We start from the raw sequence: 57,671 nt of genomic DNA, 5'->3' as shown, positions 1-57,671 counted from the left end.
GCTATTAAGATAAAATAAAAATTGTTGACAATAATGCCAAAAAATTCAGCCTGAATCCTCCAATTTAAGATAAAATACGCTCCGACAATCTACCCATACCCGAATAAGGAAATCCAATGAGCACTTCTTTGAGCTATCGTGACGCAGGCGTGGATATCGACGCAGGCGATCAACTGGTCGAAAACATCAAACCTTTTGCCAAGCGTACTATGCGCCCTGAAGTGTTGGGTGATTTGGGCGGTTTCGGCGCTTTGGTCGAAATCGGCAAAAAATACAAAAATCCGGTATTGGTTTCCGGTACGGACGGCGTCGGCACCAAGCTGAAACTGGCATTCGACTGGGACAAACACGATACCGTCGGCATCGATTTGGTTGCCATGAGCGTCAACGACATTTTGGTTCAAGGTGCAGAACCTTTGTTCTTCTTGGACTATTTCGCTTGCGGCAAGCTGGATGTTGCCCGCGCGACTGATGTGATTAAAGGTATTGCTCAAGGTTGCGAAGAATCCGGTTGCGCTTTGATTGGCGGTGAAACTGCCGAAATGCCGGGCATGTATCCCGAAGGCGAATACGACTTGGCCGGTTTTGCCGTCGGCGTGGTTGAAAAAGAACGCGTGATTAACGGCCGCAGCATTCAGGCCGGAGATGTTGTTTTGGGCTTGGCTTCCAACGGCGCACACTCCAACGGCTACTCCTTGGTACGCAAAATCATCGAGCGCGACAATCCTGATTTGGACGCGGAATTCGACAACGGCAAAACCTTGCGCGAAGCCATCATCGCTCCTACCCGCCTGTATGTGAAACCTATTCTTGCCGCTTTGGAAAAATTTACCATTAAAGGCATGGCCCACATTACCGGCGGCGGCATTACCGAAAACGTACCTCGCATTTTGCCTGAAAATACCGTTGCGCAAATCGATGCCAAAGCGTGGGAATTGCCTAAATTGTTCCAATGGCTGCAAAAAGCGGGCAATGTGGAAACCCAAGAAATGTACCGTACGTTCAACTGCGGTATCGGCATGGTCGTTATCATTGCCAAAGAAGATGCCGATGCGGTACAGGCATTCTTGAGCGAACAAGGCGAAACCGTTTATCGTTTGGGCGTTATTCGTGAACGCAACGGCGACGAGCATCAAACCCAAGTGGCTTGATTTGAGATGCAATGAAAAAGTGCGGATGATGAATCCGCACTTTTTTATTTACACTACCCTAGCCTACTTCTTCCAAAAATCCTGCCAACTGTGCCGTATCGTGGGCAATCATCAGCTCTTCATTGGTTGGCACAACCAAAACAGCCGGAGAAGAACCTGTCGGGCTGATAATGCCTGAATTGCCGTAGCGTTTTTCCATATTGGCTTTGGTGTCGATGTGCAGACCCAAGAAATCAAGATAAGAAACGGTTTTGGCACGGATGTTACGTGAGTTTTCGCCGATACCGCCGGTGAATACGAGTGCGTCAACGCCGCCACAAGCCACAGCCATCGAAGCAATATATTTGGCAAGGCGGTAAGTCATTACTTCCAAAGCCAAACGAGCGCCTTCATGGCCTTCGTCCGCCGCGATTTCCAAAGAACGGCAGTCGTTGGAAAGTTCGGAAATACCGAGCAATCCTGATTTTTTGTTCAACATTTCATCAACTTGGGCAACATCCAAACCGGCATGGGAAGTCAGATAGCTGTATACGCCCGGATCGATGTCGCCGCAACGGGTACCCATCACCAAGCCTTCAATCGGCGTGAAGCCCATACTGGTGTCAACGGATTTGCCGTTTTTAATGGCGGTAATGGATGCGCCGTTGCCTAAGTGGGCAATAATCATGCGGATGTCTTCCAGCGGTTTGCCCAAGATGCGTGCGGCTTCAGGGGCAACGTAACGCATACTGGTGCCGTGGAAACCGTAGCGGCGGAAAGCGTATTTTTTGCGCAATTCACGCGGCACGGCGTAAGTGTAGGCACGCTCCGGCATGGTTTGGTGGAACGAAGTATCCATCACGCCGACATTGGGCAGGCCCGGGAAGTGCTCTTGCGCGGCCAAAATACCGTTGATATTGGCAGGGTTGTGCAGCGGAGCGAGCGGAATGCAGGCATTGAGTTCATCCATTACCGCTTGGTCGATCAAAACAGATTCATTATATTTCTCGCCACCGTGTGCGATGCGGTGGCCGATGGCTTTAATGCGGTCGTGCAAGCCGTGTTTTTCAAGCTCTTTCAACAGCATACCTACGGCACCGGCATGGTCGTTACGGCCGATCAAAGCTGTTTGGCATTTTTTGCCGTCTTTGCTGAACGTAATAACTGCTTCGGGCGTACCCAAACGTTCGCCGAGACAGCTTAAGAGAACTTTGCCGTTTTTACGGTCGATAACGGCACCTTTGAGTGAAGAGCTGCCGCAGTTCAGAACAAGAATGAGTTGGTTGGACATGGTGTTTCTCCTTTGAATTTTTGATTGTTTTTTTGGCTTCAGGCCGTCTGAAAAGAGCAAAAACATTTGAGAGCTTTCCAGATTGCCTTTGGTTTGGTGTTTAGTCAGGCTTCATGCCCAACCCTAATCTCCATTGCAGGTATCGCTACCTGACTAAAATTTGCTTATTTGGTTTTCAGACGGCCTTGTTTAATGGCGTGGCCGTCTGAAAACTTAAAAGCAATCTTCCGGCACTCGGACTTGTCCTTCCATAATCACGCGTGCGCTACGGCTCATGACTGCTTTGGTGGCCGTCCATTGTCCATCCTGACATTCGGCGGCTGCACCGACACGCAGTGTGCCTGACGGATGGCCGAAACGGACTTCTTTACGCGCTCCGCCTCCGGCTGCAAGGTTGACCAGCGTTCCGGGCACAGCGGCGGCGGTAGCGATGGCGACTGAAGCGGTACCCATCATGGCGTGGTGCAATTTACCCATGCTCAGCGCGCGTACCAACAAGTCGATGTCTGCCGCTTTGACGGTTTTGCCGCTTGAAGCGGTGTAATCGGCCGCAGGGGCGACAAAAGCGACTTTCGGAGTATGGGCGCGGGTGGCGGCTTCGGATACATCGCTGATCAAGCCCATTTTCAGCGCGCCATACGCGCGGATGGTTTCAAATTTTTCCAAAGCCGCAGTATCGTTGTTGATGTCGTCTTGCAACTCTTTGCCTGTATAGCCCAAATCTGCAGCGTTGAGGAAAATGCTTGGAATACCGGCATTGATAAGCGTGGCTTTCAGACGGCCTATATTCGGCACATCAATTTCATCAACCAAATTGCCGGTTGGGAACATACTGCCTTCGCCGTCGGCTGGATCTAAAAATTCGATTTGTACTTCGGCTGCCGGGAACGTTACGCCGTCAAGCTCAAAATCGCCCGTTTCCAAGACTTCGCCGTTTTGCATCGGCACATGGGCAATAATGGTTTTGCCGATGTTTTTCTGCCAGATTTTGACGGTACACAGGCCGTCTGAAGGGATTTTGGATTTATCGACCAAACCTTGTTCGATGGCAAATGCGCCCACGGCGGCGGTCAGATTGCCGCAGTTGCCGCTCCAATCGACAAAAGGTTTGTCGATGGAAACTTGTCCGAACAAATAATCGACATCGTGATCGGAACGTTCGGATTTGTCCAAAATTACGGCTTTGCTGGTGGACGAACTGGCATTGCCCAAACCGTCAATCTGTTTGCCGTAAGGGTCGGGACTGCCGAGTACGCGCAAGAGGATTTTGTCGCGAGCCTCGCCTGCTTCCTGCGCCGCGGCCGGCAGATCAGTGCGTTTGAAGAAAATGCCTTTAGATGTACCGCCGCGGTAGTAAACGGCTGGAATTTTAATTTGCGGCATTTCGAGTTCTCCTTTGTATTTCTAGTATGGTTTTTTCAAACGGCCTCTCAAACATTCGAGGCCGTCTGAAAACCTTTTTGAGCATAGCCCGGGCATTTTGACGATGCCCGATTTACCTTACGCTGCATTCCCTTCCAAAAAATCCTGTGCAAACCGTTGCAGCACGCCGCCGGCTTCGTACACCAGCACTTCCTCTGCGGTATCGAGGCGGCAGGTCACGGGGACTTCGACGGTTTCGCCGTTTTTGCGGTGAATGACTAAGGTCAGGTCGCCTCGCGGTTTGCGTTCGCCGACCACGTCGTAGGTTTCCGTGCCGTCCAGTTGCAGGGTGTGGCGGTTGGTGCCGGATTTGAATTGCAGCGGCAAGACACCCATGCCGATGAGGTTGGTGCGGTGGATGCGCTCGAAGCCTTCGGCGGCGATGGCTTCCACGCCCGCCAGCCGCACGCCCTTCGCCGCCCAGTCGCGGCTGGAGCCTTGTCCGTAGTCCGCGCCGGCAATGATGATGAGCGGCTGTTTGCGGTTCATATAGGTTTCGATGGCTTCCCACATGCGCATGGTTTCGCCTTCGGGTTCGACGCGGGCGAGCGAGCCTTGGCGCACGCTGCCGTCTTCGTTTTTCACCATTTCGTTAAACAATTTGGGATTGGCGAAGGTGGCGCGTTGGGCGGTGAGGTGGTCGCCGCGGTGGGTGGCGTAGGAATTGAAGTCTTCTTCGGGCAAACCCATTTTTGCCAAATATTCGCCTGCGGCACTGCTGGCCAAAATCGCATTGGACGGCGAAATGTGGTCGGTGGTGATGTTGTCGGGCAAAATCGCCAGCGGACGCATACCTCTTAATGTGCGTTCCCCTGCCAATGCGCCTTCCCAGTAAGGTGGGCGGCGGATGTAGGTGGACATCGGACGCCAGTCGTACAGCGGACTCGGGGCCTTTTGCGCTTTGCCGGTGTCGAACATCGGTACATACACGTCGCGGAACTGCTGCGGTTTCACATATTCGGCAACGACGGCATCGATTTCTTCGTCGGTCGGCCAAATGTCTTTCAGGCGGATTTCGCGGCCGTCTGAAACGCCGAGTACGTCGTTTTCAATATCGAAACGGATGCTGCCTGCCAGCGCGTAGGCAACGACCAACGGGGGCGAAGCGAGGAAAGCTTGTTTCGCATACGGATGGATACGGCCGTCGAAGTTGCGGTTGCCCGACAGTACGGCGGTGGCGTACAAATCACGGTCGATGATTTCTTTTTGGATTTTCGGATCCAGCGCGCCGCTCATGCCGTTGCAGGTGGTGCAAGCGAAGGCGACGATACCGAAGCCGAGTTTTTCCATTTCAGGCAACAAGCCTGCTTCTTTCAAATAGATTTCAGCCACTTTCGAGCCGGGGGCGAACGAAGATTTCACCCAAGGTTTGCGTTTCAAGCCGAGGCGGTTGGCATTGCGTGCCAAGAGCGCGGCGGCGACAACGTTGCGCGGATTGGAAGTATTGGTACAGGAAGTAATCGCGGCAATAATCACTGCGCCGTCAGGCATTTGGCCGTCTGAAGGCTCTTCGTAAGGTTTAGCCAAGCCTTTGCTGGCCAAATCGGTGGTCGCAAAACGGGCATGCGGGTTGCTCGGGCCTGCCATATTGCGCGTTACGCTGCTCAAATCAAACTTCAACACGCGCGGATAAACGGCGGTTTTCAAGGCATCTGCCCACAAACCTGCGGTTTTGGCATAGGTTTCCACCAATTTCACCTGTGCGTCGTCGCGTCCGGTCAGTTTCAAATAATCAATGGTTTGCTCGTCGATGGCGAACATTGCGGCAGTCGCGCCGAACTCAGGGGTCATGTTGGAAATGGTTGCGCGGTCGCCGATCGACAGGCTTCTTGCACCTTCACCGAAAAACTCGACAAATGCACCAACCACGCGCTCTTTACGCAAGAATTCGGTCAGTGCCAACACGATGTCGGTGGCAGTAATGCCCGGCTGGCGTTTGCCGGTCAGCTCAACGCCGACGATATCGGGTAGGCGCATCATGGACGCGCGACCCAACATCACGGTTTCGGCTTCCAAACCACCCACGCCTACGGAAATAACGCCCAATGAATCGACGTGCGGCGTATGTGAGTCAGTACCGACGCAGGTGTCGGGGAATGCCACGCCGTTTTTGACTTGAATAACCGGAGACATTTTTTCCAAGTTGATTTGGTGCATAATGCCGTTGCCTGCTGGAATCACGTCCACATTTTCAAAGGCGGTTTTTGTCCAGTTGATAAAGTGGAAACGGTCTTCGTTGCGCCGGTCTTCGATTTCGCGGTTTTTGCGGAAGGCATCGGGGTCGTAGCCTCCGCATTCAACGGCCAGAGAGTGGTCGACGATAAGCTGGGTTTGCACCACCGGATTCACTTTGGCAGGATCGCCGCCTTTTTCGGCAATTGCATCGCGCAGACCTGCCAAATCCACCAACGCTGTCTGACCCAGAATATCGTGACACACCACGCGCGCCGGATACCAAGGGAAGTCGATTTCCTGTTTTCCCTCAATCAGCTGGCCCAGCCAGCTTTGCAGCGTAGGCAGGTCGACTTTGTCTGCGCGGTTGACCAAGTTCTCAGCTAAGATGCGGCTTGTATAAGGCAGCTTGTCGTAAGAGCCTGGTTTGATGTCTTCACACGCCTGACGCGCGTCGTAATATTCCAAATCCGTACCGGGCAAAGCTTTACGGTAGCGTTGGTTGGCAGTCATGTCGGTTCTCCTAAATCTATTCTTTTTTTGGTTTTGGGGTTTCAGACGGCCTGTTGATTCGGACCTTCAGGCCGTCTGAAACCATAAATTCGGTTTTATTGCTTGTGATTTGAAATCTATTCGCGGTATGAAAAAAAATTGCCGCTCTGCTACCATCATTCCCGTATAGACGGAAATCCAAACTTAAATCTTTCAGCACTCTTTACAGCAGAACATTTCAACTTTTGAATTTCTGCCTGTATGGGAATGACGACAGCAGAGCAGCATGTTTTCCAAACGGCCGGCTCTCTCTCTCGCATACTGCACTAGGCCGTCGAAAAACGAAAACTTAATTTATTCATTGTTTTCAAACGGCATTTCGAGATGGGGCGGGCTGGCGGCCCACCCTGCTGTTACGCGTATCAGCGGTTTTCAATCTCCACGAATGCCAAATCTTCAGGGCCTGTGTAGTTTGCGCTCGGACGGATGATTTTGCCGTCTTTGCGTTGCTCGAGAACGTGTGCGCTCCAACCGGTTGTACGGGAAATCACGAACAGCGGTGTGAACATAGCGGTCGGTACGCCCAATTTTTGGTAGGAAACGGCGGAGAACCAGTCCAGATTCGGGAACATTTTTTTCTCTTCCCACATCACGCTTTCCAAACGTTCGGCAATGTCAAAGAGGCGCATATCGCCGGTTTCTTTGCTCAAACCGCGTGCCACTTCTTTAATGACAACGTTGCGAGGGTCGGAAATGGTGTACACCGGATGACCAAAACCGATCACGATTTCCTTGCGGCCGATGCGTTCGCGGATGTCGGCTTCGGCTTCATCGGCATTGCGGTAGCGTTTTTGGATGTCGTAGGCAACCTCGTTCGCGCCGCCGTGTTTCGGACCTTTCAACGCGCCGATTGCACCGGTAATGCTGGAGTACATATCAGAGCCTGTACCGGCAATCACGCGGGCGGTAAAGGTGGAGGCGTTGAACTCATGCTCCGCATACAGAATCAGTGAAACGTGCATGGCTTTAATGTGTGATTCGCTTGGACGTTTGCCGTGCAACAGGTGCAGGAAATGGCCGCCGATGGTGTCTTCGTCGCTTTCGACTTCAATGCGTCTGCCGTTGTGCGAATATTGATACCAATACAACAAGATGCTGCCGAGGCTGGCGATCAGTTTATCAGCGATGTCGCGCGCTTCACTTTCCGGATGGCTTTCGCGTTCGGGATGAACGCAGCCCAGCATGGATACGCCGGTACGCATCACATCCATCGGATGGGTATGTGCAGGCAGGCTTTCCAACACTTTAATCACACGGATAGGCAGGCCGCGCATGGATTTGAGCTTGGTTTTATAAGCGGCCAACTCGAATTTGTTGGGCAGATGGCCGTGAATCAGCAGGTGGGCGACTTCTTCAAACTCGCATTTTTGTGCCAAGTCCAAGATGTCGTAACCGCGATAGCTCAAATCGTTGCCGGTACGGCCGACGGTACACAATTCGGTATTGCCCGCCGCAACGCCGGAAAGCGCAACGGATTTTTTCGGTTTGAAAGTCGGGGTTTGAGTAGTTTCAGTCATGGTATTTCTCCTTTGTATTTTTATGGGTTTTATTTTTCAGACGGCCGATGCGGATTTATTGAAAGGCCGTCTGAAAGCGGTTACTTATTTTTGAAACAATTTATCCAGTTTTTGCTCGAAGGCATGATAGTTCAGATGCTCGTACAGCTCGGCACGGGTTTGCATACTGTCAACCACCGCCGCCTGAGTGCCATCGCGCATAATCGCTTCATAAACATTCAAAGCAGCTTTGCTCGCGGCGCGGAACGATGACAGCGGATACAACACCAGCGATACGCCGTTTTCAGCCAGCTCGCTTTGGGTATAAAGCGGCGTTGCACCAAATTCGGTAATGTTCGCCAACACAGGGACTTTCACCGCGTCCGCAAATTGGCGGTACATGTTCAAATCGGTCATGGCCTCAGGGAAAATCATGTCCGCACCGGCTTCCACGCAAGCTTGGGCGCGTTCGATGGCGGCATCCAAACCTTCCACCGCCAGCGCATCGGTACGCGCCATAATCACGAAGTTCTCATCAACGCGGGCATCGACGGCAGCTTTGATACGGTCGACCATTTCATCTTTAGAAACAATGGCTTTGTTCGGACGGTGGCCGCAGCGTTTTTGCGCTACCTGATCTTCGATATGAACTGCTGCAACACCGGCGCGTTCAAAGTTGCGAATCGTACGAGCGATATTGAACGCTCCGCCCCAACCCACATCGATGTCCACCAGCAAAGGCGTATCCACATTGTCCGTAATCCGCCGCGCATCAATCAGCACATCTTCCATTGTAGTAATACCCAAATCAGGAATGCCGCAAGAACAGGCTGCTACGCCGCCGCCAGACAGATAAATCGCCTTGAAACCGCTTTGGGTGGCCAATCGCGCAAAATAAGCATTGACGCAACCGACGACGGCAAGAGGATTCGATTCTTTCACGGCTTGACGGAAACGCGCTCCGGCAGAGTGTTGGCTCATCATATTTCTCCTTTATAGACTTTTATCAGTATCAATCGGCCGGTTCGGTTTTCTCCAAACCAGAAACGAACCGTTTAAAAAGAAACAATCGTTTCAAAAACTGTTTTCAGACGGCCTGTAAAATTTCCATTATCAACCATCTAAAAATTTAAAATCAATAAAAACAAATAGTTATTAAAAATATTGAATACAATAAGGCTGAAGCGGAGGTATTTGTTTTTTAAATATTATTAATCAGTATATGAATGCAACAGGGGAAAGAAGTTTTAAAACCCGAAGTGTTTGTGGGAATGCGGAAACTGGATTCGGGTTGAGAGCCTTCAGACCGCCGCGACTGGCAATAAGCAGACGACGACGGGATCGGCGGAGAGGGGAGAAAATCTATAACAAGAGAGAGTGGTTTGATACAGATTCATGATGATGTTCCTTTGTAGTGCGATGTAGTTTTTATTTATGGAAACAAATTTAAAAAATAAAACCGGTCTTGTCAAACACTTTTTTCAAAAAAATTATAAAAAATTCAGTTATTAATAAACGATTTTTTTGCAACAAACATAAAAAACGGACAGTCCCTGCCACATCAAACCCTGATGTAGCCTGGCTTCTGTCCGTTTTGTATTTTGGGTTTATAGTCAGAATGATTGTAAACAATCCATCAAAAAATAATTTATAATTGATTCATTTATAAGGAATTTTTAAATACGTTATCAAAAAAATTAGATTTTTTTAGCCTATGGCCGTTCAGACGGCCTCTATCGGATGGCTACTTCGCGCTAAATGCCGTCTGAAAAGTCTGTTTGCCGACGGTAATATCGGCAGTGTAATCATGGCGGCCTTCGACGCAAAACGGCAAGCGGATTTGCAAAGCCTGCCAGCTTTGCGGAGATCGTTGCGCCAGATTATAGCGGTTGAAGCCCATGTCCATGTTTTTCATACTGAAACTGATACTGACCGCCCCTGTATTTTGCGGAACATTCTCTATCACGATATCAAACGGCTCGTGCGTATTGATGGATGTCGCACGCACTTTTGAACCGTCAGGCAGGACGCAGCCTTGTATTAAATTACATTCGACTACTTTCGTTTTTGATTGCTGTTGCTGCCACCAATCTAAGAGCAGCAGTTTGGCTGCCGCAAACACAATCAGTAAAACAGCGGCAATCAAAAGCTTTTGATTTTTACTCATTTCAGACGGCCTCAATGTCATTATCGGTCAAAACGGCATGCGCACCCATACTCTGCCACTGTTCGCGATAAATGGAAACCAGACTTTCCGGAGCTGCCACAATCAGCGGCATCGCCACGCCTTGCGCCAAAATATCCGCAACTTGCCCGGCGGCCGCTTCGTCAGCCACTTTCCAAACAACGGCATCCGCATTTTGCACCTGCCGCCATTGTTCGGCATTTTCAATGATTGGCCACACACTGGACGCTTCTTGCGGCTTGCCTTGTTGCCAATCGGCAAATTCCAGCAATACGGCAGATGCGGTTTGATGAGCCAATCCATATGGCGCAACATGATATTCGCCCATGCTGTTTTGACCGCTGAAGCCGCTTTTCAGACGGCCTTGAAGCCGGCGCGGAATGGATAGGGAGCGTAACAATGCGCTATTGGCTGGCAGCATCGGCGCAACGGTAAAATCCCCTGCTTTTTGCCATGCCCATTTCTGCCCTTCCCTCGATTGGATTTCGCCCGCCCATTGGTCGGCTTCCACCCATAAAAAATGCAGGCGTACATGTGCGTGTTCGTAGGAATGGACTTTGGTCAGCCACGGCGTAGCGGCAAGGATACGGATGCCGAGTTCTTCTTCAAATTCGCGTTGCAAAGCTTGAAAATCGCTTTCGCCGGCTTCCACCTTGCCGCCGGCAAATTCCCAATAGCCGGCATACGGCTTGCCCTCCGGGCGGGAACTGAGCAGGTAGCGGCCGTTTTGGTCGAGCAAAATTCCGGCAACCACTTGCACCAAGGGACGTGTGTCTTCAGTCATCATGAGATTATTCTTAATATGCGGCAGGCGGCGACACCTGCCGATTTATGCGTAAAAAAAACGATGTCGGGCCTATGCGCCCGACTTTTAACAAATATCCAATCCTTCAGGCCGTCTGAAAAGGATGTTCTATTCCAGAATACTTAAATCCGGCCTTATTTTTCCGCAATGACAAAAGCCATGACGGTATCTTCTTCATCGCTCATGCTCAGATGACAGCCGCGGATGCCCTGCTCTTCCAGCCATTTGCTCAAAGCCGGTGCAAAAAACAATTCAGGCTTGCCCAATGCGTCATGCCCGACACCGATATTGCGGAAGGACACCACGCCGCGTATGCCCGTCCCGACGGCTTTGGCAAAAGCCTCCTTGGCGGCAAAGCGTTTGGCAAGATAGTTGACCGGTTTGCCTGCCTGCGGAAACTCCAACAGCTCTTCCGGACTAAGAATGCGTTGCGCAAATGCCAGTCCGAATTTTTTGTTCAGGCGGATAATGCGTTTGAGGGAAACAATATCCGTGCCTATTCCGTAAATCATGGGTCTGCTCCTTGTTTAAATAGTCAGGCCGTCTGAAAATGCGGCTACCGGCCAAAGCAAACCGCTTTAGCCGGTATGGCTGATGCCCTTAAGGCAGCATTCTTGCCCTGAACATGACTTCCTTCATTTGGCGGACCGCTTCAGGCAGGCCGAGGAAGAGTGCTTGGGAAATCAGAGAGTGGCCGATGTTCAGCTCGCGGATGGCGAGAATTTGGGCAATCGGCGTTACGTTGTGAATGGTCAGGCCGTGTCCGGCGTTGACGATCAAGCCCAAATCGCTGGCGTAATGCGCACCGTTTTGAATGCGCTCGAATTGTTTCATCTGCTCGGCATGGCCGTGTGCATCGGCATACGCACCTGTGTGCAACTCGATAACGGGTGCGCCGACATCATGGGCGGCTTGGATTTGCGCGTTGTCGGCATCGATAAACAAGGACACGCGGATGCCAGCGTCGGTCAGGATTTTGGTGAACTCGGCCACTTTATCCTGTTGCGCCAATACGTCCAAACCGCCCTCGGTGGTTACTTCTTGGCGTTTTTCAGGCACGATGCACACATCTTCCGGCATGACGTTGAGCGCGTTTTCCAGCATTTCTTCGGTCAGCGCCATTTCCAAATTCAGGCGCGTGCGGATGGCGTTTTTAACGGCAAACACGTCCGCATCTTTAATATGGCGGCGGTCTTCACGCAAGTGCATGGTAATCAAATCTGCGCCGTGGGTTTCCGCAATCAGCGCCGCTTCGACAGGGCTGGGATAAATCGTACCGCGCGCATTGCGGACGGTGGCAATATGGTCGATGTTTACGCCTAACAACATAATAATGTCCTTTCTTTAAAGTTTCAGACGGCCTGAGCCTGCTCATATCAAAGGCCGTCTGAAAAATTCAACTGCCCAAACCAAACTGCTGCAACTGCTGCAAAACCTGCCGAGACTTGATGCCCTCGGGCAGAAGGTTGTCAATCAAAAGCCGTGTTACTTTCAAAGCCTGCCTCAGACTTTCCTGATGAACAAAGCTGCCTTCCCTCAAATCGATTAACGTCGCGCCCGATACGGCAACGCCTTTATTGAGCGCGTGAAAGCGGTCGGCCTCTGCCAAGGTTACCACAGCCTCCTCCGGCGTGAGCCAATACGTTTCTTCGCCGTTGATTTCATTACCGTTGCCATCATGGAATAAATCGGGGGCAAAGCCCAAGCGTGTCAGCAGCATCCATTCAAAACGGCGCAATGCGGCAATGTGGTTGGCCTCGCAACAAATGGTTTTCATGGTTTCCGCCAAAACATCGTAAAGCTCGGGCAACGGGTCTTCGCGGACGGTCAACTTCAGCATCAACTCGTTCACATACAATCCGCTGAACAAAGCCCTGCCCTGCGGCTGCGGCCAACCGCCTATCCATTCGGCGCGATGCAGGGTCTTCAACTCTTGCGAACCATACCAAGACGCGCTCACCGGCACAAACGGCACCAACACGCCGCGCAACTCGCTCTGCCGTTTGCGTGCGCTTCTGGCCAACAAAGCCACACGTCCATAACGGCGGCTGAAGGCCTCCACCCACAAGCTGCTCTCGCGCCAAGGGGCGGAAGCAAGCAGAAAGACGGGTTCGTGGTTGATGCGGTTCGGTTGCGCCATAAGGATTTGGAAAGATAAAGATTGTGTCGATTATAACGGAAAATTGACACAAAAGGCCGTCTGAAAGGTCTGCTTCTGTAAACAACGCCTGAAAACCTTTATAATCCGTTTTCAATAATTTTCCGATTTTGTTGACTTTATGCCGAAATTCCAGCTCAAATCCACGCTTTCCATACTTTCTCTAGCCCTGTTATCCGCCTGCTCCTTGGTGAAATACCAACCCATTGCCGGTATTGATGCAGTCGATTTGAAGCAAGGCTACCGCTTTGAAACCAGCAAACTCCAGCGTGAAGACGATGACGATACCTTAATTGTCGTCATGTTTTCAGGCGGCGGAACGCGTGCGGCGGCGTTGGGTTACGGTGTTTTGGAACAGCTCAACCAGCAGCAGGTAACCATCGGCGGCAAAAGAAAATCCTTGCTGGCCAACGTCGATGTTGTTGTCGGCGTATCCGGCGGATCGGTTTTAGCCGCCTATTTCGCATTAAAAGGCGAAGAAACCATCCCATTGTTTTACAAACGTTTCCTGCACCAAAACTTCCAACGCCAAGTCATCAAACAGGCATTTTCCATGTCCAATCTGCCCCGCCTCGCCTCCCCCGAGTACGGGCGCGGAGATTTGTTGCAGGAGCAGTTTGAAAACTATCTTTTCGGCAAAGCCACTTTCCGCGATTTGGAAAAACACGGCAAAGGCCCGTTTGCCATCATTTCCGCCACCGATATGGGCATAGGCGAACGCTTCAACTTCACGCAGGAGATGTGTATCGACTTGGGCAACCTCCGCATCGCCCGCGCCGTCGCCGCATCCAGTTCCGTCCCCATAGTCTTTGCACCGATTACCCTAAACAACAACGGCGGTCGCTGCAACTACACGCCGCCGATTAAAATCGAAGATGTAGACGACAGTGAAACAGGCAGACAACAAAGCCGCACCATAAAAGAATTTTACGAGCGCTTCCAAAAATACGCAGACGGGAAAAACCGACCCTACATCCACCTGATAGACGGCGGCCTGACCGACAATCTGGGCATGCGCAGCCTTTTGGATATGACGGAAATGTATCCGGAAAAAATCCTGACAAACAAAATCCTGCAAAACAACATCCGCCATATCGTCGTCATCAACGTCAATGCGCAAAACCAAGTCAGCAGCAATTTGGACAAAACCGCGGCCGTTCCCGGTTTCCGCGATGTCGTCTCCTCCATCATCAATATCCCCATCGACCAAAACTCGCAAGAATCCCTGCGCCGTTTCCGCGCCTTCGTCGATCAGTGGAATAAAGACAAACAAACCGACGGCATCAGCTTCTCCTTCGTCAGCCTCAACCTCAAAGACCTCCCTCCTTCCGAGTTGAGGGAAAAAGTATTGAACATTCCGACCAGTTTTTATCTGCCGCCGGAAGACGTGGACAATCTGCGTACCGCCGCAGCCGAACTGATGAAGCAATCGCTGGACTACCGCAACCTGCTGACAGAATTTGCAGCACACCACAATCCCGATGCCATCTTTGCCGAACCGCCGCCGGACGCTAAAGATTTCAAACCGTTAAACGAAAAAGAAACACAGAAACAATCTGTTCCATAAAGTATTGCTCTGTTAAAATAGACAAATAGATTTCAACCCCTTCAGACGGCCTCAGAGATAAAGGCCGTCTGAAACAAAATATCAAAAACAGAATACAACCATGACCGAAAAAAACAAGCCTATCGTTACCGATATTGACCGCCCTATCCTTGTTCCGCCCGGCGGCCATAAAAAAGTCCTGCTGCATTCCTGCTGCGCCCCGTGCAGCGGCGAAGTAATGGAAGCCCTGCTTGCCAGCGGCATCGACTACACCATTTATTTTTACAACCCCAATATCCATCCGCACAAAGAATATATGCTGCGCAAAGAAGAAAACATGCGCTTTGCGGACAAATTCGGCATCCCTTTTGTCGATAAAGACGACGACTACGAAAACGACCGCAAAGAATGGTTCGCCAAAGCCAAAGGCATGGAATTTGAACCCGAACGCGGTATCCGCTGCACCATGTGTTTCGATATGCGTTTTGAAAAAGCGGCCCAATACGCCCATGAAAACGGCTTCCATGTTTTCACCAGCTCACTGGGCATTTCACGCTGGAAAGACATGAAACAGATCAACGGCTGCGGCCATCGCGCTGCCGAGCCGTACGATGACTTGGTTTATTGGGATTTCAACTGGCGCAAAGGCGGTGGCAGCGCACGCATGATTGAAATCAGCAAGCGCGAGCATTTCTACCAACAAGAATACTGCGGTTGCGCCTACTCCCTGCGCGACTCCAATGCCCACCGCAAATCGCAAGGCCGCATCCCCATCAAGCTTGGCGTGTTGTATTACGGTGATGAATCCACCCAATACGAGCCTCAAGCCGAAAACAAAATCATTGTTGAGAAATAAATATCAAAGGCCGTCTGAAACATTCAGACGGCCTTTGTTCAAATCAGACGATTAACGGCTGCGGAATTTACCGTGATCAAAATCATCAAATGCCTGATAAGCAGCTTGGCATTGAATTTTTTGCTCGGCATAAGGTAAACCGCGGAACGCTTTTGCCGCTTTTCGGTTTTCCCTCAACTCGGCCTTGTTGCCTTTGTAGCGATACCAAGCGGCACGGCGCTCAAGGTATCTCTTGCAAGCAGGATGCAATTTGTTTTTCTTCGCATGCTGGTGTTTGCTCACATGATGGCCATGCGGTTTGGCCGCCGCTTCGGTAGAATAAGCACCTAAGCTCAATACGGCAACCGCCGCCAGTGCGGAACCTAAATTTTTCAACATTAACATGATTCGCCTCCTAAATAGTTTTTCCATTATATGTTTCGCCAGGGCACCGGCAAAACGCCCATTTTTTACATGACAAAAATGTGGTTAATTACTACATCATACTACTTGCTTTGCAAAATTTAACACTTCTTCCATTTAGACGAAACCTGAATATAAATTTCTTTATTTCATAAGCCTCTAGCCAATGTCTGGCCAAATGTGATGCAAACGCAAAATAATACCAAATCGCCACAAAGCCACATAAAATCTAGTTTAAGCCTCCCATCCCCTAATCCACACCCCGAAAAAAGCGCATTGTCAAGTCTAGTTAAACAAAGAAAAATACATTATATTGTGCCGTTCAAAGCAATCACATACCGTATCTTGTGTTTTTTAATGGGAAGACTGAACAATGAATGCAGCAACGAATATTAAAGTAACCAAACGCGACGGACGCTTGGAAGATATCAATTTAGACAAAATCCACCGCGTTGTTACTTGGGCGGCAGAAGGCTTACAAAACGTCTCCGTATCGCAAGTCGAGCTCAAATCACATATTCAGTTTTACAACGGTATCCGTACCGACGACATCCATGAGACCATCATCAAGGCCGCGGCCGACCTGATCTCACAAGATACGCCCGATTATCAGTATCTGGCCGCCCGCCTCGCCATTTTCCATCTGCGCAAAATCGCTTATGGCGAATTCGAGCCGCCTCACCTCTACGATCACGTTAAAAAACTGACCGAAGCAGGCAAATACGACCGCCACATCATCGCAGATTACAGCCGCGAAGAATTCGACGAGCTGAATGCCTATATCGACCACAGTCGCGATATGACCTTCTCTTATGCTGCGGTAAAACAGCTGGAAGGCAAATATCTGGTTCAAAACCGTGTTACCCGCCAAATTTATGAAACGCCGCAGTTTTTATACATTTTGGTGGCCATGTGTCTCTTTAGCAAATATCCGAAAGAGACCCGTTTGGATTACGTCAAACGCTTTTACGATGCCGTTTCCACATTCAAAGTATCGCTGCCTACACCTATCATGAGCGGCGTGCGTACGCCTACCCGTCAATTCTCAAGCTGCGTATTGATTGAATGCGACGACAGCCTCGACTCCATCAACGCCACCACCAGCGCGATTGTGAAATACGTTTCCCAGCGTGCAGGCATCGGCATCAATGCCGGCCGTATCCGCGGCTTGGGCAGCGAAATCCGTGGCGGTGAAGCGCAACACACCGGCTGTATCCCATTCTTCAAAATGTTCCAGGCGGCCGTTAAATCCTGCTCGCAAGGTGGCGTACGCGGCGGCGCGGCAACCTTGTTCTACCCATTGTGGCACATTGAAGCCGAAAGCCTGTTGGTATTGAAAAACAACCGCGGCGTAGAAGACAACCGTATCCGCCAACTGGACTACGGCGTGCAAATCAACCGCCTGCTGTACACCCGTTTGATTAAAGGCGGTAACATTACCCTGTTCTCGCCGAATGAAGTTCCGGGTTTGTATAATGCCTTCTTCGCCGACCAAGACGAATTCGAGCGCCTCTACACTCAATACGAACAAGATCCAAACATCCGCAAACGTACTTTGCCGGCAACAGAATTGTTTTCCACCCTGATGCAAGAACGCGCCGGTACCGGTCGTATCTACATCCAAAACGTTGACCACTGCAATACGCACAGCCCGTTTGATCCGCGCGTTGCGCCTGTTCATCAGTCCAACTTGTGCATGGAAATCGCTCTGCCGACCAAACCTTTGGACAACATCAACGATCCGAACGGCGAAATCGCCCTATGTACCTTGTCCGCCTTCAACTTAGGCGCATTGAACAACTTGGACGAACTGGAAGAACTCGCCGATTTGACCGTACGCGCACTTGATGCTCTGTTGGATTATCAAGACTATCCGGTTGCAGCCGCACGTACCGCGACCATGAACCGCCGCACGCTCGGCATCGGCGTCATCAACTACGCCTACTATCTGGCGAAAAACGGCGTACGTTACAGCGACGATTCAGCCCTCGGCCTGACCCACCGCACCTTTGAAGCCATGCAGTATTACCTGCTCAAAGCATCGGTAAACCTTGCCAAAGAATACGGCGCATGCCCGCTGTTCAACCAAACCGTTTACTCGCAAGGCAAACTGCCTATCGATACCTACAAAAAAGACTTGGATGCCGTGTGCAGCGAGCCTTTGCACTACGACTGGGAAAGCCTGCGTGCCGACATCGTCAAATACGGCCTACGCAACTCTACCCTGACCGCACTCATGCCGTCTGAAACCAGCTCGCAAATTGCCAATGCTACCAACGGCATTGAGCCTCCACGCGGCCTGGTCAGCGTTAAAGCATCAAAAGACGGTATTTTGAAACAAGTCGTACCGGAATTTGAAACCCTGAAAGATGCCTACGAAACCCTGTGGCAGCTTCCCGGCAACGAAGGCTACCTGAAACTTGTCGGCGTGATGCAGAAATTTGTCGATCAATCGATTTCCGCCAACACCGCCTACGACCCAGGTAAATTCGAAGGCAACAAAGTTTCCATGAAACAAATGCTGAAAGATCTGCTGACCGCCTACAAATACGGTGTCAAAACCCTGTACTACCACAACACCCGCGACGGTGCGGACGATACGCAGACCGATATTCAGGATGACGGCTGCGCAGGTGGGGCTTGTAAGATTTAAAACAGGTTGATTTTTGAAATATATCCAAGGCTTCTAGATAGTAGAAGGCTTTAAGGATTTTCTTAAATTAAAACCTACTACTATATGAAGCTAAGTTGTTATTTTCCAGAAAAGGAAAAATATGGATGCCATTTGGTCATTCTTAGCTGAATATAAACTTTATATTCTTTTAGCCATCACTATTTTAGCATGGCAATTTATTGATAAAATTCAATTTTTTTCATTTGGTCCAGTAACAATCTATAGAAAAGTTGACTAATTTTTAAAAAGAGATGATATATATGTCCTGCGAACACCTGACTATGTCCTATAGCACCTTTTCTAAGACCAAAAACGACGCGCTTAAAGAGCCTATGTTTTTCGGTCAGCCGGTAAATGTCGCCCGTTATGACCAGCAGAAATACGAAGTATTTGAAAAACTGATCGAAAAACAATTATCTTTCTTCTGGCGTCCGGAAGAAATCGACGTATCGCGCGACCGTATCGACTACGCCAATCTGCCCGAACACGAAAAACATATTTTCATCAGCAATCTGAAATACCAAACCTTGCTCGATTCGATCCAAGGCCGCAGTCCGAATGTTGCGTTCTTGCCTTTAGTGTCTATTCCCGAGCTTGAAACTTGGATTGAAACATGGAGCTTCAGCGAAACCATCCACTCGCGCAGCTACACTCATATCATCCGTAATATCGTGAATGATCCGTCAGTCGTGTTCGATGATATTGTGCAAAACAAATACATCATCGCCCGCGCCGAGGACATTGCCTGCTATTACGATGATTTGATTGAATACACCCAATATTACAATCTGTTGGGCGAAGGCACGCACAATGTCGGCGGCAAGCTCGTTACCGTGTCTTTGCGCGAGTTGAAGAAAAAGCTCTATCTCTGCCTGATGTGCGTCAATGTATTGGAAGCCATCCGCTTCTACGTTTCATTCGCCTGCTCGTTCGCCTTTGCCGAGCGTGAATTGATGGAAGGCAACGCTAAAATCATCAAGCTGATTGCCCGCGACGAAGCCCTGCACCTGACCAGCACCCAGCATATGCTCAACCTGATGCGTGCCGGTGCCGATGATCCTGAAATGGCTGAAATTGCGAATGAATTGCAGGACGAGTGTTTCAACCTCTTCAAAAAAGCAGCCGAGCAGGAAAAAGAGTGGGCGGCCTATCTGTTTAAAGACGGTTCGATGATTGGCCTGAATAAAGAGATTCTGGCGCAATACGTTGAATACATCACCAATCTGCGTATGCAGGCGGTCGGTCTGCCTGCCGGATTTGAAGGTGCGACCCAAAACCCGATTCCTTGGATTAACGCATGGCTGTCTTCTGACAATGTACAGGTTGCGCCGCAGGAAGTGGAAATTTCCTCTTACCTGATTGGTCAGATTGATTCGGAAGTCAATGCCGACGATTTAGGCGATTTCGAGCTGTAATCGAACATTCGGTTTTATGATCAAGGCCGTCTGAACGGTGTGGCAGAAATCTTTGATTTCGTCTTTACACCGTTTCAGACGGCCTTTCCAATCCAAACAAATCATATGGCACTCATCAGCACACACGACAAAACCTTCCAACTCCAACAAGGCGAAACCTTATTGGAGGGCTTGGAGCGCACCGGACACGAGATTGAATACCAATGTCGCAGCGGCTATTGCGGTTCATGCCGGGTCAAAATCTTGGATGGGAAAGTCTCTTATGATAATTTTCCGCTCGCTTTTGTCGCGCCCGGAGAAATTTTGCCGTGCTGCTGCCGGGTTACTGAAGACATCAAGCTTGATTGTCGTGAGCGCATCAAAGAGCCGGATTTATTTGATGTCGATTTATTTGAAGACAAATAAAAATGCCGTCTGAACATTGTGGCTGAAATCCTTGATTTCATATCCACCGTTCAGACGGCATTTTGTATGGTCAAGCTTATTTACGTTCGCCAATCGGCAAAACAGTACGGCCGAAAGATTCGTTGATAACCTCTGCCGCTGCCAAGTAGAACGCACCAAGTGCAGTTACCAAACCTAAGCAACCGCCGATATGGACGATGCTATGATTTTCCATGCCATCGCCAATACCCAGTGCAAAGAAAGTCAGTGTCAAGCAAAAGAAGATACCGCTCAATACTTTAGGCTTGGTCAAGGTAGCCACAAACATCATCAGCGAAAACATACCCCATGCGCAAAGATACCAGCCGATAAATGCCGGGGCTGTTTCACCTTTAAAAAAGATGGTAAACAAAGCCCATGTCCACCAGAAGGCGCCATAGCTGATAAAAGCGGTAAAGCCAAACGTATTACCTTTCTTGAACTCAAACATACCGGCAATAACTTGGGCGATACCACCAAAGGCGAGAGCCATGCCCAAAACTAAGCCGACACCCTCTTGAGCAGTAAAAAAGCCGCCGTTAATCAGACTGAGCAACCAAGTTGTCAATGCAAAGCCACACAGGCCTACTGGACCTGGGTTCGCTAGGTTTTCTTTAGTAGTAGTCATTTTATTTCTCCTCTGGTTATTAAAATAGGAAACCCATTGTTACCTATTTTATTTAAAATTAAAAGAAATAAATTTAAAAAAAATCAGGCCGTCTGAAAAATATTTTTCAGACGGCCTTGAATATTAATAATTAAACTATCCCAAAATCGCTAAGATTTTCCTTAATTCTTTGGCATCAATTTGGCCAGGGGCCGACGTTTTTCCTGCAGCACCAAAGGTAACGGCCGAGCCGAAAGTCGAGCCGGCCAAGCGGCTGACGGCTCCGGTTTGACCCATGGACATAGTAATAATCGGGCGGTTGATAATTTGTGAAACATCATATGTCGCCTGCAATAAAGTCAATACATCTTGCGGCGATTGCGGCATCACGGCAATTTTGCAGATATCCGCGCCCCACTCGGCCATTGTTTTCAGACGGCCTGTAATGTCTGCCAAAGACGGCGTGGATTGGAAATCGTGATTACAAAGTAAGGCGACAGTTTGATACTCATGTGCCAAGGCAATGGTTTGTTTGACGCCGCCCTCCTCGGCAAAAAGCTCGATATCGATAATATCGGCTTGTTTGGATAGGATGATTTTTTCCAATAATTCAAAATAATAGTCATCCGAACAAGGCGTATTGCCGCCCTCTTGCGCCCTTCTAAATGTAAACAGCAAAGGCTTGGCAGGAAAAGCCTGTCGGACAATGCCTAATTGCTCGGCAATAAAATCGGCATTAAGCGCTGTTTGGAAAAAATCCGCACGAAATTCAATAATGTCAAAAGCTATCTCTTTCAATACGCGCAAAGCCTGCGCCAATTCCTGCGTATTAGCAGCCACCAGCGGCACGGCAATTTTAGGTAGACCTTTGCCAATCTCGATATTTTTGATGATGACAGGTTTCATATTGTTCCTTTTTGCTGTTCAAGCCAATCAGTGCAGATGTTCGTAAATGGTTTCCGCCAATGCTTTGCTGATGCCTTCCACTTTTTCCAAATCCTCACGGCTGGCTGCAATCACGCCGCGCAGGCCGCCGAATCGGGTGAGCAATGCTTGGCGGCGTTTGCTGCCGATACCGGGGATTTCGCTGAGTGAGGAAGTAACGCGCGCTTTGTCGCGTTTTTTGCGGTGGCCTGTAATGGCAAAGCGGTGCGATTCATCGCGTACGGTTTGCAATAAATGTAAAGCCGGGCTGTTGGGCGGCAGCCGGAAAACTTCTCCGGTAAAAGGCAGTATGAGTTCTTCCATGCCGGCTTTGCGCTCGGGGCCTTTGGCGATACCGACCAAAGGAATGTGCAGCCCGAGTTCTTCCCATACCGATACGGCTACGCCGATTTGCCCTTTGCCGCCGTCAATCAACACGACATCCGGCCATTTGACGGCCTCGCCGTTGGCTTCGGCTTCCTGCATTTTGCCGTAACGGCGCGTCAACACTTCGCGCATGGCGGCGTAGTCGTCGCCGGGTTTGGCGGTCGTGATGTTGTAGCGGCGGTATTGCGAAGGCTGGATGTTTTGTTCATCGTACACAACACAAGACGCAATCGTGGCTTCGCCTTGCGTGTGGCTGATGTCGAAGCATTCGAGGCGATTGAGGCCGTCTGAATCCATGCCGAGGATTTTGGCCAGTTCGTCGATGCGGTGTTGCTGGCTGCTTTGTTGCAGGCGGCGTTGTGCAATCGCCATTTGTGCGTTTTGTTCCGCCATTTTCAACCAGACTTTGCGTTCGCCTATGGTTTTGGTGACAAATTGCATCTGTTTGCCGTGTTCGCCTTCCAAAGCCTCTTTCAGCGCATCGGGAATGGGAAAGTTGCTGATGATGATGTCGGGTTTACTTTTGCCCAGATAATGTTGGGCGACAAAGGCTTCGGCGTAATCTTGTCCGTTTGGTTCGGGATCGTTTTTGGTGTCGGGGAAGAAGCTTTTATCGCCGACGTGCCGCCCGCCGCGTATGCTGACCCAGTGTACGCAGACCAGGCCGTCTGAAACCGCCAGCGCGAGCAAATCGATATCGTTTGGATTGTTCGGATTTTTGCTGTCGATAAACTGATTACTCTGCATGATGCCGAGCGCTTGGATTTGATCGCGGTAACGGGCAGCTTCTTCAAATTGCAGGTTGGCGGCGGCGGTTTGCATTTTGTGTTGCAAGGTGCGCGTCAGCTCGTCGGTTTTGCCATTAAGGAAAGTTGCGGCTTGGCGCACGCTGTCGCGGTAGTCTTCTTCGCTGATGTGGCCGACGCAAGGCGCGGTGCAACGTTTGATTTGGTAAAGCAGACAAGGACGGTCGCGATGCTCGAATACGCTGTCTTCGCAGGTACGCAGCATAAAGACTTTTTGCAACACTTGAATGCTGTCGCGCACGGCGTTGCTGTTGGGATACGGGCCGAAATATTGATTGGGCTTTTTCAGCGTGCCGCGGTAATACGCCATCTGCGGATATTGATGGCCGCTGAGCATCAAATAAGGATAGCTTTTGTCATCGCGGAAAAGAATATTGTATTTCGGCGACAAGGCTTTGATGAAGTTGTTTTCGAGAATCAGCGCTTCGGCTTCGGAACGCGTGATGGTGGTTTCAATATGGTGAACCTGTTTTACCATCAATGCGATGCGCGGCGAATGGTCGTTTTTTTGGAAATAGCTGGAAACGCGCCGCTTGAGATTGACCGCTTTGCCGACATACAAAACATTGTTGTCTTCGTCAAAAAAACGGTACACGCCCGGCAGATTGGGCAGATTTTTCAGAAAAAGAGGTAAATCGAACGGTTCGGTTGCGCTCACGGGATTTTCTTTTGGAATAAGCAGGCCGTCTGAAAACTTTTCAGACGGCCTTTTTCATTGACGTTTAAGATTCTTGAGACGGAGTATCTTCAGCTTCTACTACTTGGTTTTCAGCTGCATCGGTTTCTAAAGCGGCTTCATCTTCAGCCTCTTCGGCCACGCGTTCCAAGCTGACCAAGGTTTCGCCTTCATCCAGATTAATCAGGCGGACACCTGCGGCAGCACGGCCGGTCTCGCGGATTTGCTCAACTTTGGTACGAATCAGGACGCCGCCGCTGGTAATCAGCATCAGGTCGTCGGTTTCGCTGACCAAAGTCGCGGCAACCAAATCGCCGTTGCGTTCGCCGGTATTAATGGCGATATTGCCTTGGCCGCCTTTGTTTTTACGGCTGTAATCGGCAATCGGGGTACGTTTGCCATAGCCGTTGGCCGTAGCGGTCAATACTTGCAAATCACTTTGCTCGGCTTCGGGGGCGAAGGTAATCAGGCTGACAATCTTGCCATCGGCCGGCAGGCGCATACCGCGCAGGCCACCGCTGCCGCGACCGGACGGACGGACACCGTGTTTGCCGCTTGGCAATGCGTTTTCGGCATTTTCATCATCCAGGCCATCTGAATCTTCGTTTTCGGTTTCGATATCGGCATCTTCTGCATCATCGTTACCGGATTTTTCCCAATATTCGTTAAAGCGGATGGCTTTGCCCAAGTTGGAGAACAACATAATATCGTCCGCGCCGCCGGTTTGCGCTGCACCGACCAAGTAATCGCCTTCTTTAAGCGCGATGGCTTTGATGCCTTGGCTGCGGACGTTTTTAAACGCAGACAGCTGGACTTTTTTCACCATGCCTTGTGCGGTAGCGAAGAAGACGTATTGGTCTTCCGGGAACTCGCGGACGGCCAAGATGGCGCTGACTTTTTCGCCTTCTTCCAATTGGATGACGTTGTTAATCGGACGGCCACGGCTGTTACGGCCGCCTTCCGGCAGTTTGTAAACCTTAATCCAGTGGCACTTGCCCAAATTGGTGAAGCACATCAAATAATCATGCGTATTGGCAACAAACAAGGTTTCGATAAAGTCTTCGTCTTTGGTGGCCGCTGCCTGTTTACCGCGGCCGCCGCGACGCTGCGCCTGATAATCGGTTGTCGGCTGGGTTTTGATATAGCCGCCATGAGTCAGGGTAACGACCATTTCGCGTTGCGGAATCAGGTCTTCATCGGCGATATCACCGCCAAACGGATTGATTTCGCTGCGACGCTCGTCGCCGAAGTTGGCTTTAATGTCTGCCAATTCTTCGCGGATGATTTGGGTAACGCGTTCAGGTTTGGAAAGAATATCCACGAAATCAATAATTTTACTCATCAGATTTTTATATTCGCCGACAATTTCTTCCTGATCAAGGCCTGTCAGGTTGCGCAGGCTCATGCGCAGGATGGCATCGGCTTGCAATTCGCTCAGATAATAGCCTTGGCTGTGCAGACCCAAATTTTCAGGCAAGCCTTCAGGACGCATCATGTGCAGGTCCAAATCCGTACGGCTGAGCATATCTTCAACCAAGCTGCTGCGCCATGGGCGGGACAGCAGTTTTTCTTTGGCTTCCGGCGCATTGGCAGATTCTTTGATCAGACGGATGATTTCGTCGATATTGGACAAGGCAACTGCTTTACCTTCGGCAATATGACCTTCATGACGCGCTTTTTTCAGGCGGAATAAAGTACGACGGGTAACGACTTCGCGACGGTGGCGCAGGAATTCGGACAGGATTTGTTTCAGGTTCAACAAACGCGGCTGGCCGTCAACCAAGGCCACCATGTTGATACCGAAGCTGTCTTGCAGCTGGGTCAGTTTGTAGAGTTGGTTCAAAACGACTTCGGCATTTTCATTGCGTTTCAATTCGATTACCACACGCATACCGGATTTGTCGGACTCGTCGCGCAGGTCGGATATGCCTTCCAGCGTTTTTTCGCGTACCAATTCGCCGATTTTCTCAACCAGCTTGGCTTTGTTTACTTGATATGGGATTTCATCAATTACAATGGCTTCGCGCTCGCCGTTTTTGCCGATAGGCTCGATATGGGTTTTACCGCGCATGACCACGCGGCCACGGCCGGTTTTATAGCCTTCGCGCACGCCGCTCAATCCGTAAATAGTTGCGCCGGTCGGGAAATCGGGCGCTTGGATGATGTTGATCAGCTCGTCGATTTCAGTTTCAGGCTCATCCAACAAACGCAGGCAGGCATTGATGGTATCGCCCAAATTGTGCGGCGGGATATTGGTTGCCATACCGACGGCAATACCGGATGAACCGTTTACCAACAATGCAGGGAAACGGGTCGGCAATACCAGCGGCTCATGTTCGCTGCCGTCATAGTTGGGACCGAAATTGACGGTTTCTTCTTCGATATCCGCCAGCATTTCATGGGAAATTTTTTCCATGCGGATTTCGGTATAACGCATGGCTGCCGCGGCCAAGCCATCGATAGAGCCGAAGTTGCCCTGACCGTCGATCAACACATAACGCATGGAGAAATCTTGCGCCATACGGACGATGGTGTCGTAAACGGCCGTATCACCGTGGGGGTGGTATTTACCGATAACGTCACCGACGATACGCGCCGATTTTTTATAGGCGGAATTCCAGTTGTTTTTCAACTCGTGCATCGCGTACAACACGCGGCGGTGTACCGGCTTGAGACCGTCGCGGACATCCGGCAGGGCTCGACCCACAATCACGCTCATGGCGTAATCGAGGTAGCTCTTGCGCATTTCGTCTTCAAGGCTGACAGGCAGGGTTTCAAGTGCAAATTTATGGTCGTTGCGGATGGTTGCGTCGGTCATGATTATCTGTAATTTCGTATGGCAAAAATCTTGTTGATTCTACCACAAAACAAGCAGTTTATGGCTTTTGCGTGAAGGCCGTCTGAAACAGGATTTCAGACGGCCTTCATTATTTAATAAATTCAATTTAGTTGCAGCCAGAATCTTCGTTCGCAGCCTGCAAACTCAACTCTTTACGCTTTTTAGCCCTTTCATAACGGCAACGTTGGCGCGGTGTATTGATTTCCAAAGGCGGTACAGGAACCGGCTTACCGTCTTCAACGGCAACCATGGTGAAGTAGCAGCTGTTGGTATGACGCACTTTGCCGGTGTGGATGTTTTGCGCCTCAACCCGAATACCGACTTCCATAGAAGTGCGGCCTGTGTAGTTGATACTGGCGTAAAAGGTTACCAGTTCGCCGACATGAATAGGCTCTTTAAACAATACTTTATCAACAGACAGAGTAACGCAATAGGTACCGCTGTAACGGCAGGCGCAGGAATATGCCACTTGGTCGAGCAGGCGCAAAAGATCGCCGCCGTGAACATTGCCGCTGAAGTTTGCCGTATAAGGCATCATCAGCTCGGACATGATCAGTTCATGGGAAGGAAGTTGGCGTTCCGGTTTCATCGTTTATTCTCCTTTTGATATTTATTTTTAAATTGTCTGAAAACTTCAGACTGCACGTGTGCAAAATTATTCTACCGTTTTTAATCGTTGAATTTCAACCCATTGCCTTCCTGTTTACAGCCATTTTCTACGTGAGAAGAAAATCAGCAGTCCGATAATGATGCACAGCATCACACCCAAAACCATGAAATAGCCGTAATGCCAATGCAGCTCGGGCATATTGTCAAAGTTCATGCCGTAGATGCCGGTGATGACGGTCAGCGGCATAAAGATGATGGTAATAACCGTCAACACGCGCATTTGCTGGTTCATGCGGTTGGATTGGAAGGAAAGATAAATGTCCATCATGCTCAACACCATATCACGCGAGGCATCAAGCGATTCGATAAGCTGCATATTGTGGTCGTACACGTCGCGCAGATAGACGGTCGATTCGCCTTTGAAAATGGCAAAATCGCCGCGCACGGCCAGTTGGTAAAACACATCACGCAAGGGCAAAAGCGTTCGGCGCAGGCGGACGGCATCGCGCTTGAGGCGGTGAATCTTACTGAGAATATCGCTGTTTTCATTTTTAAACAGGGACTTGTCTATGGTTTCAAAACGGTTGTTGTATGATTCCAAAACGATAAAATAGTCGTCCACAATACGGTCAAGCAGGCAATAAGCAAGAAACGCCGTATTTTTGTTCAAAATATTGTGCGGATTTTCATGCATCTGCCGGCGGAGATGGCTGAACAAGCCCAACGGTTTTTGTTGGAAAGACAACACAAAATCTTTGCCGATAATCACATACACTTGATCAGAATGGAGCTTGCCTGTGGTGGTGTAATGGTAAACCTGTGCAGCAGTAAACACATAGTTGCCGTAGTCTTCGATTTTCGGGCGCTGCTTGCGGCTGAGAATATCCTCAATAACCAGCTCATGGATGCCGTAAGGCTCAAGCGCGTGTTTGAGCAAAGCAGCATCATTGATGCCGACAAAATGCAGCCAGTTGATTTGGCCTTCTTGCGGGCGTGCAATATCGGGCAAAGCCTTTCCGGCAAGATAATCATGCTGAACAAAGGTATCGGCGGAATATAAGGTTTGATGAATGGCAGAACGCGGCGCATTGTCCGTGTTGCTGCGCTGCATGGCCTGCTCTTGCAGATTGTCGTTTGTCTCAACAGGATTGGCTGGTTTATTCATAAAAAGAAATCATGTTTATTGGTTTGAATGGATTGTACAGACATAAAAAGCCGTCTGAAAACTGATTTTCAGACGGCCTGATGACATTGATTAATGTTTTATTAGGCTTGAGGCGCTGTTTGTTCCAACTCTAATGCGGCAGCGAGCAAGGACAAGCGTGCCATTACGCCGTAAACGTAAAGGCGGTTGTGTTCGTTGTCCACGTCGCAGTCTTTCTCGGAGCGCGGCATACCGAGCGAGTCCCATTGTTCGAATACGCGTTTGCAGGCTTCGGGGGCTTCTTGGGAGTTGTCGCCGCTGCCGGTGGGGATGCTGTTGGACAGCGGGACGAATACCATACCGCCGGCGTTGAGATTTTCGTCCGCGCCGCGTCCTTCGTGTACACGAAAGAAGCCGCCGATGACAAAACGGTCCATCATATACACGACAGGTTCGCTGACGGCGCCGTTCATGGTTTCATAGGTATAAATACCTTCTTGGACAATGACTTCGCTGACTTCCAAACCTTCTTTGACTTTCGCCATTTTATTGCGGTTTTTACGGTTCAATCCGCGCACTTCATCGGCTGATTTAACGCTCATCACGCCCATGCCGTAAGTGCCTGCGTCGGCTTTGACAATCACGAAAGGCTGGTCGGCAATACCCAATTCATCGTATTTGGCTTGAATTTTCGCCAATACGCGCTCTACCGCCCCTGCCAACGCGTCCTCGCCTTCGCGCTCTTGGAAATCCAAACCGCTGATTTTTTCAAAATAAGGATTGATTTGCCATTCGTCGATGTCAATCAGCTTGGCAAATTCGGCGGCAACTTGGTTGTATGCACTGAAATGTTCTGTTTTGCGGCGCGTCGTCCAACCGCCGTGCAATGGAGGCAATACGGTTTGGCTGATGCCTTTGAGAATATCGGGAACGCCGGCGGACAAGTCGTTATTCAACAAAACAACGCAAGGCGAAAAACCGTCGGCAAGGTGGACGCGCTCGCGGGTACGCAATAGAGGCTCCAGCAGGATTTTGTCGCCCAAGGCAGTTTCAAACTCAGTCGGCTCGGTTATCTCAGGATTCAGGCTGCCCAAACGGACTTCATACCCTGCCGAACGCAAAATCTCGCTGAGTGCGTAAACGTTTTGAAGATAGAATGTGTTGCGTGTGTGGTTTTCAGGAATAATCAATACGGATTTTGCCGTTTCACAGGCGCGCTGTACCGCATCTTGCACGGCAACCGCCGCCAGCGGGATAAAGTTTGGATTCAAATTATTGAAGCCGCCCGGAAACAAATTCATATCGATAGATGAAATTTTGTAACCGGCATTGCGGATGTCAACCGAACCATAAAACGGCGGACGGTGTTCGTTCCAATGCGAACGAAACCATGCTTCGATTTTGGCATGATTGGCAAGAATTTTTCTCTCGAATTCCTGAAATTGAGTCAGGTACTCAGGAGCCAGAACCGGTAATTTCATTCTCTATACCTCTTGGTAAATGTGGATATTGAGTGAGAATGATAGAACTTTTTAGTGCATTTCGACAAGCATTCTTTCAGATAAAATGCATCTTTTTGTCAACAATTCTACAATTTGTCTAATTTTCAATAAGAATTTTTGAAACTTTACGACAAATTTTAAAAATTGGACAAATTTCTATTGCACAGCCCCTATAAAAAGCCTAAAATCCGCCCATAAACACAAACCATCATTCATACTTACCAATTAGCAAAGAAACTCATCATGAGCGCACAAACCCTTTACGATAAACTTTGGAACAGCCACGTCGTCCGCGAAGAAGAAGACGGCACTGTCCTGCTTTACATCGACCGTCATTTGGTTCACGAAGTTACCAGCCCGCAGGCATTTGAAGGCTTGAAAATGGCCGGCCGCAAACTCTGGCGTATCGACAGCGTAGTCTCCACCGCCGACCACAATACCCCGACCGGCGACTGGGACAAAGGTATCCAAGACCCGATTTCCAAACTGCAAGTCGATACTTTGGACAAAAACATTAAAGAGTTTGGCGCACTCGCCTACTTCCCGTTTATGGATAAAGGCCAAGGCATCGTGCACGTTATGGGCCCGGAACAAGGTGCCACCCTGCCCGGCATGACCGTTGTCTGCGGCGACTCGCACACTTCTACCCACGGCGCATTCGGCGCATTGGCGCACGGTATCGGTACTTCCGAAGTCGAACATACCATGGCAACCCAGTGTATTACCGCGAAAAAATCCAAATCCATGCTGATTTCCGTTGAAGGCCGTCTGAAACCCGGTGTTACCGCTAAAGACGTAGCGCTTTACATCATCGGTCAAATCGGTACGGCCGGTGGTACGGGCTACGCCATTGAGTTTGGCGGCGAAGCCATCCGCAGCCTTTCTATGGAAGGCCGCATGACCCTGTGTAATATGGCGATCGAAGCCGGTGCGCGCTCAGGCATGGTTGCCGTCGACCAAACCACCATCGACTATGTAAAAGGCAAACCTTTCGCACCTAAAGGCGAAGCATGGGACAAAGCCGTCGAATACTGGCGCACGCTGGTGTCTGACGAAGGCGCAGTTTTTGATAAGGAATACCACTTCAAAGCCGAAGACATCGAGCCCCAAGTAACCTGGGGCACATCGCCCGAAATGGTTTTGGACATCAGCGGGAAAGTGCCTAATCCTGCCGAAGAAGCCGATCCGGTCAAACGCAGCGGCATGGAACGCGCCCTCGAATACATGGGCTTGGAAGCGGGTACGCCATTGAACGAAATCCCTGTCGATATCGTCTTTATCGGCTCTTGTACCAACAGCCGTATCGAAGATTTGCGTGAAGCCGCCGCTATCGCCAAAGGCCGCAAAAAAGCGGACAATGTACAACGCGTGTTAATCGTTCCCGGCTCCGGTTTGGTTAAAGAGCAAGCAGAAAAAGAAGGCTTGCACGAAGTATTTATCGAAGCCGGTTTTGAATGGCGCGAGCCGGGCTGCTCTATGTGCCTCGCAATGAATGCCGACCGCCTGACCCCGGGACAACGTTGCGCCTCTACTTCCAACCGTAACTTTGAAGGCCGTCAAGGCAACGGCGGACGCACCCACCTCGTCAGCCCCGCCATGGCAGCCGCAGCCGCGGTTACCGGCCACTTTACCGACATCCGCACTATGGCTTAAAGTATTTTCAGACGGCCTTTATTGATCAGGCCGTCTGAAACAATACCTTGCTCAAGTAAGTTTTCCTATTGTATTGCGAAAAACGTCTGAAAACCTTCTTAATCATTGATAACTTGAAAGGAATCTACTATGAAAAAACTGTTTGCATTGGCTGCCGCAGCCTTCATCCTGACCGCTTGTTCCAGCACTTGGTTCGGCGCAAAAGAAGACACCAACCGCAACTGGGATAAAACCAAAGAAACTGCAGAACGTGTAGCCGACAAAACCAAAGAAACCGCTGAACGCGTAGCCGATAAAACTGAAGAAGCCGTTAAAAAAGGCGGCAATGCAGTAGGCCGCGGCATGAGCCATGTTGGAGAAAAAATCGAAGCCGCTACCGAATAATTCGGTAAATCAGGCCGTCTGAAGCTCCTGACTCCGTTTCAGACGACCTGATACATTATTAATTTTTCAGACATTTTCACGATTCCAATCAAAGGAAGAAACAATGAGTAATCCGTCAAGCTGGTTTGGTATTCACGCTCATGATTTGGATCGCGCCAAAGCCTTTTACGAATCCGTATTCGGCAAGCCCCTGCAAGACGTTGGCGGCAACGGATTCCGTTTCATCATTTTCCCAGCCGATTACACCCAACACGGCACGGCCGGCATGATTTGGCACGACAGCAATGCCCAACCCGGCCACGGTGGAACGACCATTTTCTTCAATTGCCCGGATTGTGCCGAAACCGCAGAAAAAGCCGTTGCAGCAGGCGGCAAACTGTTACAAGAGAAATTCCGCATTGCCAACGGCTTTGCAGCATTTATCGAAGATACAGAAGGCAACCGAATCGGTTTGCACAGCACGCGCTAACCCGAATAGCCATAAAATTTCCCATTATTACTATAAGAATCTGACATGAAAGCCTTTACCAAAATCACCGCCATTGTCGCCCCGCTCGACCGCAGCAATGTCGATACCGACGCCATCATCCCCAAACAATTTCTGAAATCCATCAAACGCAGCGGCTTCGGCCCTAATGCCTTTGACGAATGGCGTTACCTCGACCACGGCGAACCGGGCATGGACAACAGCAAACGCCCGCTGAACCCCGATTTCTCCCTGAACCAACCACGCTATCAAGGCGCGCAAATCCTGTTGACGCGCAAAAACTTCGGCTGCGGCTCTTCACGCGAACACGCCCCTTGGGCATTGGACGACTACGGCTTCCGCGCCGTTATCGCCCCCAGCTTCGCCGACATCTTCTTCAACAACTGCTACAAAAACGGCCTTTTGCCTATCGTTTTGACAGAAGAACAGGTTGACCAGCTTTTCAAAGAAGTTGAAGCCAATGAAGGCTATCAGCTCTCCATCGACCTTGCCGAGCAAACCCTGACCACCCCTAGCGGTGAAACATTTACATTCGATATTACCGAACACCGCAAACACTGCCTCTTAAACGGCTTGGACGAAATCGGCCTAACCCTGCAACACGCTGACGAAATTCACGCCTTCGAAGAAAAACGCCGTCAAAGCCAGCCTTGGCTGTTTAACGGTTGATATACAAAAGGCCGTCTGAAAAATGTAAGTGTTTCAGACGGCCTTTACTGAATGCTTTGGGATAGTCCATGAGATCATTCGACGAATTAATCCAAACCCAAGACCCTGCGTGGCCATTGATTCAAGAGTGGATTGCAGAAGCGACAAACAGTATTGAAGTTCTGCCACGTACGCTTGAAAAGGCAAAGGAAGAACTTGTCAAAACCCAAGTAACGATACGTTCGTTTATGGGTGCTGTCGTTTATGAAACCGGCGGTATCCTTATCGATGACGGCTGGTTGCGGATACTGGGTTCTGGCAGCGCGAAGCTACCCCGTGGTTTGGGAAGTTGGAATCTGGGCCGCACACAATCCGAGCCAGCAGGCCCTGCTCCCTATTATCTGTTTGCCGATGATGCCGCGGGCGGCTATTTTGCGATTAATGGTGGGGGATTGAATGGCAAAGTAGGTAATGTTTTCTACCTGCCGCCGGATACCTTGGAATGGGAAGATTGCGGTAAAGGTTATGGTGACTTCTTAAATTGGGCATTGACCGGCGATTTGCAGTTGTTTTACGAAAACCTGCGTTGGGAAAATTGGCGCGAAGAAATCCGTGATTTGAATGGCGACAGCGTTTATACGTTCTTTCCGTTTTTATGGACTGAAGAAGGCAGCGATATAAACCAAGTCAGCCGTAAGCGTGTTCCCATAGCGGAACATTATGCTTCCACTTTGGATTTGCAAAACACAACTCCATAAAAAGCATTTTCAGACGGCCTTGTTGTTACAATTCAAATAAAGCATCCTTAAAAACGTATTAGTCTGAAGTTTAATTCTACCTAACCACACCATGATTACCGACACCATAAGCAATGCCACCCGCTATGCTGCCCTGCACCCCGACTTTGCTGAAGCCTTCTATCTGTTGCAAAACCTAGATTTTGCCAATCTGCCGGACGGCCAAGTGCCGTGCGAGAATCCCAATATCCGTATTTTTATCGGCAGCGAGCCGATGAGGACTCAAGGCGAAGCTCAGCCTGAAGCGCACTTAAAACACATTGATATTCAAACGCCGATTGATGGCAGCGAAACATATGGCTGGATAGACAGAGGCCGTCTGAAAAACGGTTTGGGCTACAAAGAAAAACGTGATATCGAATTTTTCGACTGCGAGCCGGAAACCTGGCTGACCTTGGAGCCCGGCGAATTTGCGCTATTTTTCCCGAATGATGCGCATGCCCCATTGGTCGGCGACAGAGCAAACATACGCAAAGTTGTTTTTAAAATCCGTGTTGAAACCGAACGCCTATAATCTTTCAGACGGCCTTATTTCCTTATCCAGGACACAATATGTCTTTTTTCAGCAGGTTGTTCCGCTCCAAACCTAAATTAATGACTTGGCAGGAATTTGTCGAATACTTTGCCCGTCGTATCCAAGAAGAATTGGATCTTGAGGCGAAAATCGACTGGGGCGAAAACATTGCTTCTTCGCCTATCATCGTCCAGTTGTCCGAAGATGATGAAGCATCGTTCAGCACATATTTGAGCAACCATTACACAAGTTATCTGCAGAATCCCGAGGCCTTGGAAGCTATTGTTGCTGCCAATTTAGCGGTTATCGATAAGATTCAGGACACTGATGCCAGTGTTTCAGCACAACAAATTCTTCCGACGATTAAAAATACGATTTATCTGGAAAACGTCAGACTGATTACAAATACGGACGAAGACGAGCCTGCCGATTACCTGGTATACAAACCGATTGCAGGCGATATCATGTTGCTTTATATGGTGGATACGGAAGAATCCATGCATACGCTCAATCGTGAGCATATGAAAGAGGCCGGTATTGAAGATGAAGACGCCTTGTATCGTACCGCCATGGATAATTTGCGCCAACGGATGAATGGACGTGTCCAAATTCATCATGCCGAAGGTTGGTCATTGACTCAAATCCATTTGGACAACGATTATGATGCTTCCCTGATTTTGCTTTTGGACGAAGTACTTAAAGACGATCCTATGCTGCCGGCCAACCCCGTTTTTGCAGTCCCGGCGCGCAACGCCCTACTCGTTTGCAGCCCGTCCGATGAAGAAGCTTTGCAGGCGATGGCGAATATTGCCCTGCAGGCATTTGAAGACTCTGCCTACGCAATTTCTACCCAGCTTTACCAGTACCATAATGGTACAATCAGCGTTTTCAGAGCAAATTGATTTAAGGCCGTCTGAAAAACAGACGACCTGCCCTTTACCTAAAACCTTCCCATAAGGAAACCCGAAATGACCAAACATATCGCTATCTTGCGCGGCGACGGCATCGGCCCTGAAATCGTTGCAGAAACCGTCCGTGTACTCGACAAACTTATCGAACAAGGTTTGGATGTCAGCTACGAATATGCGCCTTTGGGCGGCGAAGCCTATGACGAATACGGCCATCCTTATCCAGAATTCACGCAAAACCTTTGCCGTAAAGCCGATGCGGTTCTGCTTGGTGCAGTCGGTTCTCCTCAATACGACAATCTCGACCGTCCGCTGCGTCCTGAGCGCGGCTTGTTGGCTATCCGTAAGGACTTGAATCTGTTTGCCAACCTGCGCCCTGCCATCCTTTATCCCGAGCTGGCCAACGCTTCTACTCTGAAACCGGAAATCGTAGCCGGCCTCGACATCCTTATCGTACGCGAACTGACCGGCGATATTTACTTTGGCGAACCGCGCGGCATCCGTGTTTTGGAAAACGGCGAACGCGAAGGCTACAACACCATGAAATACAGCGAAAGCGAAATCCGCCGTATTGCCCACGTTGCCTTCCAATCCGCCCAAAAACGCAGCAAAAAAGTCTGCTCCGTAGGCAAAGCCAACGTTTTGGAAACCACCGAACTGTGGCGCGAAATCTTTGAAGAAGTCGGCAAGCAATATCCTGATGTCGAGCTTTCCCATATGTATGTCGACAATGCAGCCATGCAGTTGGTGCGCGCGCCTAAACAATTTGACGTGATTGCCACCGGCAACATCTTCGGTGATATCCTCTCTGATGAAGCTTCCATGCTGACCGGCTCCATCGGTATGCTGCCTTCTGCTTCTTTGGACGAAAACGGCAAAGGCCTGTACGAACCGTCTCACGGCTCCGCTCCTGACATTGCCGGTCAAAACAAAGCCAATCCGCTGGCGACCGTATTGTCTCTTGCCATGCTGCTGCGTTATAGCCTGAACGACGAAGCACGCGCGCAACAGGTTGAAAACGCCGTACAAAAAGTACTGCAACAAGGCTTGCGTACCGGCGACATTTACGAAGAAGGTACCAAACTGGTCTCCTGCTCAGAAATGGGCGATGCCGTATTGGCCGCTTTGTAAGAGGCCGTCTGAAAAAAGCGTGGGACCAATCCCATGCTTTTTTTATATGTAAAAACTCGGAAACATAAAAAAGGGCGTGTCTTTACACGCCCTTTCGTCTTATTTCAGACGGCCCTAAGATTGAAGCAATCAACCTTTTTTATGTTTGCCGCCAAAGCCGTCGTTAGCCTTACGTTTGCCTTTAAAACCTTCGCCGCCTTTTTTGAAACCATCAGACTTCTTGAAACCGTCTTTCTTAAAGCCTTCTTTCTTGAAACCGTCTTTTTTATGGCCTTCGCCGCGAGCTTTACCGCCGAAACCTTCTTTAGCCGGTTTCTTATCGCCGCGCCAGCCGCCTGATTTACGATCGCCCCAGCCGCCTTTGCCTTTCGGTTTGCCGCCGGCAGATTTGCGTTTGCGTGTCGGCTCCATGCCTTCAATGGTCAGCTCAGGTAATTTACGGCCGATGTATTTTTCGATTTTGTGTACTTTGACATATTCGTTCACTTCGGCAAAAGTAATCGCAATACCGGTACGGCCTGCGCGGCCGGTACGGCCGATGCGGTGAACGTAGTCTTCAGCCTGTTTCGGCAAGTCGTAGTTGATAACGTGGGTAATAGTCGGTACGTCGATACCTCGTGCGGCAACGTCGGTGGCAACCAAAATTTTGCAGCGGCCTTTGCGCAAGTCCATCAGCGTGCGGTTACGCCAGCCTTGCGGCATATCACCGTGCAGGCAGTTGGCGGCAAAACCTTTTTCGTACAATTCATCCGCGATGACTTCGGTCATGGCCTTGGTGGACGTGAAAATCACGCATTGGTCGATGTTGGCGTCGCGCAAGATGTGGTCGAGCAGACGGTTTTTATGGCGCATATCGTCGCAGTACAACAGCTGCTCTTCGATTTTGCCTTGATCATCCACACGCTCAACTTCGATGATTTCAGGATCTTTGGTCAGTTTGCGCGCCAGTTTGCCGACCGCGCCGTCCCAAGTGGCGGAGAACAACAAAGTCTGACGGTCGCTCGGCGTCGCTTCAACGATGGTTTCAATGTCATCGATAAAGCCCATGTCCAACATACGGTCGGCTTCGTCCAGAATCAGCACTTCCAAGCGGGCGAAATCGACTTTGCCGCTTTGCATCAAGTCCATCAGACGGCCCGGCGTGGCGACAATCAGGTCAACCGGTTTGCTCAGGGCGCGGGTTTGGTAGCCGAAAGATGCGCCGCCGACAATGCTGACGGTGCGGAACCAACGCATATTTTTGGCATACGCCAGCGCGTTTTTCTCGACTTGCGCCGCCAGTTCGCGGGTTGGGGTCAATACCAAAGCGCGCGGGCCTTTGCCCGGTTTTTCGCTGCGTTTGGTCAGTTTTTGCAAAGTCGGCAGCAAGAAGGCTGCGGTTTTGCCTGAACCAGTTTGTGCCGAAGCCATAATGTCGCGTCCGTCCAAAGCAAACGGAATCGCTTGCGCCTGAATCGGCGTCGGGCTTTCGTAACCCTCGCTGCGCACGGCGGACAAGATGTTTTTATCAAGGTTCAAATCGGCAAATTTAATAGACATGGCTATCCTAAAGAGACAACAACGCGCACGTCTGAACAGTTTCAGACGACCTGAAGCAAAGGAAAGTAACGATACGGGAAATGTGAAGTTACAGGGTTGTCGCAAGCATCTTGCTTGTGGTTAACATCGACGACAACCTGCACAGAAAAGGCTTTGCCAATAAGCAAGCAATAAAAGAAACGCGCCCGAAACGGCGGTTTAGGTTGGATGACGATGGCTTCGTATCAAAAGGCGAACGGCGGATAATATAGATTTTATGGATAACAGTCAAGCAAAAAGGCATCAAGTGCGTTAAAATCCAACCCCTTCCCAATACTTATTCAGGCCGTCTGAAACCATGACCGACATTACTCCCTTTGCCAACCGCTTGGGCAAAAACATCAAACATCTTATGAAATGGGCCAAACGCAACAATATCGAAGCCTGGCGCATTTACGACCGCGACATCCCCCAATTCCCCTTCGCCGTCGATGTTTACGGCGACCAAATCCACCTTCAGGAATACGATACTGGCTGGCTGATGCAGCCCGAAGAGTATGAAGCATGGCTTGCCGATGTATTGGAAGCCATCGGTTTTGTGACCGGTTTTTCTCCCGAACAAATCCACCTCAAGCGCCGCGAACGCCAAAAAGGTTTGCAACAATACGAGAAAACCGGCAAAACCGGCGATGATTTCGTCATCACGGAAAACAGCCGCAAGTTTTGGGTCAACCTCGACAAATACCTCGACACCGGCCTTTTCCTCGACCACCGCAACACACGCAAAAAAGTCGGCGAAACCGCAGCGGGCAAACGCTTCCTCAACCTGTTTTCCTACACCGGCAGCTTCACCGTCTATGCCGCCACCGGCGGCGCGGTATCCAGCGAAACCGTCGATTTATCCAACACTTATCTCGAGTGGGCAAAACGCAATTTTGAACTCAACGGCATCAGCCCCGAACAACACAAAATCGTCCGCGCCGATGTGTTCCAATATCTGCAAAATGCCACCGCCGAAGGCAAAAAGTTCGACCTGATCGTCATGGATCCGCCCAGCTTTTCCAACAGCAAAAAGATGCTCGACATCCTCGACATCCAGCGCGACCACCCAAAACTCATAGCCGGTGCGATGAGCCTGCTCGCTTCAGACGGCATTTTGTACTTCTCCAACAACTTGCGCAGCTTCGTCTTGGATGACTCGGTATCGGAGCAATACGCCGTCAAAGACATTTCCAAGCAGTCCGTTCCCGACGATTTCCGCAACAAAAAAATCCATCAATGCTGGGAAATCAAGCATAAATAAGCATCAGGCCGTCTGAAAGCCAGTTTTCAGACGGCCTGATTGCCATATTGAATCTCTCAATCAATAAGCGCATAATTGAAAAAATTGTTGACAATATCAAAAGGAAAAGAACATGCAAAACTACCTGACGCCCAATTTCTCATTCGCCCCCATGATTCCGGAACGCGCGCTCGGCAGCCGGGTTTGGGATACCGAAGGACGAGAATACATTGACCTGTCAGGCGGTATTGCAGTGAACGCACTGGGGCATTGCCATCCCGATTTAGTCGCAACCTTAACCGAACAATCGCAAAAACTCTGGCACATTTCTAATATCTACACCACCCAACCGGCGCAAGAATTGGCCAAAAAATTGGTCGAAAACACCTTCGCCGACAAAGTGTTTTTCTGCAATTCCGGCGCAGAGGCCAATGAAGCCGCTTTAAAACTGGCGCGCAAATACGGCCGCGATCATTTTGGCGAACACAAAACCGAAATCATCTCCTGCCTCAATAGCTTCCACGGTCGCACCCTGTTTACCGTATCCGTCGGCGGCCAGCCCAAATACAGCAAAGATTACGCGCCGCTGCCGTCAGATATTACCCATGTTCCATTTAATGATATTGCCGCATTGGAAACCGCCGTCGGCGACAAAACCTGCGCCGTGATTATCGAGCCGATTCAAGGCGAAAGCGGCATTCTGCCTGCCTCTCAAGAATACCTGCAAGCCGCACGCCGTTTGTGCGACAAACACGGCGCCTTGCTAATTTTGGACGAAGTGCAAACCGGCATGGGCCATACAGGCAAACTGTTTGCCTACGAGCATTACGGCATCATACCCGACATCATCAGCTCCGCCAAAGCCTTGGGTTGCGGTTTCCCCATCGGTGCGATTCTGACCACCGATAAAATCGCCCCGACCTTCGGGCCGGGGACGCACGGCTCGACTTTCGGCGGCAATCCGATGGCATGCGCGGTCGGCAGCCGTGCGTTTGACATCATCAATGCGCCTGGAACATTGACACACGTTCAGCAACAAGGCCAAAAACTTCAGACGGCCTTGCGTGAAATAGGCGTAAAAACCGGCGTATTTAAAGAAGTCCGCGGCATGGGCTTGCTGCTCGGCTGCGTGTTGGCAGACGAATACGCAGGCAAGGCTTCGGAAATTACCGCCGCCGCTTTGAAACACGGCCTGATGGTACTGGTTGCCGGAGCCAATGTGGTGCGTTTCGCCCCCAGCCTTCTGCTGAACGATGAAGACATGGCCGAAGGCTTGAAACGTTTTGAAGCGGCTTTGAACGAATGGTTGGCCTGATTTTCAAAGCCCAATAGCCAAATCAGCCGACAGCTTTTATTCCCTAATTGATGCCATATAATAAAGGCCGTCTGAAAGACCGTTTAAGTTTTTCAGACGGCCTTTTTCAATATTGAAAACAACATCCGCCTACATGCTTTGTCATTTGATGTTTGTTAAAAATCATACCGCCTCTTCGTGCTACGCTTGGCAAACAATTTGATTTTACGAAGAAAAGGAGCAGGAGATGGTATCGTTGAAAACCCAAATCGCCGGTTTTTCCTTTGACAACTGCCTGATGAATGCCGCTGGGGTGTCATGCATGACTGTTGAAGAATTGGAAGCGGTCAGACAGTCTTCGGCAGGCACTTTCATTACCAAGACCGCAACGCTTACCCCCCGTCAAGGAAACCCCGAGCCACGTTATCACGATGTTCCTCTCGGCAGCATCAATTCGATGGGCTTGCCAAACCAAGGCATTGATTACTATCTGGATTACCTGCTTACCCTTCAAGAGTCTCATCCCCAAAGGGCTTTTTTCCTCTCACTGGTCGGTATGTCGCCCGATGAAACGCACACGCTGTTGAAAAAAGTGCAAAACAGCGGATTCAACGGCATTACCGAACTCAATCTTTCCTGCCCAAACGTCCCCGGCAAGCCGCAAATCGCCTATGATTTTGAAACCACCGAACGGATTTTGAGCGAAGCCTTCAGCTACTTCGATAAACCTTTAGGCATCAAACTGCCGCCATATTTCGATATCGTCCATTTCGATCAAGCAGCGGAAGTGTTCAACCGCCATCCCCTAAAATTCGTCAACTGTGTCAACTCCATCGGCAACGGCATGTATATCGAAGACGAATCCGTCGTCATCCGCCCGAAAAACGGCTTCGGCGGCATAGGCGGCCAATATATCAAACCGACTGCGCTCGCCAATGTCCACGCGTTCTATCAAAGACTGGATCCGTCTATTCAAGTCATTGGAACAGGCGGCGTTTACAGCGGCCGGGATGCTTTTGAACACATCTTGTGCAGCGCAAGCATGGTACAGATCGGCACGGCGCTACACCAGCAAGGCGTAGGTATTTTTGAACGGGTTTCCCTTGAATTAAAAGCCATCATGGCGCAAAAAGGCTATGGAAAACTGGAAGACTTCAAAGGCAAATTGAAATATTTGGCATAAGGTTTACGCTAAAAAACGCCCAAGGCCGTCTGAAAATTTCAGACGGCCTTGTTGTATAATTGTTCCCCACATTACCCGTCTTCCCCCTTCAATGAAACTCAACCCCCAACAGCAAGCCGCAGTCCAATATCTTGGCGGCCCCCTGCTCGTCCTTGCCGGCGCAGGCAGCGGCAAAACCGGCGTTATTACGCAAAAAATCAAGCATTTGATTGTCAATGTCGGCTATCTGCCGCATACCGTCGCCGCGATTACCTTCACCAATAAAGCCGCTACGGAAATGCAGGAGCGCGTCGCCAAAATGCTGCCCAAATCGCAAACGCGCGGGCTGACGATTTGCACGTTCCACTCTTTGGGCATGAAGATTTTGCGCGAAGAGGCCAATCAAATCGGTTACAAAAAAAACTTTTCCATCCTCGACTCTACCGACAGCGCGAAAATCATCGGCGAACTCTTGGGCGGCACGGGCAAAGAAGCTGTATTCAAAGCGCAGCACCAGATTTCCCTGTGGAAAAACGATTTAAAAACGCCCGAAGACGTACTTCAGACGGCCTCCAATGTGTGGGAGCAACAAACAGCGCGCGTCTATGCGAGCTATCAGGAAACCCTGCAAAGCTATCAGGCGGTGGACTTCGACGACTTAATCCGTCTGCCCGCCGTGCTGTTGCAGCAAAACAGCGAAGTGCGCAACAAATGGCAGCGGCGGCTGCGTTATCTGTTGGTTGACGAATGTCAGGACACCAATACCTGCCAATTTACGCTGATGAAGCTCTTGACCGGCGCGGAAGGCATGTTTACCGCCGTCGGCGACGACGACCAGTCCATCTACGCTTGGCGCGGTGCGAACATGGAAAACCTGCGAAAAATGCAGGAAGACTATCCGCAGATGAAAGTCATCAAGCTGGAGCAAAACTACCGCTCCACCGCGCGGATTCTCAAAATCGCCAACAAAGTGATTGAAAACAACCCCAAGCTGTTCACGAAAAAACTTTGGTCGCAGTTTGGCGAAGGCGAAATCGTCAAAGTCGTTGCCTGTCAAAGTGAGCAGCACGAAGCCGACTGGGTTGTCAGCCAAATCGTCAAGCAGAAGCTGGTCGGCGGCGACAAAACCCAATACGCCGATTTCGCCGTGTTATACCGCGGCAACCATCAGGCGCGGATTTTTGAAGAAGCCCTGCGCAGCGCACGCGTTCCCTACCAGCTCTCCGGCGGACAAAGTTTTTTCGACAAAGCCGAAATCAAAGACGTTTTGTCCTATTTGCGCCTGCTTGCCAACCCCAACGACGATCCTGCCTTCTTGCGCGCCGTGACCACGCCCAAACGCGGCATCGGCGATGTAACGCTGGGCAAGCTCAACACCTACGCGCACGAACACGAATGCAGCCTGTATGAAGCCGCGCAAACCGAAGAAGCCCTTGCTTTGCTGAACAACACCAACCGCCAACACCTGCAAGCCTTCATGGACATGATTGAAAACTACCGCGCCAAAGCCGAAACCAGCGAAGCAGGCGAGCTTATTCATAACCTACTGAAAGAAATCGACTACGAAAACCACCTGCTTGCCAGTGAAGAAGGCAAAGCAGGCGAAATCAAATGGCGCAACGTTACCGACCTGACCGGCTGGCTGGAACGCAAAGGCGAGCAGGACGGCAAAAACATCATCGAACTTGCCCAAACCATCGCCTTAATGACGCTTTTAGAAGGTAAAGGCGAAGAAGAAGTCGATGCCGTCAAACTCTCGACACTGCACGCTTCCAAAGGTTTGGAATACCCCTACGTTTTCCTTGTCGGTTGCGAAGAAGGCATCTTGCCACACAACGACAGCATCGAAGAAGACAATGTCGAAGAAGAACGTCGTCTGATGTACGTCGGCATCACCCGCGCCAAACGCCAGCTTACACTGACCCACTGCCTCAAACGCAAAAAACAAGGCACATGGCAATTCCCCGAGCCCAGCCGCTTCATAGACGAAATGCCGCAGGAAGACATCAAGATTTTAGGACGCAAAGGCGGCGATCCGATTGTGAGCAAGGAAGAAGGCAAAAGTCATTTAGCAGGCTTGCTGGATATGCTGGGGAATAAAAAGAAAGGATAAGGCAAGGCCGTCTGAAAACAAGGTTTCAGACGGCCTTATTGTCAGCAAAAAATCACAAACAACCATCCAATAATCCTCACTTTACGTCGTCGCACCTATCCAACGCCATTTCGCCCAATCCTTCAAAAATAAATAAAAATAGCTGAATAATCAGATATAAAATAAACAAAAGGACGGAAAGACGGCTTCTTCCGTCTTCTGTTCACAAGTAAAAATTGTCAACATTTCAAGTATAAATTCACAAGCAAAATTGCATTTTTCAGGTATAATAATGGATTCCCCAACTGCATTTTGTGAGCTGAATCCATGTCTGTTGTTCTGCCCTTGCGCGGTGTAACCGCCCTTTCCGATTTCCGTGTTGAAAAACTCTTTCAAAAAGCAGCCGCACTCGGCCTGCCCGAAGTCAAATTAAGCAGCGAATTTTGGTATTTTGTCGGTAGCGAAAAAGCACTTGATGCCGCGACAGTCGAAAAACTGCAAGCCTTACTGGCGGCGCAAAGCGTTGAACAAACGCCCAAAGCGCGCGAGGGCTTGCATTTATTTTTGGTAACGCCCCGTTTGGGCACCATTTCGCCTTGGGCTTCCAAAGCAACCAATATCGCCGAAAACTGCGGTCTGGAAGGCATTGAGCGTATTGAACGCGGCATGGCCGTATGGTTGGAAGGTGCGCTTACCGACGGGCAAAAACAACAATGGGCAGCCCTGTTGCACGACCGCATGACCGAAAGCGTGTTGACTGACATCGATGCAGCGGCGCAACTGTTCCACCACATCCAATCGGAAACCTTCTCCAGCGTAGATGTTTTGGGCGGCGGTAAAGAGGCTTTGGTCAAAGCCAATACCGAAATGGGCTTGGCGCTTTCAGCCGACGAAATCGATTATCTGGTTGAAAACTATCAGGCTTTAAACCGCAATCCGTCCGATGTTGAATTGATGATGTTCGCTCAGGCAAACAGCGAACACTGCCGCCACAAAATCTTCAACGCCGACTTCATCCTCAATGGCGAAAAACAACCAAAATCGCTTTTCGGCATGATTCGTGACACGCACAACGCGCATCCCGAAGGCACGGTCGTTGCCTATAAAGACAATTCGTCCGTGATCGAAGGCGCGAAAATCGAGCGTTTCTATCCGAATGCGGCGGAAAACCAAGGCTATCGTTTCCACGAAGAAGACACGCATATCATCATGAAAGTGGAAACGCACAACCACCCGACCGCCATCGCTCCGTTTGCGGGCGCGGCAACGGGTGCGGGCGGCGAAATCCGTGATGAAGGCGCAACAGGCAAAGGTTCGCGTCCGAAAGCGGGCTTGACCGGATTTACCGTCTCCAACCTGAATATCCCGGGCCTGGAGCAGCCTTGGGAACAAGCCTACGGCAAACCCGGCCATATTGCTTCCCCTTTAGACATCATGATCGAAGGCCCGATCGGTGGCGCAGCGTTCAACAACGAATTCGGCCGCCCGAACCTCTTGGGCTACTTCCGCACTTTTGAAGAAAAATTTGACGGTCAGGTTCGCGGCTATCACAAACCGATTATGATTGCCGGCGGTTTGGGCAGCATTCAGGCACAACAAACACACAAAGACGAAATCCCCGAAGGCGCCTTGCTGATCCAACTGGGCGGCCCGGGCATGCTCATCGGCTTGGGCGGCGGCGCGGCTTCTTCGATGAATACCGGAACAAACGACGCGTCTTTGGACTTCAACTCCGTACAACGCGGCAACCCTGAAATCGAACGCCGTGCGCAAGAAGTGATCGACCGCTGCTGGCAGCTTGGCGACAAAAACCCGATTATCTCCATCCACGACGTCGGTGCGGGCGGTCTGTCCAACGCCTTCCCCGAACTCGTCAACGATGCCGGACGCGGCGCGGTATTCAAGTTGCGCGAAGTGCCGCTGGAAGAACACGGCCTCAACCCGCTGCAAATCTGGTGCAACGAATCGCAAGAGCGTTATGTGTTGTCGATTTTGGAAAAAGATTTGGACACCTTCCGCGCCATCTGCGAACGCGAACGCTGCCCGTTTGCCGTTGTCGGCACGGCAACCGACGACGGTCATTTGAAAGTGCGCGACGATTTGTTCTCCAACAATCCCGTCGATTTGCCGTTGAACGTTTTACTCGGCAAACCGCCCAAAACCACGCGTACCGACAAAACAGTTACGCCGTCTGAAAAACCATTTAACGCCGGCGATATCGACATTACCGAAGCCGCCTACCGCGTTTTGCGCCTGCCTACCGTAGCCGCCAAAAACTTCCTGATTACCATCGGCGACCGCAGCGTCGGCGGCATGACCCACCGCGACCAAATGGTCGGCAAATACCAAACCCCCGTAGCCGACTGCGCCGTTACCATGATGGGCTTCAACACCTATCGCGGCGAAGCAATGTCTATGGGCGAAAAACCGACCGTCGCCCTGTTTGACGCACCTGCCTCGGGCAGAATGTGCGTCGGCGAAGCCATCACCAACATCGCGGCGGTCAATATCGGCGACATCGGCAACATCAAGCTCTCCGCCAACTGGATGGCGGCGTGTGGCAACGAAGGCGAAGACGAAAAACTCTACCGCACCGTCGAAGCCGTCTCCCAAGCCTGTCAGGCATTGGATCTGAGCATCCCCGTAGGCAAAGACAGCCTGTCAATGAAAACCGTGTGGCAGGACGGCGAAGAGAAAAAATCTGTCGTCTCGCCGTTGAGCCTGATTATCTCCGCGTTCGCGCCAGTTCAAGACGTACGCAAAACCGTTACGCCCGTATTAAAAGACAATGCCAATTCATTCACTATTCTGCTGATGATTGACTTAGGCAACAACAAGTGCCGTATGGGTGGGTCTGCACTGGCTCAAGTGTATAACCGAAGCGGCGGCGAAGCACCTGATATTGATGCAGGCCATCTGAAAGCGTTTTATCAGTTAATTCAGCAACTCGTTCAAGAAGATAAGTTGCTGGCCTACCACGACCGCAGCGACGGCGGTTTGTTTGTGACTCTGGCAGAAATGGCATTTGCTTCTCGCCGTGGCATGAATCTCGACCTGCTGACAATGGTAAGTAAAAAAATTAACGTTCAAAACGAGTATTACTCGTCTCAAGAATGGCAAAAATTTGTCCTAACTACCCTGTTTAACGAAGAATTAGGAGCCGTTATTGCTGTTCACGCTGCCGACCACGAATATATTTTCAATTTGTGCGAGAAACTGAATCTCACGCTGCACTATTTGGGAGAGTTTGCCGACAGCGGCCATATGGTCATCAATGCAGGAGAAGAAATTTTCAATCAATCCCTTACCGACCTGCAACGCGCATGGCAGGAAACCAGCCACGCCATTCAACGTCTGCGCGACAACCCTGCCTGCGCCGACAGTGAGTTTGCCCTGATTGACGACAACGACCGCAGCGCATTGTTTGCCGACGTGAAGTTCGACGTGAACGAAGACATCGCCGCGCCTTTCGTCAACAGCGGCGCGAAACCCAAAATCGCCATTCTGCGCGAACAGGGCGTAAACGGACAAATCGAAATGGCCGCCGCCTTTACCCGCGCCGGATTCGATGCCTACGACGTGCATATGTCCGACCTGATGGCAGGCCGCGTCCACCTTGCCGACTTCAAAATGCTGGCGGCGTGCGGCGGCTTCAGCTACGGCGACGTACTCGGTGCGGGCGAAGGCTGGGCGAAATCCATCCTGTTCCACCCTGCTCTGCGTGACCAATTTGCCGCCTTCTTCGCCGACCCGAACACGCTGACACTGGGCGTGTGCAACGGCTGCCAAATGGTCAGCAACCTCGCCGAGATTATCCCGGGCGCAGAGGCATGGCCTAAATTCAAACGCAACTTAAGCGAACAGTTTGAAGCGCGCCTGAGCATGGTTCATGTCCCCAAATCAGCCTCCCTGATTCTGAACGAAATGCAAGGCTCCAGCCTGCCCGTCGTGGTCAGCCACGGCGAAGGCCGCGCCGACTTCGCGCTTCACGGCGGCAATATTTCCACCGATTTGGGCATTGCGCTGCAATATGTGGACGGTCAAAACCAAGTCACCCAAACCTACCCGCTCAACCCCAACGGCTCACCGCAAGGCATCGCCGGTGTGACCAACGCCGACGGCCGCGTCACCATCATGATGCCCCACCCCGAACGCGTGTACCGCGCCGCGCAAATGAGCTGGAAACCGGAAGACTGGACGGAACTCTCCGGCTGGTACCGCCTCTTCGCCGGAGCAAGGAAGGCTTTGGGTTAACCGGCAGGCTGATTTGATTCGGCTTTAAAGAAAAGGTCGTCTGAAAACGATTTAGCGGATTCTGCTATATCTGTTTTCAGACGACCTTTATATGTTCTTTTGCGTATAATACCGAACCAACCGCCGTCATTCCCGCGCAGGCGGAAATCCAGCCCCCTGCATTTCAGAAATACTCAAAGACTACTGTAAATTCAAGCTTCTGGATTCCCGCCTACGCGGGAATGACGGTCATAGGAAAATCAATGCATTACCCCAAATAATTAAATTAGAAAACTTAACTTTGATAGGAAGACTTAATGGCGAAAACAAAATATTCCGCACGGATCAATGGGGAACATATTGATGGGACAATAGAAATTATAAAAAGAATCGTCTTACATCTGCATGATATGGGCAAAACACAATTTAAGGTAAAAGATGTAGATGAACAGATTGAAGAACTAAAAAACCAATGGCAGATTACTCCTGACTATAATGATGATACACATGCTTCTTTGCATGTACTTAGTGTCAATTCAAACTCAAGGAAGCATTATCACGAATCAATGCACCAAGACTTTTTATGGTGGAAAAAAGGAGGAATATTTGAATTATACAAACCAACAAATTTTCAAATAAACTCAACCCAATCTTTGGAACAAGATCTCAGTAAACTCAAAGAACAATTAGCATCCGAAATTGAACCAGAAAAGCGAACCGAAATCGAAACCTTAATAAAAGCTCGTCAAGGGCAAGGCAGATTCCGGCAAAAACTACTCGAACTGTATCCGAGCTGTCCGCTAACAGGTCTAGATATCCAGCCTTTACTCATCGCCAGCCATATTAAACCTTGGAGTAAGTGCAACGATAAAGAGCGGTTAGATCCCTTCAACGGTCTGATGCTCGCACCCAATATCGACGCATTATTCGATAGCGGTCTGATTACGTTTGAGACCGACGGTACGATAAAAATCAGTCCAAAAATCGATCTGGAAAATCAAAAGCGGCTTGGAACTTTTCCCGATATGCAATTAAAAATCGAACCTGAAAGCGAAAAATATTTCGAGTATCACCGCAACCATGTTTTCCAAAAAGAAGAATAAATAGTGTTGAACAGTCCGTTGACTTAAGGTCGTCTGAAAACGATTTAGCGAACCCCGCTCTATCTGTTTTCAGACGACCTTTTGCGTCCTTTTGCGTATAAAAACCAAACCCGTCGCCGTCCTTCTGTATAATTCCCACTTTTAAACTATAATCGACATATTCAGACGGCCTTTCCCGACATTATGACTCGACAAGCCTTTATCCTCAGTGATTGCGAATTTCCCGAATGCGGCGAAAAGCCTTACGCCCTGTTGACCGCGAATCCGACTAAGGAACACCACTTCGTCGCCCAAACCGAGCAACGGCAGCACGCGCATAATCCGCAGGTCAGCCCGCAGAATCAGAATGTTTACAAGCTGCCCTTGTCCATGTTCCACACTGGCGAAAAAGCCCGCGGCAAAGAACAAAACCGCAGCGAAGCGATAAGCGTTAACATCATCGGCAATTTGGCGGCGAAAAACCTCTATACACTGACCTTTGTCGAAGACTCTGCCAACCAATACAATCTGGAAAGCTGGTTCAACCGTCATGAAAGCGGCTACGAAGAGGCCTGCAACCACCTGTGCACCTTACCTGCAGGCCGTCTGAAAACACCTACGGCAAATGCTGACACCGTCAAAGTACCGGATGCCTTGTGGCGGATATTGCGGCTGAAATTCCTCGGTATTCTGCGCAATCCGCACAACCATAAAAACCTGTTTGCCCACCGCCTGCACCAAACACTTCGGGCGCGGCTGCCGGAAGTCGGTTTTGAATTTGTCCGCTTGATCAGCAAACGCGACCCCAAGCGCATTGAAGCCATTATGCAGGACTACCGTTTCACTTTTCTCGGCTATGTCGATTGGCTGGGCGGGCTTTACGGTATGTTGAGCGAAGGCGTGGCGCAGCCGTCGTTGTTTGAACGGCTGTTTTGCAACATCTTTGCCGAACCTGAAGCCGTGAAAATCGAATTGTTCCGCTATCCGGAAAACACGGGGCTGTGCCTGTTTGGCGACAGCAGTTTCTGCCTGCAAGCCTCGGCCAAGCTATTGAGCGTCGGCGTCAATATTTCGCACGATATGTTTGCCATCGTCCATCTGCAAACCGACCGTTGGTACGCGTTTAAAAACACCTTTCATCACGACGCGCCCAAACTGCAAGGCCAAGTGCGGATTATCGACGGCGACCAAACCCAAAGATTGCTGTTCAACCGACTGAGCATCCAGCAAGCCCATGAAGCCGTGTTCGGCCAAAGCCCGAATATCAAAGATTATTTAGAGGCCGTCTGAAACCCCAAACCAGAAGAAAGCATATGAAAATCACACCAATCCAAGCCCTAAACGACAACTACATCTGGATGATTCAAGAAGGCAACCATGTCGTCTGCGTTGATCCGTCCGATGCCACGCCGGTCTTAAAATTCCTTGTTCACAACCACTTGATGCTGGCGCAAACATGGATTACCCATCCCCATCATGACCATATCGGCGGCGCGAAAGCGCTGCACAACGGCTTCTTAGAATCCCCAATCTATGGCGAAAGCGACATCGACGTGGCGACGCATACCGTCACAGCAGGCACGCAGTTCCCGTTTGGCGAAGGCTTGGTTACCGTTTGGGCAACCCCCGGCCATACCGACCGCCACATCAGCTATCTGCTGGAAAATTCAGACGGCCTGCATGTTTTCTGCGGCGATACCTTGTTCTCCGCCGGTTGCGGCCGCGTATTTACCGGCACAATCGAGCAACTTTACGACAGCTTCCACCGATTCAACCAACTGCCCGAAGAAACGCTGTTTTATCCGGCGCACGAATATACCGCCTCCAACCTGCGCTTTGCCCAGCATATCGAGCCGGACAACGCCGATATTCAGACGGCCTTGGCCGCAGCCGAACACACGCCGACACTGCCTGTCAGCCTAGCGCACGAACGCAAAGTCAATCCGTTTTTCCGCGCAGACCTGCCCCAAGTTCAGGCACGCGCCGAAGAATTGAGCGGACGAAAATTAAACAGCGAACTCGAAGTCTTCGCCGCTTTGCGTGAATTGAAAAATCAATTTTGATTGGGCTTAGTCCCCAAAGAATAAGGCCGTCTGAATAAGCGTGAAACCATGAATCACGCCTGTTCAGACGGCCTTAAAGCCTTCATCAATATCATAACCATAAAAGCATAAGCCTACGGCTGCTTTTTATGTTTCACACATTCCGCAGCATATTGCTCGCCCCAACGGTGCATGGCTTCGATCACAGGCATCAGCGTCCGTCCAAACTCAGTCAACGAATATTCTACCTTCGGCGGCACCTGCGGATACACTTCCCGATGAACGATACCGTCGTTTTCCAATTCGCGCAGCTGCAGCGTCAACATCCGCTGGGTAATACCCGCAAGCAAACGCTGCAATTCATTGAAACGTCGGGTTTCTTCATTTAAATAATATAAAATCAATACCTTCCACTTGCCACCGATAATATCCAAAGTATTGACAACCGGACAGCAAGAGCCGTGTGCGTGTTCTGTTTCCGACATACAAAATCTCCAAACCACAGTATAAAAAATGTGCGTACTTGTTACAAAGTTTGTACCCCCTATAATACAAGCACTCTGTAACAAAAGGCCATCTGAAAGACTTCAGATGGCCATAAAAAGAAGGAACTTTATCATGCGCAACATCAAACAAATCTACCGAGCCGACAGCCAACGCTGGGTAGGCAATGGATTCCTCGTGCAACCTTTGTTCTCCCACATGGCTGACGACCGTGGCACCAATCCATTCCTGATGTTGGACTATGCCGCACCGTATGAATTTGCACCCAACGAAACGCACGGTCCGCGCGGTGTCGGACAGCATCCGCACAAAGGCTTTGAAACCGTTACCATCGCCTACCACGGCGAAGTAGCACACCGCGACTCCAGCGGCGGAGGTGGCATTATTTACGAAGGCGACGTGCAATGGATGACCGCGGGTTCAGGCATTATTCATGAAGAATTCCACTCTGAAAACTTCAGCAAAAAAGGCGGACTGTTTGAAATGGTCCAACTTTGGGTCAACCTGCCCGCCAAAGACAAAAATACTCCGCCACGCTATCAACATCTTGCCAAAGCGAATATTCCCGTCGTCGAATTTCCAGACGAAGCCGGCTACTTACGTCTGATTGCAGGCGAACATGACGGCGTAAAAGGCGCGGCGGACACGTTCACCGAAATGAATGTTTGGGATATTGTGCTTCATGCCGATAAAGAAGCCGAATTGGCAGTACCCGACAATCACAATCTGTCTATGGTTGTCCTGCGCGGAGCGGTGACGTTTAATGGCAAAGAACAGGCGACAGCCGGAGAATTGGTCAATTTTGAGCAAACCGGCGGTAAAGTTCGCGCGAAAGCCGGTAGCGAAGAAGCCAAAATCTTGCTGCTTTCCGGCGTTCCGATTGATGAACCCGTAGTCGGCTACGGCCCATTTGTGATGAATACTGCCGAAGAAATCCGACAAGCCATCAGCGATTTCAAAAGCGGCAAATTCGGCCGTATTGATTAAGGCATTTGCTTAAACTTGCTGATTGATTTCATTGTATGCGTTAACCAAGCTCATCCGTGCAAAAAGGCCGTCTGAACAATATCCGTTCAGACGGCCTTTATTATTTAGGGATTATTCCCACTCAATCGTGGCAGGCGGTTTGCCGCTGACATCATAAACCACGCGGTTAATGCCTTTGACTTCGTTGATGATGCGGTTGGACACGCGGCCAAGCAGCGAGTATGGCAGCTCTGCCCAGTGCGCAGTCATAAAGTCGCTGGTAATCACGGCACGCAAGGCTACGACGTAGTCGTAAGTACGGCCGTCGCCCATTACGCCGACGGATTTCACAGGCAGGAATACGGCAAAGGCTTGGCTGGTCAGGTCGTACCAAGATGTGCCGTTTTCGTCGGTGGTGTTGCGCAATTCTTGAATGAAAATATCGTCTGCTTGACGGAGCAAGTCGGCATATTCTTTTTTCACTTCGCCCAAGATACGCACGCCCAAACCCGGGCCTGGGAACGGATGACGGTACACCATTTCGCGTGGCAAGCCCAAAGCGACACCCAATTCGCGTACTTCGTCTTTGAACAAGTCGCGCAACGGCTCAAGCAATTTGAGCTTCATGTTTTCGGGCAGGCCGCCGACGTTGTGATGCGATTTGATGGCGTGGGCTTTTTTGGTTTTCGCGCCTGCGGATTCGATTACGTCAGGGTAAATCGTACCTTGCGCCAACCATTTAGCGTTGGTGAGTTTTTTCTCTTCAGCGTCAAAGACTTCGATAAATTCCGCACCGATGATTTTGCGTTTTTTCTCCGGATCGGTCACACCGGCAAGTTTCGCCAAAAACTGCTCTTCGGCATCAACGTGAATCACGCGTACGCCCAAGTTGCGGGCAAACATATCCATCACCATTTTGCCTTCGTTCAGGCGCAACAGACCGTGGTCAACAAACACGCAGGTCAGTTGGTCGCCGATGGCACGGTGAATCAGCGCGGCCGCTACGGAAGAGTCCACGCCGCCGGACAAACCCAAAATCACTTCGTCGTTGCCGACTTGTTCGCGGATTTTGGCAACGGCTTCTTCGATGTAGTTCGGCATGGTCCAGCTGGGTTGTGCGCTGCAAATATCCAAGACAAAGCGGTTCAACAGCGCGCGGCCTTGTTTGGTGTGGGTCACTTCAGGGTGGAATTGGATGCCGTAGAATTGTTTCTCAGCGTTTTCCATCATGGCAATCGGGCAAGACGGGGTGTCGCCGATAACAGAGAAGCCGGTAGGCAGTTTGGAAACTTTATCGCCATGGCTCATCCAAACGTCGAGCGTATTAGGCGCATCATCTTGAATGCCGCGTGTCAGCTCGCTGTCGATGGTTTTCACTTGCGCATAACCGAATTCGCGTTGGTTGCCCGGGCTAACTTCGCCGCCCAAGTGGTGCGCCATAAATTGCATACCGTAGCAGATGCCCAAAACTGGAATGCCTAAATCAAAAATACCGGTATCGGCTTGATAATCGGATTCGTAAACGGAATTGGGACCGCCGGAGAGGATGATGCCTTTCGGATTGAAGGCTTTGATTTCGTCCAGAGGCATGTCGAAAGAATGCAGTTCGCAGTAAACGTGGGCTTCGCGCACGCGGCGGGCGATCAGCTGGGTAACTTGCGAGCCGAAGTCGAGGATGAGGATTTTGTCTTGGGTCATGGCTGAAACTTTGCAAAATGTAAGAAAACGGTGCGGCCGGGAGGGTAAATTTCAAATTTAAACCACAATAAAAAAGGCCATCTGAATCGGCGGATTATACCATTGTTCAGACGGCCTTTATAGGGCAAAACCCAAATCTCTCATCTTTCTATTTTGCGTGTTTCTCAGGAATCATATCACTGCGCGAGAGCAACAGCAGACAACCCAACACCACCATGCCGATGGCCAATAACGGCGAGAGGTAAATCCAGTAGCTCATGTGCAGATAAATGGCTGTACCGATATAAACCAGCATCGGGCCGGAAACGATGGACTGTTTGTTGATGCCGTCCATAATCAACACGGCAATGCCCAAAATAATTAATGCGCCGGCAATCATTGTCGATGTCGCAGGCAAAATATCCGTGGCGCGTAAAAACCAAACTGCGCCAAAGATAATCAAAAATAAAGGCAGAAAAAGTGAAGGACGGGACATAACAACGCTCCGTAAAGGTTTCAGACGGCCTGTATTATTGGGTGCGCCGATCATACAGACAAGATATAAAAATGCAATCTTGTGTGTAATTATGCAAAGGTTGGCACAACAAAAAGGCCGTCTGAACAACGGCAAACCGAAATCAAATATTTCAATTTATCCTGCTCCAGACGGCCTTTCAAATCATCAGGCTTTGCCGGTGCTGCCGAATCCGCCTTCACCGCGCTCGCTGGCGGCAAACTCGTCCACAACCTTAAACGCAGCTTGGACAACCGGCACAATCACCATTTGCGCGATACGCTCCATCGGCTCGATGGTAAACGCTTCTTTACCACGGTTCCACAAAGAAACCTTTAATTCGCCTTGATAATCCGAGTCAATCAAACCGACCAAATTACCCAAAACAATACCGTGTTTATGACCCAAACCGGAACGCGGCAACAAAACGGCTGCATACGCAGGGTTGGCCAAATGCACCGCCAAACCGGTCGGCACGAGATACACATCACCCGGCTGCAACACAACGGCTTCATCCAGGCAGGCACGCAAGTCCAAACCGGCAGAACCAGGCGTTGCATAAGCAGGCAGGGAATCGGCCATTTTTGGATTTAAGATTTTCAGTTCGACTTCAGTTTGCATGACAGGACTCCGTATTGTTCTATATTGGAAAGGGCTACGATTATACACAAATGCCCTTGAGGCCGTCTGAAAAAACGGAGTATGATTCAGTCAAACCAAAGGAGAAAATCATGGATTTACACAATATCCGCGAAGACTACAGCAAACGCGAGTTATCGGAAGCCGAATGCCATGCTGACCCGATTGTCCAATTCGAGCAATGGCTGAACGAAGCGATTCACGCCGAAGTCAATGAGCCGACCGCGGTCAACGTTGCCGCCGTAGGCGAAGACGGCAGGCCCAACAGCCGCATGGTACTACTGAAAGAAGTCAACCCCAAAGGCTTTGTTTTCTTTACCAATTACCACAGCCGCAAAGGCCGCTCCTATACGGCACACCCTTTTGCCGCCATGACTTTTTTCTGGCCGGAACTCGAGCGCCAAGTGCGCATTGAAGGACGCATCGAAAAACTCGACGACGACGCTTCGGACGAATATTTTGAAAGCCGCCCCTACACCAGCCGTATCGGCGCATGGGCAAGCGAACAAAGCGAAGTGATTTCCAGCAAAGCCGTTTTGGTGGCCAAAGCCGCAGCCGTCGGTGTCAAACATCCCCTGCATGTTCCCCGCCCGCCGCATTGGGGCGGATACCTCGTTATTCCCGACCGCATCGAATTCTGGCAAGGCCGCCCCAGCCGCCTGCATGACCGCATTCAATACCGCCTGGTTGACGGCAACTGGATACGCGAACGCCTTTCGCCATAATTTTCGGATTTTCAAACAAAAAATTACTGGTTGAGTTACAATACAGCCTTTCATCGGCAGGCCGTCTGAATCTGATTTTCAGACGGCCTTTTCCCCCAATCCAACCCCTGCCGCAACTGCCGCAGAAGAACCGCTTTTTCAAGCGAGTTAGGAAAAATCATGTCCAAACAGCCTTCCAGCAAACGCCAATGGCGCGACGGCGTATCATCTGCCGCCAAGAAACCTTCCAAACCGGCCAAATCCTTTGCCAATAAAAAACGTCCAGACGACGAACGCAAAACATCAGGCAAACCTTACGGCCAAAAAGTTTCAGACGGCCCTAAAGCTCAAAATACCGCGCCAAAACAACGTGCCGCCAAAGCCAGAAAACTCGTCGTCCGCAATCCCAACCAAAAAATCATGGAACACGCGCGCGATTTGAAAGAACGCCGCAGCGACTTGTCGCGCATGGAACCCGAACGCCTGCAAAAAGTGCTTGCCGCGTCCGGCGTCGGCTCACGCCGCGAAATGGAAGAATGGATTAACAACGGCTGGGTAACGGTCAACGGCAAAACCGCGCAACTGGGCGACAAAGTCACCCCCGACGACCACGTTACCGTCAAAGGCAGCATCATCAAACTCAAATGGGCGGACCGCCTGCCGCGTATCATCCTGTATTATAAACAAGAAGGCGAAATCGTTTCCCGCGACGACCCGCAAGGCCGCGTCAGCATCTTCGACCGCCTGCCGCAGGCCGCCAGCAGCCGCTGGGTCGCCATCGGACGCTTGGACATCAACACCAGCGGCCTGCTCATCCTGACCACCTCCGGCGAACTCGTCCAACGTTTCGCCCACCCCAGCTTCGAAGTCGAACGCGAATACGCCGTGCGCGTACTGGGCGGGCTGACCACCGAACAAATGCGCAGCCTCACCGAAGAAGGCGTGATGCTCGAAGACGGCTTGGCAAAAGTCGAACGCATCTACGAACAAGGCGGCGAAGGCGCGAACAAATGGTACAACGTCGTGATTAAAGAAGGCCGCAACCGCGAAGTGCGCCGCATATTCGAAAGCCAAGGCCTCACCGTCAGCCGCCTCGTGCGCGTCGGCTTCGGCCCCATCGGCCTGCCCAACCGCCTCAAACGCGGACAGTTCTACGAACTCAACCCCGCCGAAGTCGCCAACATCATCAAATGGGCGGACATGCTGCTGCCGGGCGAACGTCGCCGGAAGAAAAGTTAATGTAAGATAAATCAGGGCTGAGACCTTTACAAAATCGTCTCAGCCCGACAAAATCTTGCCCAAGTCATAAACATAGTGGGTTAAGTTTAGACCAGTACCGCGTTGCTCCGCCTTGTCCTGATTTAAACTTAACCCACTCTTCACACATTATAGTGGATTAAATTTAAATCAGGACAAGGC

At 50.4% G+C, this 57,671-nt stretch carries 49 protein-coding genes; 26 read left to right on the top strand and 23 right to left on the bottom strand.

The window, feature by feature from the left end; genetic code table 11:
- Positions 1 to 116: 116 nt before the first annotated feature.
- The gene (gene purM, locus HMPREF2661_RS01275; RefSeq protein ID WP_070814155.1) at positions 117 to 1,151 is read left to right on the top strand and encodes a phosphoribosylformylglycinamidine cyclo-ligase; all 1,035 of its coding nucleotides are present in this window, start codon (positions 117 to 119) and stop codon (positions 1,149 to 1,151) included.
- Positions 1,152 to 1,209: 58 nt separating this feature from the next.
- On the opposite strand, the gene HMPREF2661_RS01270 is transcribed toward purM, so the two are convergent.
- The 10 genes from HMPREF2661_RS01270 to recO form a co-directional block, all read right to left on the bottom strand.
- Positions 1,210 to 2,421, bottom strand: coding sequence for an acetate kinase (locus HMPREF2661_RS01270; RefSeq protein ID WP_070822143.1), 1,212 nt, complete (start codon positions 2,419 to 2,421; stop codon positions 1,210 to 1,212).
- A gap of 213 nt (positions 2,422 to 2,634) precedes the next feature.
- Complete coding sequence (prpF, locus tag HMPREF2661_RS01265; RefSeq protein WP_049322352.1) at positions 2,635 to 3,804, bottom strand: 2-methylaconitate cis-trans isomerase PrpF; 1,170 nt, start codon at positions 3,802 to 3,804, stop codon at positions 2,635 to 2,637.
- Between the two features lie 117 nt (positions 3,805 to 3,921).
- A complete protein-coding gene (gene acnD, locus HMPREF2661_RS01260) occupies positions 3,922 to 6,528 on the bottom strand; it encodes a Fe/S-dependent 2-methylisocitrate dehydratase AcnD (protein WP_070822142.1) in 2,607 nt (868 codons plus the stop codon).
- A gap of 401 nt (positions 6,529 to 6,929) precedes the next feature.
- Positions 6,930 to 8,084, bottom strand: coding sequence for a bifunctional 2-methylcitrate synthase/citrate synthase (prpC, locus tag HMPREF2661_RS01255; protein ID WP_049322354.1), 1,155 nt, complete (start codon positions 8,082 to 8,084; stop codon positions 6,930 to 6,932).
- 84 nt (positions 8,085 to 8,168) lie between these two features.
- On the bottom strand, positions 8,169 to 9,044 hold the full coding sequence (gene prpB, locus HMPREF2661_RS01250) for a methylisocitrate lyase (protein ID WP_036490908.1): 876 nt from the start codon (positions 9,042 to 9,044) through the stop codon (positions 8,169 to 8,171).
- Between the two features lie 763 nt (positions 9,045 to 9,807).
- Positions 9,808 to 10,230 carry a hypothetical protein gene (locus tag HMPREF2661_RS01245; protein WP_070822141.1) on the bottom strand — a complete coding sequence of 141 codons (423 nt, stop codon included), beginning with the start codon at positions 10,228 to 10,230 and terminating at the stop codon, positions 9,808 to 9,810.
- A gap of 1 nt (position 10,231) precedes the next feature.
- Complete coding sequence (locus tag HMPREF2661_RS01240) at positions 10,232 to 11,032, bottom strand: NUDIX domain-containing protein (RefSeq protein WP_193388254.1); 801 nt, start codon at positions 11,030 to 11,032, stop codon at positions 10,232 to 10,234.
- Between the two features lie 155 nt (positions 11,033 to 11,187).
- Positions 11,188 to 11,565: a holo-ACP synthase gene (gene acpS / locus HMPREF2661_RS01235; protein WP_003746639.1), complete on the bottom strand. Its 378-nt coding sequence runs from the start codon at positions 11,563 to 11,565 to the stop codon at positions 11,188 to 11,190.
- Between the two features lie 88 nt (positions 11,566 to 11,653).
- Positions 11,654 to 12,382 carry a pyridoxine 5'-phosphate synthase gene (gene pdxJ / locus HMPREF2661_RS01230; RefSeq protein ID WP_070822140.1) on the bottom strand — a complete coding sequence of 243 codons (729 nt, stop codon included), beginning with the start codon at positions 12,380 to 12,382 and terminating at the stop codon, positions 11,654 to 11,656.
- 67 nt (positions 12,383 to 12,449) lie between these two features.
- Positions 12,450 to 13,193, bottom strand: coding sequence for a DNA repair protein RecO (gene recO, locus HMPREF2661_RS01225; RefSeq protein ID WP_070822139.1), 744 nt, complete (start codon positions 13,191 to 13,193; stop codon positions 12,450 to 12,452).
- Between the two features lie 139 nt (positions 13,194 to 13,332).
- On the opposite strand from recO, the gene HMPREF2661_RS01220 reads away from it, so the two are divergent.
- Positions 13,333 to 14,778: a patatin-like phospholipase family protein gene (locus HMPREF2661_RS01220; protein WP_070822138.1), complete on the top strand. Its 1,446-nt coding sequence runs from the start codon at positions 13,333 to 13,335 to the stop codon at positions 14,776 to 14,778.
- A 100-nt stretch (positions 14,779 to 14,878) separates the two neighbouring features.
- Positions 14,879 to 15,613, top strand: coding sequence for an epoxyqueuosine reductase QueH (locus HMPREF2661_RS01215; RefSeq protein WP_070822137.1), 735 nt, complete (start codon positions 14,879 to 14,881; stop codon positions 15,611 to 15,613).
- A gap of 51 nt (positions 15,614 to 15,664) precedes the next feature.
- Here HMPREF2661_RS01215 and HMPREF2661_RS01210 read toward each other — a convergent pair whose 3' ends face one another.
- Entirely contained in the window at positions 15,665 to 15,997 is a 333-nt protein-coding gene (locus HMPREF2661_RS01210; protein WP_049322409.1) for a hypothetical protein, read from the bottom strand.
- Between the two features lie 391 nt (positions 15,998 to 16,388).
- On the opposite strand from HMPREF2661_RS01210, the gene nrdA reads away from it, so the two are divergent.
- The 4 genes from nrdA to yfaE all read left to right on the top strand — a co-directional run bounded on the left by nrdA (position 16,389) and on the right by yfaE (position 20,509).
- Entirely contained in the window at positions 16,389 to 18,668 is a 2,280-nt protein-coding gene (nrdA, locus tag HMPREF2661_RS01205) for a class 1a ribonucleoside-diphosphate reductase subunit alpha (RefSeq protein ID WP_049359046.1), read from the top strand.
- Positions 18,669 to 18,789: 121 nt separating this feature from the next.
- On the top strand, positions 18,790 to 18,927 hold the full coding sequence (locus tag HMPREF2661_RS11560; protein ID WP_162837462.1) for a hypothetical protein: 138 nt from the start codon (positions 18,790 to 18,792) through the stop codon (positions 18,925 to 18,927).
- A 43-nt stretch (positions 18,928 to 18,970) separates the two neighbouring features.
- A complete protein-coding gene (gene nrdB / locus HMPREF2661_RS01200; protein WP_107831932.1) occupies positions 18,971 to 20,104 on the top strand; it encodes a class Ia ribonucleoside-diphosphate reductase subunit beta in 1,134 nt (377 codons plus the stop codon).
- A 105-nt stretch (positions 20,105 to 20,209) separates the two neighbouring features.
- Positions 20,210 to 20,509: a class I ribonucleotide reductase maintenance protein YfaE gene (gene yfaE, locus HMPREF2661_RS01195; RefSeq protein ID WP_049322411.1), complete on the top strand. Its 300-nt coding sequence runs from the start codon at positions 20,210 to 20,212 to the stop codon at positions 20,507 to 20,509.
- Positions 20,510 to 20,585: 76 nt separating this feature from the next.
- On the opposite strand, the gene HMPREF2661_RS01190 is transcribed toward yfaE, so the two are convergent.
- The 7 genes from HMPREF2661_RS01190 to gshA form a co-directional block, all read right to left on the bottom strand.
- Positions 20,586 to 21,155, bottom strand: a complete 570-nt coding sequence (locus tag HMPREF2661_RS01190; RefSeq protein WP_070644792.1) for an acetate uptake transporter — start codon at positions 21,153 to 21,155, stop codon at positions 20,586 to 20,588.
- Positions 21,156 to 21,290: 135 nt separating this feature from the next.
- Positions 21,291 to 22,040 carry a type I 3-dehydroquinate dehydratase gene (gene aroD / locus HMPREF2661_RS01185; RefSeq protein ID WP_070822136.1) on the bottom strand — a complete coding sequence of 250 codons (750 nt, stop codon included), beginning with the start codon at positions 22,038 to 22,040 and terminating at the stop codon, positions 21,291 to 21,293.
- A gap of 27 nt (positions 22,041 to 22,067) precedes the next feature.
- Positions 22,068 to 23,909 carry an excinuclease ABC subunit UvrC gene (uvrC, locus tag HMPREF2661_RS01180; RefSeq protein ID WP_070822135.1) on the bottom strand — a complete coding sequence of 614 codons (1,842 nt, stop codon included), beginning with the start codon at positions 23,907 to 23,909 and terminating at the stop codon, positions 22,068 to 22,070.
- A gap of 64 nt (positions 23,910 to 23,973) precedes the next feature.
- Complete coding sequence (gene gyrA, locus HMPREF2661_RS01175) at positions 23,974 to 26,745, bottom strand: DNA gyrase subunit A (protein WP_070822134.1); 2,772 nt, start codon at positions 26,743 to 26,745, stop codon at positions 23,974 to 23,976.
- A gap of 127 nt (positions 26,746 to 26,872) precedes the next feature.
- The gene (locus tag HMPREF2661_RS01170; protein ID WP_036490948.1) at positions 26,873 to 27,355 is read right to left on the bottom strand and encodes an acyl-CoA thioesterase; all 483 of its coding nucleotides are present in this window, start codon (positions 27,353 to 27,355) and stop codon (positions 26,873 to 26,875) included.
- 114 nt (positions 27,356 to 27,469) lie between these two features.
- Positions 27,470 to 28,540: a magnesium/cobalt transporter CorA gene (gene corA, locus HMPREF2661_RS01165; RefSeq protein ID WP_049322415.1), complete on the bottom strand. Its 1,071-nt coding sequence runs from the start codon at positions 28,538 to 28,540 to the stop codon at positions 27,470 to 27,472.
- Between the two features lie 101 nt (positions 28,541 to 28,641).
- The gene (gene gshA / locus HMPREF2661_RS01160; RefSeq protein WP_049322416.1) at positions 28,642 to 30,000 is read right to left on the bottom strand and encodes a glutamate--cysteine ligase; all 1,359 of its coding nucleotides are present in this window, start codon (positions 29,998 to 30,000) and stop codon (positions 28,642 to 28,644) included.
- A 264-nt stretch (positions 30,001 to 30,264) separates the two neighbouring features.
- On the opposite strand from gshA, the gene leuC reads away from it, so the two are divergent.
- The 8 genes from leuC to leuB all read left to right on the top strand — a co-directional run bounded on the left by leuC (position 30,265) and on the right by leuB (position 36,543).
- Complete coding sequence (leuC, locus tag HMPREF2661_RS01155) at positions 30,265 to 31,674, top strand: 3-isopropylmalate dehydratase large subunit (protein WP_049343582.1); 1,410 nt, start codon at positions 30,265 to 30,267, stop codon at positions 31,672 to 31,674.
- A gap of 129 nt (positions 31,675 to 31,803) precedes the next feature.
- Positions 31,804 to 32,058: a hypothetical protein gene (locus HMPREF2661_RS01150; RefSeq protein WP_070822133.1), complete on the top strand. Its 255-nt coding sequence runs from the start codon at positions 31,804 to 31,806 to the stop codon at positions 32,056 to 32,058.
- Positions 32,059 to 32,161: 103 nt separating this feature from the next.
- Positions 32,162 to 32,527, top strand: a complete 366-nt coding sequence (locus HMPREF2661_RS01145) for a VOC family protein (protein WP_049331002.1) — start codon at positions 32,162 to 32,164, stop codon at positions 32,525 to 32,527.
- 45 nt (positions 32,528 to 32,572) lie between these two features.
- The gene (gene leuD / locus HMPREF2661_RS01140) at positions 32,573 to 33,214 is read left to right on the top strand and encodes a 3-isopropylmalate dehydratase small subunit (protein ID WP_003677355.1); all 642 of its coding nucleotides are present in this window, start codon (positions 32,573 to 32,575) and stop codon (positions 33,212 to 33,214) included.
- 68 nt (positions 33,215 to 33,282) lie between these two features.
- Positions 33,283 to 33,951: a DUF2625 domain-containing protein gene (locus HMPREF2661_RS01135; RefSeq protein ID WP_070822132.1), complete on the top strand. Its 669-nt coding sequence runs from the start codon at positions 33,283 to 33,285 to the stop codon at positions 33,949 to 33,951.
- A gap of 91 nt (positions 33,952 to 34,042) precedes the next feature.
- Positions 34,043 to 34,504 (top strand): NanQ anomerase/TabA/YiaL family protein, encoded by a 462-nt coding sequence (locus tag HMPREF2661_RS01130; RefSeq protein WP_049349469.1) that lies wholly within the window; start codon positions 34,043 to 34,045, stop codon positions 34,502 to 34,504.
- A 38-nt stretch (positions 34,505 to 34,542) separates the two neighbouring features.
- A complete protein-coding gene (locus HMPREF2661_RS01125; RefSeq protein WP_070822131.1) occupies positions 34,543 to 35,406 on the top strand; it encodes a DUF1444 family protein in 864 nt (287 codons plus the stop codon).
- Positions 35,407 to 35,472: 66 nt separating this feature from the next.
- A complete protein-coding gene (gene leuB / locus HMPREF2661_RS01120; protein WP_049349474.1) occupies positions 35,473 to 36,543 on the top strand; it encodes a 3-isopropylmalate dehydrogenase in 1,071 nt (356 codons plus the stop codon).
- Between the two features lie 129 nt (positions 36,544 to 36,672).
- On the opposite strand, the gene HMPREF2661_RS01115 is transcribed toward leuB, so the two are convergent.
- Positions 36,673 to 38,082, bottom strand: coding sequence for a DEAD/DEAH box helicase (locus HMPREF2661_RS01115; protein WP_070822130.1), 1,410 nt, complete (start codon positions 38,080 to 38,082; stop codon positions 36,673 to 36,675).
- A 337-nt stretch (positions 38,083 to 38,419) separates the two neighbouring features.
- On the opposite strand from HMPREF2661_RS01115, the gene HMPREF2661_RS01110 reads away from it, so the two are divergent.
- The 8 genes from HMPREF2661_RS01110 to gloB all read left to right on the top strand — a co-directional run bounded on the left by HMPREF2661_RS01110 (position 38,420) and on the right by gloB (position 51,269).
- Positions 38,420 to 39,364, top strand: coding sequence for a class I SAM-dependent methyltransferase (locus HMPREF2661_RS01110; protein WP_070822129.1), 945 nt, complete (start codon positions 38,420 to 38,422; stop codon positions 39,362 to 39,364).
- A gap of 112 nt (positions 39,365 to 39,476) precedes the next feature.
- The gene (locus HMPREF2661_RS01105; RefSeq protein WP_070822128.1) at positions 39,477 to 40,658 is read left to right on the top strand and encodes an acetylornithine/succinyldiaminopimelate transaminase; all 1,182 of its coding nucleotides are present in this window, start codon (positions 39,477 to 39,479) and stop codon (positions 40,656 to 40,658) included.
- A gap of 226 nt (positions 40,659 to 40,884) precedes the next feature.
- Positions 40,885 to 41,820 carry a dihydroorotate oxidase gene (locus tag HMPREF2661_RS01100; RefSeq protein WP_070822127.1) on the top strand — a complete coding sequence of 312 codons (936 nt, stop codon included), beginning with the start codon at positions 40,885 to 40,887 and terminating at the stop codon, positions 41,818 to 41,820.
- A gap of 91 nt (positions 41,821 to 41,911) precedes the next feature.
- Complete coding sequence (gene rep / locus HMPREF2661_RS01095; RefSeq protein WP_070822126.1) at positions 41,912 to 43,912, top strand: DNA helicase Rep; 2,001 nt, start codon at positions 41,912 to 41,914, stop codon at positions 43,910 to 43,912.
- Between the two features lie 306 nt (positions 43,913 to 44,218).
- Complete coding sequence (gene purL, locus HMPREF2661_RS01090) at positions 44,219 to 48,145, top strand: phosphoribosylformylglycinamidine synthase (RefSeq protein ID WP_070822125.1); 3,927 nt, start codon at positions 44,219 to 44,221, stop codon at positions 48,143 to 48,145.
- Positions 48,146 to 48,441: 296 nt separating this feature from the next.
- A complete protein-coding gene (locus HMPREF2661_RS11720) occupies positions 48,442 to 49,227 on the top strand; it encodes an HNH endonuclease (RefSeq protein ID WP_084824293.1) in 786 nt (261 codons plus the stop codon).
- Positions 49,228 to 49,410: 183 nt separating this feature from the next.
- Positions 49,411 to 50,496, top strand: a complete 1,086-nt coding sequence (locus HMPREF2661_RS01080) for a hypothetical protein (RefSeq protein WP_070822124.1) — start codon at positions 49,411 to 49,413, stop codon at positions 50,494 to 50,496.
- A 23-nt stretch (positions 50,497 to 50,519) separates the two neighbouring features.
- A complete protein-coding gene (gene gloB / locus HMPREF2661_RS01075; protein ID WP_070822123.1) occupies positions 50,520 to 51,269 on the top strand; it encodes a hydroxyacylglutathione hydrolase in 750 nt (249 codons plus the stop codon).
- 113 nt (positions 51,270 to 51,382) lie between these two features.
- Here the strand turns inward: gloB and HMPREF2661_RS01070 are convergent, their stop codons facing one another.
- Positions 51,383 to 51,733 (bottom strand): winged helix-turn-helix transcriptional regulator, encoded by a 351-nt coding sequence (locus HMPREF2661_RS01070; RefSeq protein ID WP_070822122.1) that lies wholly within the window; start codon positions 51,731 to 51,733, stop codon positions 51,383 to 51,385.
- Between the two features lie 133 nt (positions 51,734 to 51,866).
- Here HMPREF2661_RS01070 and HMPREF2661_RS01065 point away from each other — a divergent pair, with 133 nt between their 5' ends.
- Positions 51,867 to 52,739, top strand: coding sequence for a pirin family protein (locus HMPREF2661_RS01065; protein ID WP_070822121.1), 873 nt, complete (start codon positions 51,867 to 51,869; stop codon positions 52,737 to 52,739).
- 111 nt (positions 52,740 to 52,850) lie between these two features.
- Here the strand turns inward: HMPREF2661_RS01065 and guaA are convergent, their stop codons facing one another.
- The 3 genes from guaA to dut form a co-directional block, all read right to left on the bottom strand.
- Positions 52,851 to 54,416 (bottom strand): glutamine-hydrolyzing GMP synthase, encoded by a 1,566-nt coding sequence (gene guaA, locus HMPREF2661_RS01060; RefSeq protein WP_070822120.1) that lies wholly within the window; start codon positions 54,414 to 54,416, stop codon positions 52,851 to 52,853.
- Between the two features lie 148 nt (positions 54,417 to 54,564).
- Positions 54,565 to 54,891: a hypothetical protein gene (locus HMPREF2661_RS01055; protein WP_070822119.1), complete on the bottom strand. Its 327-nt coding sequence runs from the start codon at positions 54,889 to 54,891 to the stop codon at positions 54,565 to 54,567.
- 186 nt (positions 54,892 to 55,077) lie between these two features.
- A complete protein-coding gene (gene dut / locus HMPREF2661_RS01050; RefSeq protein WP_003680707.1) occupies positions 55,078 to 55,530 on the bottom strand; it encodes a dUTP diphosphatase in 453 nt (150 codons plus the stop codon).
- Between the two features lie 110 nt (positions 55,531 to 55,640).
- On the opposite strand from dut, the gene pdxH reads away from it, so the two are divergent.
- Positions 55,641 to 56,273: a pyridoxamine 5'-phosphate oxidase gene (gene pdxH, locus HMPREF2661_RS01045; RefSeq protein WP_070822118.1), complete on the top strand. Its 633-nt coding sequence runs from the start codon at positions 55,641 to 55,643 to the stop codon at positions 56,271 to 56,273.
- A 159-nt stretch (positions 56,274 to 56,432) separates the two neighbouring features.
- Positions 56,433 to 57,491, top strand: coding sequence for a pseudouridine synthase (locus tag HMPREF2661_RS01040; protein ID WP_070822117.1), 1,059 nt, complete (start codon positions 56,433 to 56,435; stop codon positions 57,489 to 57,491).
- Positions 57,492 to 57,671 lie beyond the last annotated feature (180 nt).

The organism is Neisseria sp. HMSC061B04 (assembly GCF_001836705.1).
Classification (GTDB): domain Bacteria; phylum Pseudomonadota; class Gammaproteobacteria; order Burkholderiales; family Neisseriaceae; genus Neisseria.
This window is presented reverse-complemented; position numbering and strand designations above follow the sequence as displayed.

What these genes read in the sequence shown, in the direction of transcription:
- purM (WP_070814155.1), top strand. Translation starts at nt 117, where the DNA reads ATGAGCACTTCTTTGAGCTATCGTGACGCAGGCGTGGATATCGACGCA.
- HMPREF2661_RS01270 (WP_070822143.1), bottom strand. Translation starts at nt 2,421, where the DNA reads ATGTCCAACCAACTCATTCTTGTTCTGAACTGCGGCAGCTCTTCACTC.
- prpF (WP_049322352.1), bottom strand. Translation starts at nt 3,804, where the DNA reads ATGCCGCAAATTAAAATTCCAGCCGTTTACTACCGCGGCGGTACATCT.
- acnD (WP_070822142.1), bottom strand. Translation starts at nt 6,528, where the DNA reads ATGACTGCCAACCAACGCTACCGTAAAGCTTTGCCCGGTACGGATTTG.
- prpC (WP_049322354.1), bottom strand. Translation starts at nt 8,084, where the DNA reads ATGACTGAAACTACTCAAACCCCGACTTTCAAACCGAAAAAATCCGTT.
- prpB (WP_036490908.1), bottom strand. Translation starts at nt 9,044, where the DNA reads ATGAGCCAACACTCTGCCGGAGCGCGTTTCCGTCAAGCCGTGAAAGAA.
- HMPREF2661_RS01245 (WP_070822141.1), bottom strand. Translation starts at nt 10,230, where the DNA reads ATGAGTAAAAATCAAAAGCTTTTGATTGCCGCTGTTTTACTGATTGTG.
- HMPREF2661_RS01240 (WP_193388254.1), bottom strand. Translation starts at nt 11,032, where the DNA reads ATGACTGAAGACACACGTCCCTTGGTGCAAGTGGTTGCCGGAATTTTG.
- acpS (WP_003746639.1), bottom strand. Translation starts at nt 11,565, where the DNA reads ATGATTTACGGAATAGGCACGGATATTGTTTCCCTCAAACGCATTATC.
- pdxJ (WP_070822140.1), bottom strand. Translation starts at nt 12,382, where the DNA reads ATGTTGTTAGGCGTAAACATCGACCATATTGCCACCGTCCGCAATGCG.
- recO (WP_070822139.1), bottom strand. Translation starts at nt 13,193, where the DNA reads ATGGCGCAACCGAACCGCATCAACCACGAACCCGTCTTTCTGCTTGCT.
- HMPREF2661_RS01220 (WP_070822138.1), top strand. Translation starts at nt 13,333, where the DNA reads ATGCCGAAATTCCAGCTCAAATCCACGCTTTCCATACTTTCTCTAGCC.
- HMPREF2661_RS01215 (WP_070822137.1), top strand. Translation starts at nt 14,879, where the DNA reads ATGACCGAAAAAAACAAGCCTATCGTTACCGATATTGACCGCCCTATC.
- HMPREF2661_RS01210 (WP_049322409.1), bottom strand. Translation starts at nt 15,997, where the DNA reads ATGTTAATGTTGAAAAATTTAGGTTCCGCACTGGCGGCGGTTGCCGTA.
- nrdA (WP_049359046.1), top strand. Translation starts at nt 16,389, where the DNA reads ATGAATGCAGCAACGAATATTAAAGTAACCAAACGCGACGGACGCTTG.
- HMPREF2661_RS11560 (WP_162837462.1), top strand. Translation starts at nt 18,790, where the DNA reads ATGGATGCCATTTGGTCATTCTTAGCTGAATATAAACTTTATATTCTT.
- nrdB (WP_107831932.1), top strand. Translation starts at nt 18,971, where the DNA reads ATGTCCTATAGCACCTTTTCTAAGACCAAAAACGACGCGCTTAAAGAG.
- yfaE (WP_049322411.1), top strand. Translation starts at nt 20,210, where the DNA reads ATGGCACTCATCAGCACACACGACAAAACCTTCCAACTCCAACAAGGC.
- HMPREF2661_RS01190 (WP_070644792.1), bottom strand. Translation starts at nt 21,155, where the DNA reads ATGACTACTACTAAAGAAAACCTAGCGAACCCAGGTCCAGTAGGCCTG.
- aroD (WP_070822136.1), bottom strand. Translation starts at nt 22,040, where the DNA reads ATGAAACCTGTCATCATCAAAAATATCGAGATTGGCAAAGGTCTACCT.
- gyrA (WP_070822134.1), bottom strand. Translation starts at nt 26,745, where the DNA reads ATGACCGACGCAACCATCCGCAACGACCATAAATTTGCACTTGAAACC.
- HMPREF2661_RS01170 (WP_036490948.1), bottom strand. Translation starts at nt 27,355, where the DNA reads ATGAAACCGGAACGCCAACTTCCTTCCCATGAACTGATCATGTCCGAG.
- corA (WP_049322415.1), bottom strand. Translation starts at nt 28,540, where the DNA reads ATGAATAAACCAGCCAATCCTGTTGAGACAAACGACAATCTGCAAGAG.
- gshA (WP_049322416.1), bottom strand. Translation starts at nt 30,000, where the DNA reads ATGAAATTACCGGTTCTGGCTCCTGAGTACCTGACTCAATTTCAGGAA.
- leuC (WP_049343582.1), top strand. Translation starts at nt 30,265, where the DNA reads ATGAGCGCACAAACCCTTTACGATAAACTTTGGAACAGCCACGTCGTC.
- HMPREF2661_RS01150 (WP_070822133.1), top strand. Translation starts at nt 31,804, where the DNA reads ATGAAAAAACTGTTTGCATTGGCTGCCGCAGCCTTCATCCTGACCGCT.
- HMPREF2661_RS01145 (WP_049331002.1), top strand. Translation starts at nt 32,162, where the DNA reads ATGAGTAATCCGTCAAGCTGGTTTGGTATTCACGCTCATGATTTGGAT.
- leuD (WP_003677355.1), top strand. Translation starts at nt 32,573, where the DNA reads ATGAAAGCCTTTACCAAAATCACCGCCATTGTCGCCCCGCTCGACCGC.
- HMPREF2661_RS01135 (WP_070822132.1), top strand. Translation starts at nt 33,283, where the DNA reads ATGAGATCATTCGACGAATTAATCCAAACCCAAGACCCTGCGTGGCCA.
- HMPREF2661_RS01130 (WP_049349469.1), top strand. Translation starts at nt 34,043, where the DNA reads ATGATTACCGACACCATAAGCAATGCCACCCGCTATGCTGCCCTGCAC.
- HMPREF2661_RS01125 (WP_070822131.1), top strand. Translation starts at nt 34,543, where the DNA reads ATGTCTTTTTTCAGCAGGTTGTTCCGCTCCAAACCTAAATTAATGACT.
- leuB (WP_049349474.1), top strand. Translation starts at nt 35,473, where the DNA reads ATGACCAAACATATCGCTATCTTGCGCGGCGACGGCATCGGCCCTGAA.
- HMPREF2661_RS01115 (WP_070822130.1), bottom strand. Translation starts at nt 38,082, where the DNA reads ATGTCTATTAAATTTGCCGATTTGAACCTTGATAAAAACATCTTGTCC.
- HMPREF2661_RS01110 (WP_070822129.1), top strand. Translation starts at nt 38,420, where the DNA reads ATGACCGACATTACTCCCTTTGCCAACCGCTTGGGCAAAAACATCAAA.
- HMPREF2661_RS01105 (WP_070822128.1), top strand. Translation starts at nt 39,477, where the DNA reads ATGCAAAACTACCTGACGCCCAATTTCTCATTCGCCCCCATGATTCCG.
- HMPREF2661_RS01100 (WP_070822127.1), top strand. Translation starts at nt 40,885, where the DNA reads ATGGTATCGTTGAAAACCCAAATCGCCGGTTTTTCCTTTGACAACTGC.
- rep (WP_070822126.1), top strand. Translation starts at nt 41,912, where the DNA reads ATGAAACTCAACCCCCAACAGCAAGCCGCAGTCCAATATCTTGGCGGC.
- purL (WP_070822125.1), top strand. Translation starts at nt 44,219, where the DNA reads ATGTCTGTTGTTCTGCCCTTGCGCGGTGTAACCGCCCTTTCCGATTTC.
- HMPREF2661_RS11720 (WP_084824293.1), top strand. Translation starts at nt 48,442, where the DNA reads ATGGCGAAAACAAAATATTCCGCACGGATCAATGGGGAACATATTGAT.
- HMPREF2661_RS01080 (WP_070822124.1), top strand. Translation starts at nt 49,411, where the DNA reads ATGACTCGACAAGCCTTTATCCTCAGTGATTGCGAATTTCCCGAATGC.
- gloB (WP_070822123.1), top strand. Translation starts at nt 50,520, where the DNA reads ATGAAAATCACACCAATCCAAGCCCTAAACGACAACTACATCTGGATG.
- HMPREF2661_RS01070 (WP_070822122.1), bottom strand. Translation starts at nt 51,733, where the DNA reads ATGTCGGAAACAGAACACGCACACGGCTCTTGCTGTCCGGTTGTCAAT.
- HMPREF2661_RS01065 (WP_070822121.1), top strand. Translation starts at nt 51,867, where the DNA reads ATGCGCAACATCAAACAAATCTACCGAGCCGACAGCCAACGCTGGGTA.
- guaA (WP_070822120.1), bottom strand. Translation starts at nt 54,416, where the DNA reads ATGACCCAAGACAAAATCCTCATCCTCGACTTCGGCTCGCAAGTTACC.
- HMPREF2661_RS01055 (WP_070822119.1), bottom strand. Translation starts at nt 54,891, where the DNA reads ATGTCCCGTCCTTCACTTTTTCTGCCTTTATTTTTGATTATCTTTGGC.
- dut (WP_003680707.1), bottom strand. Translation starts at nt 55,530, where the DNA reads ATGCAAACTGAAGTCGAACTGAAAATCTTAAATCCAAAAATGGCCGAT.
- pdxH (WP_070822118.1), top strand. Translation starts at nt 55,641, where the DNA reads ATGGATTTACACAATATCCGCGAAGACTACAGCAAACGCGAGTTATCG.
- HMPREF2661_RS01040 (WP_070822117.1), top strand. Translation starts at nt 56,433, where the DNA reads ATGTCCAAACAGCCTTCCAGCAAACGCCAATGGCGCGACGGCGTATCA.